Here is a 54,728-nt window from a genome sequence, read left to right as displayed (position 1 = left end):
CCGGGTGAAGATCCGGGTGCAGGAGTTCATCTCCGGGCGGCACGACGAGGAGGGCTAGTTCCGGCTCTCCCCGGCGTGCGCACCGGCGCCTAGTTGGTCAGGATGCCCAGCTCGGTGCAGTCGTCCGCGGTGTCTCCGGCGCACAGGTCCGCGTGCTTGACCACGCCCTCGGCCACCAGCGCGCGGACGTTGTCCCGGGTGATGAGGTCCGCGCCCAGCAGCACCGACTTCACGTCCCGCTTGGCCACCAGGTCGCGGGTGTTGCCGGTGGCCAGGTCGTCCGCGCCGCTGAGGTCGCCGCGGGCCACCGCGATGGCCAGCCGCGCCGCCGCCTCGGCCTCGTCCCGGATCGGCTTGTAGACCGTCATGCACTGCTCGCCGCGCAGGATCGAGCGCAGGCCCTCCAGCGTGGCGTCCTGGCCGGTCACCGGCACCCGGCCGGCCAGGCCCTTGGCCTTGAGCACCTCGATCGCCGCGCCGGCCAGCCCGTCGTTGGCCGCGACCACGCCGTCCACCGCGCCGCCGTTGGCGAGAAGCATCTGCTCGAACGCGGCCTTGCCGATCAGCGGGTCCCACTTGTCGATCGGCTTGCTGTCCACCAGCTTCAACGCGCCGGTCTCGTACTTCGGACCGAGCTTGCGGCGCTGGCCGTCGAAGAACAGGGTGGCGTTGTTGTCCGTCGGCGCGCCCTGCAGCTCGATGATCCGCGCGCCCTGCTTCTCGCCCAGGCACTTGAGCAGCCCCTCGGCCTGCAGCTCGCCGACGTTGAGGTTGTCGAAGGAGACGTAGTAGTCGGCCTCGCCGCCCAGGCTGATCCGGTCGTAGTTGATGACCGGGATGCCCGCCTGCCGTGCCTTGCGCTCGACCGCCGCGCCGCCCTCGGGGCTCAGCGGCGTCGTCATGAGCACCTTCACGCCGCGCCCGATCATCTCGTCGGCGATGCTGGCGAACCTCGCCTCGTCACCGTCCGCGTTCTCGATCACGCCCTCGATGCCCGCGAAGTTCAGCGCCTGGAGCAGCAGCGGCCGGTCCTGGTCCTCCCACCGGTCCGACGACGACCGGTCGGGCAGGATCACGCCCACCACCGGCCGCGGGGCCCGGCTGCCGGTCGGTGGCGCGAGCGGGTCGACCGCCGCGCCGCAGCCCGCGGCGAGCAGGACGAGGAGACCGCAGGACACGGCTCTGACTAGCCTTCGCATTCACCAACCCCTTGCGCGGGCACATCGACGTTGACCCGGGAAATACGGAATGTCCCGGAATTCCAACCCTCCGGGTGCGGGTTCGTCAAGACGTAGCAACCCCGCAGCTCCGAATGGTCTGCCCCATTCGGACAGTTGACCTTCCCGGAACATCGAAACCGCAGGTCGGACCGTTACAGTCCGCACTTATCACGCTCCGCACCCGATTGGTCACGCAGCCGGCAGGTACGAAAGGGGACTCCCGTTCGGACGATTTGTGTGCGATGGTGTCGCGTGCCGAACCCTGGCCGGGTGTGTGAGGAGAACAGCGTGAGAATCGTCCCCGCAGCGCTGGTGGCCGCGACCGCCGCGGCACTGCTCGCCTTGGGCGCCGGGCCGGCCGCCGCCGAACAGGTCACGCCGGACCGCACCGTCGCCGTCGACAGCTCGCTGACGCTCGCTCAGTTGCAGACGAGCGAGGACAACCGCGACATGTAGTGGCAGCCGAAGATCCCCGCCCTCCGGCGAGCCGGCGAGCGGGGATCTTCGTCGTGTGCGGGTCCGTCAGCCCAGCGCGGTGCCCAGGGCCTGCCAGTCCAGCACCGGCGCGGCCAGGTCGCGGATCGCGGCCAGCAGCCCCAGCCTGGCCCGCCGCACGTCGGCGTCCTCGGCCATCACGAGCACCTCGTCGAAGAACGTGTTCACCGGCCCGGTGAGCCCGTTGGCGGCGGCGACGAACGCGGCGAGCCCCGTGACGCCGGCGGGCACCTCGGCCAGCGCCTTGTGCAACGCCACCTCGGCCGGCTCCACGAGCGCCTCCGCGTCGTACTCGCCCACGGTGTCCGCGGGCACGATCCGCCGCACCCGCTGCAACGCCGCCACCAGCGCGGCGAAGTCCGGGTCGCCGGCCAGCCCGGTCAGCTCGGCCAACGTCGTGTCGGCCACCGCGGGCGCGTCGGCCAGCGGCAGCACGGCGTTGACGAACCGGTGGTCGTGCCCGGCGTCGAGCAGCTGCTGCTCGTACCGCCGCACGGCGAACTCGCGGGCGGTGTCCAGCGCCTCCGCCGACACCTCCAGCTCTTGGGCGGCCAGCGCCAGCGCCTTGGTCAGCGTGATGTCCTTCAGGTCCGGGAACGCCCGCAGCACGCTCACCGCGCCCAGGGCCGCCCGCCGCAGCCCGAACGGGTCGGAGCTGCCCGTCGGGTTGGCCCCGATGCCGAACAGCCCCGCCAGCAGGTCGAACCGGTCGGCCAGCGACAGCAGCGCGCCGGGCGTGGACGACGGCAGCGCGTCACCCGCCGAGCGCGGCAGCTCCATCTCCCACAGCGCCAGCGCGACCTCGGGGGTCTCCCCCGCCCGCTCGGCGTACTCGCGGGCCATCACGCCGGCCAGGCTCGACAGCTCGATCACCATCTGCGAGCCGAGGTCGAACTTGGCCAGCTCGCCCGCGCGCGCCAAGGTCCCGTCGGCCGCCCCGACCTCCTCGGCGAGCCGCCGCGCGAGCGCCGCGATCCGGCCCGCCCGGTCGGCCATCGAGCCGAGCTTGTCGGCGAACGTCAGCTTCTCCAGCCCGGCCTTCATGTCCTCCAACGGCGTGCGCAGGTCGGCGCGCCAGAAGAACGCCGCGTCCTCGTACCGGGCGCGCAGCACGGCCTCGTTGCCCGCCCGGACCAGGTCGACGTCCACCTCGCCGTTCGCCACGGCCACGAAGTGGGGCAGCAGCGAGCCGTCCTGGGCGCGCACCGGCAGGTACCGCTGGTGCTTGCGCATCACGGTGGTGAGGATCTGGGCGGGCAGCTCCAGGTAGCGCTCCTCGAACGAGCCGAGGATCGGCGTCGGCCGCTCGACCAGGTTCGTGACCTCGTCCAGCACGCCCTCGAAGTCCACGACCCCGCCCACGGAGGCGGCCAGCTCCTCGGCGCGGGCCACGATGGCGTCACGTCGCCGTTGCGCCGACGCGTCGATGCCGTGGCCGGCCAGGAACTCCAGGTAACCGTCCGCCGCGGGCACGTCGACCACGGGCGTGGCGGCGGTGCGGTGCACGCGGGTCTTCGGCTCGGCGGCCAGCGACGACACCGCGACCGGCACGGGCGTCGTGCCCAGCAGGGCGAGCAGCCAGCGGATCGGGCGGGTGAACGACAGCTTCGGGTCGTTCCACTTCATGTTCTTCTCGGCGCGCAGCTCGGAGACCACCTCGCCGAGCAGCCCGCTGAGCACCTCCACCGCGCCGCGACCGGGGTCCGTGCGCACGAGGGCGACGTGCTCGACGCCGTTCTCCGTGACGCGGCCGAGCGCGTCGACGTCCACGCCCTGGCCGCGGGCGAAGCCCTGCACGGCCTTGGTCGGGTTGCCGTCGGCGTCGAAGGCGGCGGACACGCGGGGCCCGCGCACGGTCTTCTCCGCGTCCGGCTCGCGCGGCGCGACGTCGGGCACCAGCACCACGACCCGGCGCGGGGTGCCGTGCACCTCGACCGCGCCGTGCGCCAGCCTGGTCGCGCCGAGCTTGTCCGCGACGGCCTTGGCGACCGCCTCGACGGTCCGCGTCACCTCGGCCGGCGGCAGCTCCTCGGTCCCGATCTCGAACAACAGCGTGTTCGGGGCCGTGACCTCGGCGAACGTGTCCGGCACGGTGGCCGCGGCGGGCGCCTCGGCCAGCCCGAGCGGGTGGCCGAGCTCCTCGCGGCGGGCCGCCCACAGCCCGGCGACCTCCCGCGCCAGGCCGCGCATCCGGCCGAACGCGCGGGCCCGCTCGGTGGTGCTGATCGCGCCACGCGCGTCGAGCACGTTGAACGCGTGCGAGCACTTGAGCACGTAGTTGTGCGCGGGCACGGGCAGCCGCGCGTCGAGCATCCGGCGCGCCTCGGAGGCGTACTCCTCGAACAGGCGCTTGTTCGCCTCCACGTCGGCGTCGTCGAGGTAGTAGCGGCTCATCTCGTACTCGGCCTGGCCGAACGCCTCGCCGTAGGAGATGCCGGGGGCGTAGGAGATGTCCTTGAAGTGGTCGACACCCTGCAGAGCCATCATGATGCGCTCGATGCCGTAGGTGATCTCCACCGACACCGGGTCGAGCGACATGCCGCCCGCCTGCTGGAAGTAGGTGAACTGGGTGATCTCCAACCCGTCCAGCCACACCTCCCAACCGAGGCCCCAGGCGCCGAGGGCGGGCGAGGCCCAGTTGTCCTCCACGAACCGCACGTCGTGCGCCCGGACGTCGATGCCGAGCGCTTCGAGGCTGCCCAGGTACAGCTCCTGCGGGTTACCCGGGTCGGGCTTGAGGATGACCTGGAACTGGGTGTGGGTCTGCAACCGGTTCGGGTTCTCGCCGTACCGCGCGTCGTCGGGCCGGACGCTCGGTTCGACGTAGGACACGCGCCAGGGCTCCGGACCCAGCACCCTCAGCACGGTGGCGGGGTTCAACGTACCGGCGCCGACTTCGGTGTTGTACGGCTGCACGACGACGCAGCCCCGTTCGGTCCAGTACCTGGTCAGCGCGAGCAGCGCATCCTGCATGGTCAGCACGGTGGCAGTCTACGAACGCGGGACCGCGGACCTCACAATCGGGTAACCGACCTGGTCAGCCCGGCCGCGGACCGGTATCACCACGTCCGGCGAACCGGCTGTGCGACGCTGGTGGCAACCTGGGCGGCCCGCCATGCGTCCATTGGGACGAACCCGGGTACATGGGAGGAGTGGGAGTGGACAACCGGCCGCCGAGGCCAGGCGAACCCGACGGGTTCCGCCGGCGACCCGTTCCCCCTCGGAGTCCCCACGCAGGTCAACCGCCGCGCGCCCAGGAGCCGCCACGGCGCTCCGAGCCAGGGGGGCGGTTCGACCCGCCGCGCGGGCCCGAGCGCCCGACCGGCGAGCGACGCGCGCCCGGCCAACCCGACCGACCCGCGGCCGACCGACGTGCGCCCGGTCAACCTGAACGCCCCACCGGCGAACGACGTGCGCCCGGTCAACCCGAGCGTCCCGCCGGCGAACGCCGCCGCGTGCCCGGTGAGCGGCCGAAGCGCCCGGTGACCGACCCCTCGTCGGGCGAGCGGCCCCGGCCCAACGCGCCGAGGGACGAGCGTGCGCGGGCAGGCGGCGAACCCGGCCGACCGAGGCCCGCCGCCGAGCGCCCCCGACCGGCGGCCGGCCGCCGTCCCGCCGAGCGCGACGCCGACGGCAGGCGCCCGGCCGACCCCCAGCGGATCGCACCCGCGCCACGCCCCGCCGGCCAACGCCCGCGCCCGGCCGCCGGCCGCACCGGTCCGCCGCGTCGCCGCCCGCCCGAGCGCGGCACGTCCGGCAGCGCGATCTTCGGCCGGTCGCTGCTCGCGCTGTTCTCCGTCGCCGTGCTGCTGGGCACGGGCTACGCGTGGGCGAACCTGAACACGCTGCTCAGCGAGATCGCCACCACGGACGTCATCAGCGAGGAAGGCGGTGGGGAGAAGCCCGCCGACGGCTCGGTCGACATCCTCATGGTCGGCATGGACAGCCGGACCGACTCCAAGGGCAACCCCCTGCCCCAGGAGATCCTCAACGAGCTGCACGCGGGCAACGAGAACGACGGCGGCCTGAACACCGACACGCTGATTCTCATGCACGTGCCGAACGACGGCGGCAAGGCGGTCGCGGTGTCGTTCCCGCGCGACTCCTACGTGCAGATCGACGGCGGCTACGGCCGGCACAAGATCAACTCCGCGTACGGCTACGGCAAGAACGACGCGATCGCGCAGCTGGAGCGCGAGGGCGTCACCGACCCGGCGCAGCTGGAGGTCCGGTCGCGGCAGGCGGGCGCGAAGAACCTCATCGGGACCATCGAGAACCTCACCGGCGTGACCATCGACCGCTACGCCGAGATCAACCTGGTCGGGTTCTACGAGATCACCAAGGCCGTCGGCGGCGTGGACGTGTGCCTGAACCAGGCCACCCGCGACAACATGTCCGGCGCGAACTTCGCCGCCGGGCCGCAGAAGATCCAGGGCCGCGAGGCGCTGGCGTTCGTCCGGCAGCGGTACGGGCTGCTGCGCGGCGACCTCGACCGGATCGTGCGCCAGCAGGTGTTCATGGCGGGCCTGGCCAAGCAGATCCTGTCCGCCGGCACGCTGTCCGACCCCGGCAAGCTCAGCTCCCTGATCGACGCGCTGACCAAGTCCATCGTGCTGGACAAGGACTGGAACGTGCTGAAGTTCGCCACCCAGATGAAGGACCTGACGGGCGGCAACCTCAAGTTCGAGACGATCCCGACCGGCAACCCGGAGCTGCAGACGCCCGAGGACGGCCTGGCGGTCGAGGTCAACGAGCGCGAGGTGAAGAAGTTCTTCAAGAACCTCAGCGCCGACCCGAACGCCACCGGCACCACCGCGCCCGCCGTCGACAAGGCGTCGGTGACCGTCGAGGTCCGCAACGCCTCCGGGTCGCCGGGGCTGGCCGGCCGGGTGCTCCAGGCGCTGGTGGCCGAGCGGTACACCGACGGCGGCGCCGACAACGCCTCGCCCATGGCCACGTCCGTGGTGCGCTACGGCGTGGGCGGCGAGGCGGGCGCGGAGGCCGTCGCCGAGTCCCTCGGTGGGCTCGAGATCGAGCAGGACGACGACATCCCGGCCGGTCACGTCCGCGTGTTCGTCGGCGCGGACTACTCCGGTCCGGGCACGCAGACGCTCGCCGGCGACCGGCTGGTCGGCCTGGACGGCGCGCGGCAGCAGCCGGACACGAGCACGACCACCGAACCGCCCATCACGGCGGACGGGGTGCGCTGCGTGAACTGATCGTCGACTCGGGGGGTGGCAGTCGTGGGGAGCTTCATCAGACGGGTGCGCTGGAAGCGGGTGCTGATCGCGCTCGGCCTGCTGACCGTGATCGCGGCCACGCCGTGGGTGTGGGTGCGGACCAGCAGCGCCGCCTACCGGCACGACGCCGCCGACGTGCCGGACGCGCCGGTGGCGCTGGTCCTGGGCGCGGGCCTGACCAGGTCGGGCACGCCGACGCCGTTCCTGGCGGGCCGGTTGGACGTGGCCGCCGACCTGTACCGGCGCGGCAAGGTCCAGGTGCTGCTGGTCAGCGGCGACAACAGCCGGACCTCCTACGACGAGCCGACCGCGATGCGCACCTACCTGATCGGGCACGGCGTGCCGGCGGACGTCGTGGTGGCCGACTACGCGGGCCTGGACACGTGGGACTCGTGCACGCGGGCGAAGCGGATCTTCGGCGTCGAGCGGCTGACCGTGGTGACCCAAGAGTTCCACCTGCCCCGCGCGGTGGCGCTGTGCCGCTCGGCGGGCATCGAGGCGTTCGGCGTGGGCCACGACACGTCCGACCGGGTGTCGACCACCGCCTACGGGCACTTCCGGGAAATCTTCGCGGCGGGCAAGGCGATGTGGGACGGCGTCGTGGCGAAGCCCGACCCGCGGTTCCTCGGACCGCGCGAAACGGCCGTCACCAGCGCGTTGAAGCGTTGAAACGCTACTTTCAGTACCACTTGGTTAGCCTGATCGGGCGATAAATCGGACAACCCGCGTAAGCAACCGTCCAGTCGCGCTTTCCATCTGCGTGGGGTCTGCCGGGGCCCCAGCGGACTGGAGGATCGACGGTGCAGATCGACACAGCGGCGTACCAGCGCGTGCTCGGTGATGAGCTCCGCAGCCTTCGCAAGCAGCGCGGATGGACTCGCAAGGAGCTCAACCGCCGGCTGCAGAGCGACATCTCGCTGCAAACGCTGGCCACGTACGAACTGGGCACCCGCCAGTGCTCGGTGACCCGGTTGGTGGAGATCTGCGTCGCGCTGGGCGTGCCCGCGCACCAGGTGCTCGCCCGCGTGCACGAACGCGTGTTCGGTGACGCGCCCGCCGGGCACCTCTCGGTCGACCTGGCCACGGTCGTCGCCGATCCGCGGCCGCAGCTGATGCCGCTGCGGCGCTGGGCGCAGGGCAGGCTCGCGCACCTGGTGCCCGGCCAGCCGCCCGAGGTCCACCTCGACCTGCCCGCGCTGGAGTACATGGCCCAGTTGTGCCAGCTCAGCACGGTGGACCTGATCCGGACCCTGCGGGAGCTGGACCACCAGCGGCACCGGTAGCATCGGGGGATCTCCCTCCCCTGACAGATCCGGGAAGTCGGTTTGCCGAACACTCCAGGTGCAGACCCAGCCCGCCTGCCGCTGCGCACCGCGGCGGCCGTGCGACTGGGCAACATGAGTTCCAAGCTGTCGCAGAAGATGGGCCTGGGCGCGGGCGGCATGATCGGCGGCCGGGTCGCGCTGAAGCTCGACCCGCAGGCGCTGGCGCACTTGACGTCCGGTCGCTCGGTCGCGCTGGTGACCGGCACCAACGGCAAGACGACCAGCACGATGATGCTCAGCCGGGCCGTGTCGTTCCTGGGCGAGGTCGCCACCAACCACGGTGGCGCGAACATGCCCGACGGGCACGTGACCGCGCTGTCCAAGCAGCCCGACGCGCCGTTCGCGGTGCTGGAGGTCGACGAGGGGTACTTCCCCGAGGTCGTGCGCGCCGCGTCGCCCGCGGTGGCCGTGCTGCTCAACCTCAGCCGCGACCAGCTCGACCGGGTCGGCGAGGTGCGGACCATCGAGAAGTCGCTGCGCACGGCGCTGACGTCGGTGACCGGGGTCGTGGTGGCCAACTGCGACGACATCATGGTGACGTCGGCGGCCCGCGACTCGGCGAACGTGGTCTGGGTCGCCACCGGGACGGGCTGGCACAACGACGCCGCCTCGTGCCCGCGCTGCGGCGACCCGATCCGCTGGGAGGGCGAGCACTGGCACTGCACCGGGTGCGACCTGTCCCGGCCGCGGCCGCAGTGGGTGACCGGCGACGGGTACCTGGTGACGCCGAACGGCGTGAAGGTGGAGCTGGCGCTGCGGCTGCCCGGCAAGTTCAACCAGGCCAACGCCGTGATGGCCACGGCCGCCGCGGCCGCGCTCGGCGTGCCGGTGGAGGAGGCCGTGCAGCGGTTGCGCGCGGTGTCCAACGTGGCCGGTCGGTACCGGACGATCCAGCGGTCCGGGCACCGGGCGCGGCTGCTGCTGTCGAAGAACCCGGCCGGGTGGAGCGAGACGCTGACCGTGGTGCGGGAGGCCGACCACCCCGCCGTGCTCGTGATCAACGCGCACGAGGCCGACGGCCGCGACCTGTCGTGGCTGTGGGACGTGCCGTTCGAGCGGTTGCGCGGTCGGCAGGTGATCGCGTCCGGCGAGCGGGCGACGGACCTGGCCGTGCGGCTGACGTACGCCGAGGTCGAGCACACGATCGTGCCGGACCCGCTGCTGGCGATCGACGCCATGCCGCCGGGGCCGGTCGAGGTGATCGCCAACTACACCGCATTCCGCGACCTGAACGCGAGGGCCGCCCAGTGAGCACCAGCAAGGTCCAGATCGCACTCGTGCTGCCCGACCTGCTCGGCACGTACGGCGACTTCGGCAACGCGGTCGTGCTGGAGAAGCGGATGACGTGGCGGGGCATCTCCGCCGAGATCGTGAACATCCGGTTCGGCGAGCCCGTGCCGGAGTCGTGCGACATCTACGTGGTCGGCGGCGGTGAGGACACGGCGCAGACGTTGGCCGTGCGGCACCTGCGCGAGCACCCGGGGATGCAGCGCGCGGCGGCGCGCGGCGCGGTGATCCTCGGCGTGTGCGCGGGGATCCAGATCTTCGGCGAGTCGTTCACCCGGGCCGACCAGGTGACGCACGCCGGTCTCGGGTTGATCGACTCGACGTCGCACGCGGGCGGCAGCCGGGCAATCGGCGAGGTGATCGCGACCCCGGCCGACGGCCTGTTCGAGGGCCTGCTGACCGGGTTCGAGAACCACCAGGGGCGCACCGTCCTGGGTCCGTCCGCCCGCCCGTTGGCGCACGTCAAGGTGGGCACGGGCAACGACGGCTCGGTGGAGGGCGCGGTGCAGGGCCGGATCCTGTGCACCTACCTGCACGGTCCCGTGCTGCCGCGCAACCCGCAGATCGCCGACCTGCTGATCGAGTGGGCCACGGGCGCCAAGCTGGGCCCGCTCGACCTGCCCGACGTGACCCGCCTGCGCGCCGAACGCGCCAAGGCCGCCGGCGTCACCGCCTGAGCGTTCACCTCACGCGTTCCGAACGTAGGACAGGCGCGTCCTACGTTCGGAACCCCGTGGTGGACGTTCGGGTCAGGCCGGGACGCGGGTGCGGCGGGCGCGGGTCAGGGTGTAGTCCTCGGCGCGGACGGTCTTGGTGCGCATCCAGTAGCGCCAGGTGAAGCCCGGCCAGACGGTGCGGTTGATGCCCTGCGCGTCGAGGTACCAGCTCTTGCAGCCGCCCTCGGTCCACACGCCCTTGGACAGCTTGCGCTGCAGCTGCCGGTTGAACCGCGCCTGGACCTCCGGCCGCACGTCCAGCTCGTCGGCTTGGTGGCGGTCCAGCAGTTCCAGGCACTGCCGGACGTACCGGATCTGCGACTCGATCATGAACACCACCGAGTTGTGCCCGAGACCGGTGTTCGGGCCGAGCAGGAAGAAGAAGTTCGGGAAGCCCGAGACCGTGATGCCGTAGTAGGTCTCGATGCCCTTCTCGCGCCACTGCTTGGCCAGGTCGACACCGCCCTTGCCGGTGACGTCCAGGTAGTCGAACGAGTCGACCACGTGGAACCCCGTGCCGTAGATGATCACGTCGACCTCGTGCTCGACGCCCGCGCGGTCCACCACGCTGTTCGCCCGCACCTCGGCGATGCCGTCGGTCACCAGGTCCACGTTCGGCTTGCCCAGCGCCGGGTAGTAGTCGTTGCTGATCAGCACCCGCTTGCAGCCCATGGTGTAGTCGGGCGTCAGCTTCGCCCGCAACGCCTCGTCCGGCACCTGGCGGCGCATGTGCCCCTTGGCGATGTTCTGCGCGAACTCCATGATCTTCGGGTTCACGGCGAAGCCGAGCGCGCTCGACTCCCGCGTCCAGTACACGAAGTCGCGGTACAGGCGCTGGGTGAACGGCAGCGCGCGGAACAGCTTCTGCTCCCACGTCCTGATGTCCCGGTCGATCTTGGGCATGATCCACGGCGGCGTGCGCTGGAACAGCGTCAGCCGGCCGACCTCGTCGGCGATCCGCGGCACGAACTGGATCGCGCTCGCGCCCGTGCCGACCACGGCGACCTTCTTGCCGCGCAGGTCGTAGTCGTGGTCCCACTCGGCCGAGTGAAAGGTCTTGCCCTGGAACGCCTCGATGCCCGGCAGGGTCGGGATGTTCGGGATGTGCAACGCGCCGACGCCCGCCACCACTGACCTCGCGGTGTACGTGTCGCCGTTCTCGACGCTGACGTGCCAGACCTTCGCGTCCTCGTCCCACCGCGCGCCGCCGACCTTGCTGTTGAACCGGATGTGCTCGCGCAGCCGGTACTTCTCCGCCACCCGCTTGAGGTAGTCCCAGATCTCCGGCTGCCGGGCGAACATCCGCGACCAGCGCGGGTTGAGCTCGAACGAGAACGAGTACATGTGGGACGGGACGTCGCACGCGCAGCCGGGGTAGGAGTTGTCCCGCCAAGTGCCGCCGAGGTCGCCCGCCTTCTCCAGCACGACGAAGTCGCGCTTCCCCGCCCGCTTCAGCTCGATCGCCATGCCCAGGCCGGAGAAGCCCGTGCCGATGATCAGGACTTCGACCTCTCGGTGCATGCCCGTCTCCTCCAAGTCAGCCTACATACTCCCCAGTAGGTTACTCGAAGTAAGTTACCTCCGGTAGTCTCGTCTTCGTGACCACCACCGAGCCGCGCCGCCGGCGGATGCCCAAGGCCGAGCGCAAGGCGCAGATGCTCGACATCGCCGAGGGCGTCTTCGCCGAGCGCGGGTACCTGGCCGCGTCGATGGACGAGATCGCCGAACGGGTGGGTGTGTCCAAGCCGATGCTCTACGAGTACTTCGGCTCCAAGGAAGGCCTGCTCATCGGTTGCATCCACCGGGCGCGCACGGAACTGCTCGAACGCACGCAGCAGGCGATCACCGGCGCGGACGGCCCCGAGGAGATCCTGCGGCGCGGCCTGATGGCGTTCTTCGAGTTCATCGCCGAGCACAAGCAGTCCTGGGCGCTGCTGCGGCAGGAGGCGGCGATCACCGTGCCGTCGGCCGTCGAGGAGGTCGAAGGCATCCGGCGGCAGCAGACCGACCTCATCGCGGCCGTGATCGGCAGCTTCGACTCCGACGTGGACGCGGTGGAGGCCGAGGCGTTCGCCGAGATCGTGGTCGGCTCGACCGAACGGCTCGCGCTGTGGTGCGAGCGCAGGCCCGAGGTGGGGCCCGCGCTCGCGACGGCCTACGTCATGGACGTCGTGTGGCGGGGCGTGGCGAGCCGGCTCACGACGTGACCGGCGCGGTCAGGCGCGACGACGGCGGCTGAACAGCAGCAGCACCGCGCCGCCGAGCAGCACGACCAGGCCGCCGACGGCCGTCCACAGCGGCGAGGCGCCCGTGTCCGCCAGCGCGTGGTTCGTGGACGCCTTCACCACGCGGGGAGCCGGCGACGCGGTGCCGCGCACGCCGGCGCCGACCGCACTGGTCGTGGCTCCCGCCTGTGACGTCGTGGTGACCACCGCGCTCGTGGTGCCGGCGACGTCCGTGGTGGTGACGGAGGTCGCGGAGGTGCCCGCCACGTCGGTCGTCGTGGTCACCCCGGTGGCCGTCCCGCCGGTGGACGGCGTCGTGGGCGCGGTGGTCGTCGTGTGGCACGGGGGATCGCCGCGGTGCTTGCAGACGTCACCCCACACCTTGTCGCCCCACCCGTCCGGCACCTCCCACGACGGGTCGGCCGAGGCCACACCCGGCGCGAACGCCAACCCCAGCAACAGGCACACCAAGACGACCACTCGACGGCTCATCAGGACCTCTCAAACGTGGGACATTGCTCCAAATGGCCTATCGGTGGCCGGTAGCCGCGCGTTACCGCTCATGCACGGTGTGTGCACCGTATTCGACTCCACGAACGGGTGAGGACACAGGGTTCCCGGGCCTTCCGGGGTGCCCTCACACGATCGAAGGAATGGCGCCGCATCAACGCCCGAACGCCGGTCAGATATGCGCAACAACCACGGAAGGCAAGGCATGACCACACTCCCCATCACCGCGAACTACCGACGCGACGGCGACGACTGGGCGGTCACCGTCCGCGCCGCCGGCAAGGAGCTCGGGGCCACCGCACCAGGCCTGATCGCGGCCAGACTGGCCGCCGACCAACTGGTGGAGGAGATCGCGATCGGGCGCTCCGCCCGTGCCGTCGTGCACTTGCTGGAGGGCGACGCGCTCGCCTTCTCGGTGGCCTACTTGCACACCCGCGCGGGTCTCGTGCCCCCACCGACGGGGTGAACCCGAAGCGGCGCGGCGGCCGGGCAGATGATCCGAGGCCGATTCCGGTCTCACCCGGCCTAGGATGTCCCGCCAAAGGCGACAGGAGCGCGAAATGGCCACACCGGTGTACAGCGGGGCGACTCGGACCCCGCAGCGAGGCAGACCGAGGGACGCCAGCCGGGACGACGCGTTGCGACAGGCCGCGCTGGAGGTGATGGCCGAAGTCGGGTACCGCGCGCTGACGATGGACGCCGTCGCGGCGCGCGCCCGTGCGGGCAAGGCGACCATCTACCGGCGGTGGGAGTCCAAGCTCGACCTGGTGATCGACACGTGCACGCAGTTGGCGCAGCGGAACCTGGCCGAGCCGGACACCGGCTCGCTCGCCGGCGACCTGCGCGAGTTCCTCAGCGCGTTCGCCGCGTTCCTGTCCGGCCCGATCGGCAAGGCGGCGCAGGCCCTCGTCGGCGAGCTGCCCCACGAGCCCGAACTGGCGTCGGCGTTCCGCGAGACGTTCCTGACCGCGCAGCGGGACGTGCTGCGGCGCATCCTGGACCGCGCCGAAGAGCGCGGTGAGCTGCGCCAGGACGCGCCGCGCGGCATGGCGGTCGAGATCGCGGGCGCGGCCCTGATCTACCGGTTGATGCTCACCGGAGACCCGCTGGACCGACCCTTCGTCGACCGCGTGGTGGAACAGGTGCTGGTGCCCCTCGTCGCCAAGGGGCAGTAGCGCACCTTCAGCGGAACAGCTTGCGCAGCAAGGCGAACCCGATGAGCACGGCCACCGCGATCAGCGAGTACCGGATCTTGGGTTCGTCGAGCTTCGCGCGCACGCTCTCCTTGCCGGACTCGACGAAGCGCTGGGGATTCGCCCTCGTCCCCAGCTCGTCGAGGGTCACGGCCAGCGCGTCGCGAGCCTGCTCGATCTCGCGCTGGATGGTGTCGGGATCGCGGGCCACATCTCCTCCTACCTGCTCCTTGGTCACAACCGTAGTTGAGACGCCGCCACCACGTTGACCTGACTGCCGGACAGGTGCTTCTATAACGCTGTTTCCATTCGAGTGGAGGAGCGTCATGGCCGCCATCCGGTTGTCACTCGCGTCCCGTCGGTTGGCGGGCGTGCTGTTGCTGAGCGTCGTCGGCGTCGAGTTCGGCGGTCGGTTCCTGACCACCGTGGTGCAGGGCGAGGTGCCGCTGACCGAGTTCCAGCAGTCGTTCTTCCGCGCCGGTCACGCGCACGCCGGCGTGCTGGTGATCCTCAGCCTGGTGTGCCTGCTGTTCGCCGACGCGGCGGACGTGCGCGGGCTTTGGGGCTGGGTGGCCAGGCTCGGCGTGCCGATCGCGGCGATCCTGATGCCCGCGGGTTTCTTCTTCTCCGCGATGGGCGAGGACGTGACGCGGGCGAACGGCCTGATCGCGCTGCTCTACGTCGGCGGGCTGAGCCTGGCGGCGGGCGTCGTGTCCCTCGGCATCGGGCTGCTCAAGCCTGCCGATAAGCTTGCGGCGACGGGCTCGTAGCCCAATTGGCAGAGGCACACGGTTTAGGTCCGTGCCAGTGAGAGTTCGAGTCTCTCCGAGCCCACGTCGCCGACCGGCGGCCCCCGGCGTTCCGCGTCGGGGGCCCCGCGGGGTCGCTCACGCCGTGTAGCGCAGGACTTCGAGCATCGACTGCGGGTCCACGGCGCCCGGGTCCGGTTCCTCGCAGGCGGCCAGGTCGGCGCGGATCGCGGCCAGGTCCAGGCCCGTGCCGATCAGCACGAGCTCGGTGCGCCGCGGTCCCGGCCACGCCGAGCGCTCGAACCGCAGGAACGCGCCGACGGTGTGCAGGCCGAACCGCTGCCGGTGGCCGGGCACGTCGAACCGCACGAAGCCCTTGACCCGGTACAGGCCCTTGGGGCGCGCGTCGAGGAAAGCCATGAGCCGCACGGGGTTCATCGCGCCGCCGGTGAACTCGACGCTGTCGTAGTGCACGTGGTCGTGCTCTTCTTCCAGCAGGTCCTCGAACGACAGCTGGCCGTGCTGCTCGCGTGGACGCGGGTCGAACAGCAGGGCGGGGTCGACGCGACCGAACGTCGACTGGACCACCGGCACACCCGGCTTGAGCCGGTCGATCTCGGCCGCGAGCGCCGAGGGGTCCGTGACGCGGTCGACCTTGTTGAGCACCACCAGGTCCGCCACGCGCACGTGCCTGGCCAGGTCGTCGGGGAACTCCGCCGCGTCGACCAGCAGCACCAGGCCGCCGTAGGTCAGGCGCGGGTTCTCGCTCGCGAGCACCATCCGCGCCATGGCCTGCGGTTCGGCCAGGCCGCTCGCCTCGATGACGATGACGTCCACCAGGGAGTCGAGCTTGGCGAGCATCCCGTCGAGCTCGCTGACGTCCACCGCGCAGCACAGGCACCCGTTGCTCAGCGAGACGGTGGAGTCGACCTGACCGGCCACGCTCATCGCGTCGACGCCGATGGCGCCGAAGTCGTTGACCACCACCCCGACCCGCGTGCCGCGACTGCCGCCGAGCAGGTGGTTGAGCAACGTCGTCTTGCCGGAGCCGAGGAACCCCGCCACCACCACCACCGGGATCCGCTTCACGCCGACCGATCCTAGACGTCGGTCGGTGCGCCCGAGCGTCCAACTCGTTCCGGACGTCGGACGCTCCCGGTCAGGTGGTGAGGGAGATGAAGTGGTCCATGGCGGCGTCGACGGCGGCGAGGTCGTCGGTGGCGACCAGGTCCAGGAGCAGGCCGCGGGCGACGGCGAGGCCCAGGCGGGCGCGGGCGGCGGCGACGTCGGGCGGGTGGCCGAGGGAGCGCTGGATGGCCGCGACGGGTTCCAGCCAGTCGGTGACGATGCCGTCCAGCAGCGCGGTGGTGCCGGGACGGCCCTGGACGGCCTGGGCGTACAGCTCGAAGAACAGGCGCTCGTGCGCGCGCAGGGACGGGTCGGTGAGCGCGCGCCAGAAGGCGCGGGCGGCTTCGGCCGGGTCGTCGGTCGGCAGGGCGGCCAGGACGGCGCGCTGCCTGGCCTCGACCGCGCGCACGACCTCGACCAGCAGGCCCTCCATCGAGCCGAAGTGGTACAGGAGCATCCGGTGGCTCGTGCCGACCGCCTCGGCCAGCCGGCGCAGGCTCACCTCGCCCAGGCCGTGCTCGGCCAGGTGGTCGACCACGGCGGTGAGCAGGCGTTCGCGGGGCGCCCCTTGTTCCGGCATGTACCAGATGGTACATGTACCGCATGGTACAGAGAGTGGACGTCCACGTGCGCAGCGAAGCCCCGCCGGAACGGGTTTACCGCCTGGCCGCGGACAGCGCGACGTGGCCCGAGTGGTCGCCCGTGGTGCGGTACGAGCGGGAACGCGCGGGTGACGCGAATGGCGTCGGCGAAGTGCGGGTATTCCACAACAAAGGCCGCAAGGCGCTCACGAGGGAGGAGGTCGTCGAACTGACGCCGAACCGGCGGGTGGGCTACGTCCTGCTGTCGGGTCTCGCCATTCGCGACTACCAGGCGTTCATCGACCTCGTGCCGGACGGTGACGGGACGGCGATCCGCTGGCACTCGTCGTTCGAGCCGAAGACGCCGGGGACGGGGTGGCTCTACCGCTTGGTGCTCCAGGCCGTGATCGCGCGGTACGCCCGAGGGCTCGCCGCGCACGCCGCCGCCGGGAACTGAGGTTTTCCACACCCCGGTGTGCGGTCCGCTTCATGGTGACGGCGTCGGCGCGTTCGTAACTTGGGATCATGAATGTCGTCACGTGGGTCACCGACCTGATGGAATCGCTCGGCGCGCCCGGCGCCGGGATCGCGATCGCGCTGGAGAACCTCTTCCCACCGCTGCCGAGCGAGCTGTTCCTGCCGCTGGCGGGCTTCACCGCGAGCCAGGGCAAGATGAACCTGTTCGCCGCGATCCTGTGGACCACCACCGGGTCGGTCGCCGGCGCGCTCGCGCTGTACTACCTCGGCGCGCTGCTGGGCCGTGACCGGATCAGGGCCGTCGCGCAACGGCTGCCGCTGGTCAAGGTGTCCGATGTGGACCGGACCGAGGAGTGGTTCGCCCGGCACGGCAAGGCGACGGTGTTCTTCGGCCGCATGGTGCCGATCTTCCGCAGCCTCATCTCCATCCCGGCGGGCGTGGAGCGCATGCCGCTGCCCGGCTTCCTGTTGCTGACCGCGGCGGGCAGCCTGATCTGGAACACCGCGCTCATCCTCGCCGGGTACGTGCTGGGCGCGAACTACCACCTCGTCGACCAGTACCTGGGCGTCGTGACGAAGGTCGTGGTCGGGCTGGTCGTGCTGGCCGTCGCCTGGTTCGTCGTGTCCCGCCTGACCCAGAAGAAGAAGGCTCAGGCCCGCAAGTAGCGCAGGATCGCGAGCACCCGGCGGCTGTAGCCGTCCACATCGGACAGACCGAGCTTGTCGAAGATCGAGTTGATGTGCTTCTCCACCGCGCTGCGCGACACGTGCAGCCGGGACGCGATCGCGTTGTTCGTGTGCCCCTCGGCCATGTGCGCCAGCACCTGGCGCTCCCGCTCGGTCAGCGCGTCCAGCGGGTGGGTCGTGCGGGCCAGCAGCCGGCGCACCACCTCCGGGTCGAACGCCACGTCACCCGCGCCGACCCGGCGCAGCGCGTCCAGGAACTCCTCCACCTGGACCACCCGGTCCTTGAGCAGGTAACCGACGCCGTCGGCGTGCTCGGTGAGCAGGTCGACGGCGTAGCGCTGCTCGACGTACTGCGACAGCACCAGCACGCCGACGCCCGGGAACCGCCGGCGGATCTCCAACGCGGCCTTCAGGCCCTCGTCGGAGTTCGTCGGCGGCATCCGCACGTCGGTCACCACCACGTCCGGCAGGTGCGCCGCCACCGCGCTGATCAGCGCTTCCGCGTCACCGACGGCCGCGAGCACGTCGTGGCCCTCCTCTACCAGCAGTCGCACCAGGCCCTCGCGCAGCAGCGTCGAGTCCTCCGCCAGGATCACCCGCACGGCACGTCCGCGGTGATCACCGTGGGACCGCCGACCGGGCTGGTCACGTCGAACGCGCCGTCCAGCGCGAGCACCCGCCGGGACAGGCCGGCCAGCCCGCCGCCGGCCGGGTCCGCTCCCCCGACGCCGTCGTCCACGACCCGCACCCGCACCGCGCCCGCCTCCTCGGTGATGTCCACGCCGATCATGGTCGCACCCGAGTGCTTGGCCGCGTTCGTCACCGCCTCGCAGACCACGAAGTACACCGCGGTCTCCACCGACGGCGCCGCGACCAGGGGCGCGCACCGGATCCGCACCGGGATCGCGGACCGGTCCGCCACCGCCTCCAGCGCCTCGACCAGGCCCAACGAGTCCAGCGCCGCCGGGTACACCCGCCAGGCCACCTCGCGCAGGTCCTCCAGGACGTGCCGGGACTCCTCGTGCGCCTGCGCGAGCAGGTCGTCGGCGTGGTCGGGGTTGCGGCGGGCGCGGCCGAGCAGCATGCCCAGCGCGACCAACCGCTGCTGCACGCCGTCGTGCAGGTCGCGCTCGATGCGCCTGCGCTCGGCGTCGACGGCCGCCACGATGCCCGCCCGGCTCGCGGCCAGCTCGTCGATGCGCAGGCGCAGCAGCTCGGCCTCGCTCGGGCCGAGCCAGCGCCGGGCGACCTTCCCCTCCAGCGCGACCACGCCGATGATGCCCTGCACCTCGATGTAGAGCAGGACCAGGCCGATCAGCCCCGTCCACAGGAAGGCCGTCCAGTCGTCGGAGCGGTCCAGGCCGCTCTCCGGACCGCCCGCGAACAGCCGGTACAGCACGATGACGCCCATCGCCAGGCCGTAGAACAGCCAGGCCAGCACGAACCCGCCGAACAGGCCGATGGGCGCGCGCACGGCCAGGTAGCGCACCGCCTGCTCCCGCGTCGGCTCCGCGCTGTCGATGCCGAGGAACGACCGCAGCCGCCGTCGTTCGAGCCCGGCGACCGAGACGGCCGCGTTCCGGGCGAACGCCACGACGACCAGGTCCACCAGCGCCGTGCCGAAGCCGAGCAACAGTCCGGCAACGGCGCGCAACCCCCTGTGCACCTGATCGAGGCTAGTCGACCCGATTGTGCTATTGGCGATCGCACATCCTCTGCAGAGGATCTGTAGCGTGGGCACAATCGCGGTCATCGGCGCAGGTCAAGCGGGTTTGGTGTTATCGGCGGCGCTCCTGCGCGCCGGATGGCGGGTCACCCTCTACTCCGACCGGACGGCCGAGGAGCACCTCGACGACCGCGGCCGGCCGACCGCCTGCCTGTTCGGCGACCAGGTCGAGTACGAGGCTGAGCTGGGCCTCGACTTCTGGCCCGAGGCCTCCCGGATGCGCCGCATCCACCTGGACCTGTTCACGGAGGACCGCTCGCTCGCGTTCTCGGTCGACGCGCCGCTGCGCAAGCCCGCGCTGGCCGTCGACCAGCGGTTGAAGTTCTCCGCCGGCCTGGCGGAGCTCGAGTCGCGCGGCGCGTCCGTGGTGATCGACACGGTCGACGTGGACGACCTGGACCGGCTGGCCGCGTCACACGACCTGGTGGTCGTCACGGCCGGGCACAAGTCGCTGACCGGCCTGTTCGAGCGCGACCCGGTCCGGTCGGTGCACTCGGAGCCGCAGCGCAGCCTGTTCATGGTCAACATCCACGGCTACGAGCTGGAGGCGCGGCCCGAGCACCGGGAGGGCGTGTTCTCGTTCCTGCCGGGCACGCTGGAGGTGTTCTGGATCCCGTTCCACGACAAGGACGTCGGCGAGTCGCGGAGCATCGTGGTGGAGGCGGCGCCGGGCGGCCGCGCGGACCGCTTCGGCCGCGTGACCTCGGCCGACGAGGGCCTGTCCGTGCTCAAGGACGTGGTGGACGACCTGTTCCCGCACGAGTCGGCGTTCCTGCGGCCCGCCCGCCCGACCAGCCCGGTGACCTGGATCAAGGGCCAGATCGTGCCGGTGGTGCGCAAGCCGGTCGCCGTGCTGCCGTCCGGGCGGCACGTGCTCGGCCTCGGCGACGCCGTCGTGCTCAACGACCCGCTGGCCGGGCAGGGCGCGAACAACGCCACCCGGATGGCCCGGTTCTTCGCCGAGGAGCTGTCCGCGCACGGCGGGCCGTTCACCCCGTCGTGGCTGACCGAGAGGTTCGACGAGTGGTGGGAGCGCGGCTGCTACACCAGCGACTTCTCCAATGGGCTGCTCGCGCCGCTCAACGACGAGCAGAAGACCGTGATGCTCGCCGCCTCACGCCGGGAGGACATCGGCGAGCAGCTGTGGGAGGGGTTCAACGACCCGTCGTCGCTGTTCCCGTGGTTCTTCGACGCGGCGGCCACCCGGGAGTTCCTGGCCCGGCGCAACGTGCGCCGGCTGGACGTGCTGCGGTACAAGCTGGGCGTCGGGGTGAACCTGCTGGGGCAGAAGGCGTCGAGGCTGCTCAAGCGGCCTGTCGGCGGGACAGCGACGCCTTGATCTCCTTCGCCGCCGCACGGCCCGCCCGGGTGGCGCCGACCGTGCTGGCCGACGGGCCGTAGCCGACGAGGTGCACGCGCGGGTCGGCGACGACCCTCGTGCCGTCGAGGCGGATGCCGCCGCCGGGTCCGCGCAGGCGCAGCGGGGCGAGGTGGTCGAGGGCGGCGCGGAACCCGGTCGCCCACAGGATGGCGTCCACCCGCTCGTGCGTGCCGTCGGGCCAGACCACGCCGTCCTCGGTGATCCGGTCGAACACCGGCCGCCGGGCCAGCACTCCGGTCTCCAGGGCCTCGCGGACGGCCGGGGTGAGGTTGAGGCCGGTCACGCCGACCACGCTGCGGGGCGGCAGGCCGCGGCGGACGCGGTCCTCCACCTTGGCGACCACGGCCCGGCCCAGCTCCGGCGTGAACGGCTCGTCGAAGAACTCCGGCTCGCGGCGCGTGGCCCAGGTCGTGCGGGCGGCGTGCCGGTCGATCTCCAGCAACTGCTGCACCGCCGACGTGCCGCCGCCGACCACGACCACGTGCTGCCCGGCGAACTCCTCCGGCCCCCGGTACTGCGAGGAGTGCAGCTGACGGCCCCGGAACAGCTCCTGGCCGGGGTAGCGGGGCCAGAACGGGCGAGTCCACGTGCCGGTGGCGTTGACCAGCGCCTCGGCCTCCCAGACACCGCTGTCGGTCTCGACGCGCAGCAGGCCGTCGTGGTCGCGGACGGCGTGCACGCGCACCGGCCGCCGCACCTCGATGCCGTTGCGGCGCTCGAAGTCGGCGAAGTAGGCGGGCAGCACCTCGTTGGCGGGCGCGGTCGGGTCCGGCTCGGCGAACGGCATGCCCGGCAGGTCGTGGATGCCGTGCACGGTCGCCATCCGCAACGTGGGCCAGCGGTGCCGCCACGCGCCACCAGGGCCCGCGTCCGCGTCCAGCACGACGTGGTCGAGGTTCGCGCGCTTGAGGAAGTAGGCCGCCGACAACCCGGCCTGACCTGCACCGATGACCACCACGTCCATACCGGGGTCAACGCCGGCGCCGGGTCCGGCGCTTCCCGGTGTCGCGACCGTCACACCAGGAAGGCATTCGAGGTCTTCGGCGTTGGTCGAAGGCATGACCCGACTCCGCGACGTGCCCCTGTCCGCCCTCGACCTCGCCGCGGTCACCACGGCGACGGACGCGCGCACGGCGCTCAGGCACACGCGTGAGCTGGCCCAGCACGTCGAACGCCTCGGCTTCACCCGGTTCTGGCTCGCCGAGCACCACAACATGCCCGGCATCGCCAGCTCCTCGCCCGCGATCCTCATCGGCCACGTGGCCGACGCCACCACCACCCTGCGGGTCGGCTCCGGCGGCGTGATGCTGCCCAACCACCCGCCGCTGGTCGTGGCCGAGCAGTTCGGCACGCTGTCCGCCCTGCACCCCGGCCGCATCGACCTCGGCATCGGCCGCGCGCCCGGCACCGACCAGCGCACGGCGCAGGCGTTGCGCCGCACCACCGGCCCGCTGTCGGTGGACGACTTCCCGCAGCAGCTCAGCGAGCTGACCGGCTACTTCAACGGCACCGAAGAGCTCAACGCGATGCCCGCCGAGGGCAACAAGCCGGACGTGTTCCTGCTCGGGTCGAGCGGGTACAGCGCGCAGGTCGCGGGCCTGCTCGGGCTGCCGTTCGCGTTCGCGCACCACTTCAGCGCGGAGAACACGCTGCCCGCGCTGGCCCTGTACCGCGAGCGGTTCCGGCCCTCCGAGCGGCTGTCGGAGCCCTACGCGCTGGTCTGCGCCTCGGTGATCGTGGCCGACACCGACGAGCACGCGCAGCGGATCGCGGGCCCCGGCGCGCTCGCGTTCGTCAAGCTGCGCAGCGGGCGGCCCGGTCCCCTGGCCACCGACCAGGAGGCCGCCGACTACCCGTACACCGACGTCGAGCGGCTGATCTTCGAGGACCGGATCGCGTCCCAGGTCATCGGTTCGCCGCGGACGGTCGAGGCGGGGCTCGAACGGCTGTTGGAGGACACCCGGGCGGATGAGCTGATGGTGACGACGATGGTCGCCGAGCAGTCGGACCGGCTGAGGTCTTACGGACTACTGGCGGAGCTGGCGGGACGTTCGACCGTCCAGGGTTCGTCCGAACGGGTGAAGACCGACGTAGAGGTGTAGCGGTACGGCCACGGGGGGCGATGATCGTAGTGGAGCGCGCACGCCCCCCGACGCGCTCCCCAACTTCCGGGCGCTCCCCGCGCCCGATCGCTCGGCCGCCGCCGACCCGCGTGGTCGCCGCCAGGTGTGGCGCCGCCCACGCGGGCAGCCGTGCGTCATCACGGCTTGGCCACAGGCCGGCACCAGGTGCGAATCAAGGCCCCGGTTCGGTCACCGGGCAACCCCCGACACCGTCATGGTGGTGGCAGTCGCAGTCAAGCCCACCGCCGGGGCGGGAAGGGGAGGTTCGTGAAGTTCGCCAGACTGGCCGTCGGCGTGTGCCTAGGCCTGGCAATGGCGGGATGTGCGGACCCCTCCGACATTTCCACGCCCCCCGGTCCGTCCGCGGTGGCCGAGCAGCGCGGTGACGAGCCGTCGTCGGCCTCGTTCACGGCGTTCGGCGCGCAGCGGGTCTGGGGCAACGGCATGGCGGTCACCGTGTCGCCGCCCAGGTCGCTGAGACCGAGCGAGACGTCGTTCCCGCAGTCCCCGCGCACCGCCGTGTTCACGCTGACCGTGGTCAACGGCACCAAGACCGCCTACCGCACCAGCCAGCTGTCCGTGCGCGCGTTGGTCGACGGTCACCCGGTCGCCGAGGTGCGCGACTCCGTGCAGGGGCTCAACGGCGTCGGCGCCGGGGTCAACGAGGTGGCGCCCGGTGCGGAGACCGTGCTGACGATGGCGTTCGCCGTGCCCGCCGACCCGGTGCGGTTGCAGCTCGTGGTCGAGCCGAACGGCGCCAACCAGGACCCGAGCGCGACGTTCGAGGGCGTCGCCTGACCTTGTAGCGTCTGGGGCCATGACCGAGCAGAAGCGCCTGTCACCGGGCGACCAGGCCCCGGCGTTCACGCTGCCCGACAGCGAGGGCAAGCCCGTCTCGCTTTCCGACTACGCCGGCCGCTCCGTGGTCGTCTACTTCTACCCGGCCGCGGGCACGCCGGGCTGCACCAAGCAGGCGTGCGACTTCCGCGACAGCATCGGCGACCTCGCGTCGTCGGGCTACGAGGTCGTCGGCATCTCGCCGGACAAGCCGGAGAAGCTGGCCAAGTTCGCCGCCGCGGAGGGCCTGAACTTCCCGCTGCTGTCCGACGTCGACCGCAAGGTGCTGGCCGAGTGGGGCGCGTTCGGGGAGAAGCAGAACTACGGCCGGACGGTCATGGGCGTGATCCGCTCGACGTTCCTGGTCGGCCCCGAGGGGAAGATCGAGAAGGCCATGTACAACGTGCGCGCGACCGGGCACGTGGCCAAGCTGCTGCGCGAACTGCCCGCCTGATCACCCGTACGACCGATTGCCGGGTGCCCTCCCCTGCTCGAACCTGTCGGTTCGGAGCACGGGGAGGGCACCATCGCCATTCTGGAGGCGGCGGCCGGCAAGATCGGTGAGGCCGTCGCGCAGCACGCGGCGAAGGCCTGGCTGTCACGTCGACGGGCGTCGCGCGACCGCACGGCGTCGTTGGCCTCGCTGGCCGCCGAGGAGCTCTCGTCGATCCGCGGGCGTGACCGCTTGGATCACCTGATCGCGGGAATCGGCCACCAGGTGGGTGACCAGCTCGAACCGCTGCTGGCGGCGAAGTTCGCGTCGTTGCCGCCCGGTGAGGTGACGGCGGCGTTGGACGCCGTGGTCGACGCGTTGGGCGAGCTGGACCTGTCCGACGAGGCGCTGCTGGCCGCCGACGCCGACCCCGAGCTGCTGGCCCGGCGGGTGCGGGCGACGCTCGTGCGCGACGCCGGGCTGTCCGAGCAGGCGACCCGGTTGTACGAGGTCGCGCTGGACCAGGCGTGCCGCTACCTGGTGCAGGTGATCCGGCACCTGCCGGCGTTCCAGCCGCGGGCGCTGGCCGAGGTGCTGGCCCGTGCCTCGCAGCAGGCCGCGTTGCTGGAGGACGTGCTGTCCCGGCTGCCGCGCACCAGCCTGCACGCGCCGACCGGCGTGGACACCGACGAGGAGTTCCGCGACGAGTACCTGCGCTACGTCGGCAACGTCTTGGACCGGCTGGAACTGCTCGGCCTGACCATGCGCCACCGGCCGAAGCTCGCGTTGAGCGTCGCCTACCTGAGCCTGAGCGTCACCGACCAGGACCAGCGCGGCTCGCGCTTCGAGTTCGACCGCTGGTTCGGCGCCGACGTCGACCGCGGGCACGGCTCGCTGCGGGTCGAGGCGGCCATCGGCAACGCCGACCGCACGTTGGTGCGCGGTGAGGCCGGGTCGGGCAAGACGACCCTGCTGGACTGGCTGGCCGTGACGGCGGCGCGGGAGGCGTTCACCGACCGGTTGGCGTCGTGGAACGGCCTGGTGCCGCTGGTGGTGCGGCTGCGCCGGTACGCGGACTCGCCGCTGCCGCGGCCCGAGCAGTTCCTGGACCACGCGGCGGGGTGGCTGGCCGGGCTCATGCCCACCGGGTGGGTGCACCGCGTGCTGCGGTCCGGGCACGGGTTGGTGCTGGTCGACGGGGTGGACGAGGTGCCGGCGGGTCGGCGTCGGCTGGTGCGGGAGTGGCTGCGGGAGCTGGTGACGGCGTTCCCCTCGGCACGGGTGGTGGTGACGTCCCGGCCGGCGGCGGCGGATCAGCGGTGGCTGCACGACGAGGGTTTCGGCTCGGTGTTGCTGGAGCAGCTGAGCCCGGCCGACGTGCGGGTGTTCCTCCAGCGCTGGCACGGGGCCGCGCGGGACGCCGAGTCGTTGCCCTGTGCGCCGGAGGACCTGCCGGTGGCGGAGCGGCGGTTGTTGCGGCAGTTGGACAACCGGCCGCACCTGCGCGCGCTGGCCGCGTCGCCGTTGTTGTGCGCGATGTTGTGCGCGTTGAACCTGGGGCGGACCTCGGAGCTGCCGCAGAGCCGGATGGAGCTGTACCAGGCGGCGTTGACCATGCTGCTGGACTTGAGGGACGCGGAACGTCAGATCGCCGGGATGTTGAGCGGGACCGAGAAGACCGTGCTGCTGCGGGACTTGGCGTGGCGGCTGATCCAGGCGGGCAGGTCCGAGCTGCCGCTGGATCGGGCGGTCTCCTTCGTGTCGATGAAGCTGCCTTCGATGCCCACGGTGGATTCCTCGGCGGACGTCGTGCTGGCGCACCTGCTGGAGCGGAGCGGGGTGCTGCGCGAGCCGGTGCCGGGCCGGGTCGACTTCGTGCACCGGACGTTCCAGGAGTACCTGGCGGCGAGCGAGGCCACCGAGCAGGAGCACATCGAGACGCTGGCCGGTAACGCCCACTTGGACACCTGGCGCGAGACCGTGGTGATGGCGTGCGGTCACGGGAAGCGCTCGCAGACCCGGGCCCTGCTGACCGCCATCCTGGACCGTGCGGATGCGGAACCCCGCCACGCCCGGCGGTTGCGGCTCTTGGCGGCGGCGTGCCTGGAGACGGTCACCGACGTGGACGCCGAGGTGCACCAACGGATCGACCGGGTCATCCGCGACTACTTGGTGCCGCCCCGGAGCGTCCGGGAGACCCGTTCCCTGGCGTCCATCGGCCACCGGGTGCTGCGCTACCTGCCAGACACCCTGGAGGGCCTCTCCGAAGCCGCTGCCGCCGCCACCACTCGCGCCGTGGCCCTGACGGGCAGCGCGGACGCCATCCCCCGACTCTCCCGCTACGCCCAGGACGGCAGGCGGGCCGTGCAGCTGGAGGTGGCCAAGGCGTGGGCGTACTTCGACCCGGAGCGGTACGCCCGGGAGGTGTTGGCCGACGCGCCGCTGCGGTCCGGCACCATCCACGTGACCGAGGCCCGGTTGGTGAAGCACCTGGCCCTGCTCCGGCACCTGTCCTGGACGACTTTGCGGCTGGCCGGACCGCACGCCGATTTCCGACTGGTCCGAGGCGTTCCGCACCTGAAGTACCTGTACCAGGACGTGGAAGGCGACATCGACCTCGCCCCGCTGACGGAGCACACCGAACTCCAGCAGCTGATCATCCTGGGCGGGCAGGACTACCGCAATCTCGGTGCGCTCGAAGCCCTCCCGGACCTGGAGGAGCTGGTTCTGGGCAGATTGGCCGAGCTCAATGGGGTGGCACGACTGCGGAAGCTCAACTACCTCGCCGTCAACTTTCTCCCCGAGGCGGGCACGAGCCTCGCGCCCCTGCGCCACCTGCCTCTGCGCAACCTCGGCCTGTACTGGGGCGCGACGCCGGAGATGCTCGACGACATCGCCGACCACCTACCGGGCCTCGAAAGGCTCCAACTGGGAGGCAAGATCGCGCAGCGCCTCGATCCCGTGACCGGTCTCAAGAAGCTGCGAGAGCTGAGGCTGATCGCCGGGTCCGAGCCGCTCGACCTGGGGCCCATTCGGGGCATGACCCTGGAACTCAGCCTCTCGAGCCGGGACGAGCACATCGGTTTGGACGTGCTCGGCCCCGGCGTGAGGGTTAGCTACTTCAACTGAGCCAGCTGCCGCAGGTGTGGGAGCAGGAGGCGCAGGGCGCGGCCCCGGTGGGAGATTTCGTCCTTCTGGTCCGGGGTCAGCTCGGCCGACGTCACCTCGTGGCCCTCCGGGCGGAAGATCGGGTCGTAGCCGAAGCCGTTCTCGCCGGCCGGTTCGCGGGTGATCGTGCCCCGCCACTCGCCGCGCACGACGGTCTCGACGCCGTCGCCCGCCACGAACGCCGCCGTGCACACGAAGGCCGCTCCCCTGCGCTCGTCCGGGACGTCGCGCAGTTGGCCGAGCACCAGGTCCAGGTTGGCCTGGTCGTCGCCGTGCCGGCCGGACCAGCGGGCGGACAGGACGCCCGGCATGCCGTTCAACGCGTCGATCGCGATGCCGGAGTCGTCCGCGACCGAGGGGAGGCCGGTGGCGTCGAACGCGTCACGGGCCTTGGCCAGGGCGTTGCCCTCGAAGGTCGGATCGGTCTCCGGCGCCTCCGGGAACTCCGGCACGTCGTCCAGACCGACGACCTCGATCCCCGCCAGCCCTTCGGCCAGCAGGATGCGGCGCAGTTCGCCGAGCTTCTTCTTGTTCCGCGAGGCCAGGAGCAGCTTCACTTCTTCTTCGCCTTCGGCTCGGGCAGGACGCCGGGGTAGGGCAGGGCCAGCGCCTCGGCCTGGATGCGGTTCAGCTCGGCGCAGCCGGCCAGGGCCAGGTCGAGCATCTTGTCCAACGTCGACCGCGCGAAGGTCGCGCCCTCGCCGGTGCCCTGCACCTCGATCAACGTGCCGGCGTCCGTGGCGACGACGTTCATGTCGACCTCGGCGCGCGAGTCCTCTTCGTACGGCAGGTCCAGGCGCACGCGGCCGTCCACGACGCCGACCGACACCGCCGACACCGCGCACGAGAGCGGCTGGGGGTCGGCCAGGCGGCCGGCGGCGCCCAGCCAGGTGACGGCGTCGGCCAGGGCCACGTACGCGCCGGTGATGGCGGCGGTGCGGGTGCCGCCGTCTGCCTGGATCACGTCGCAGTCGATCACGATCGTGTTCTCGCCGAGCGCGGCCAGGTCGATGCACGCCCGCAGAGATCGCCCGATCAGGCGGCTGATCTCGTGCGTGCGTCCCCCGATCCGCCCCTTCACCGACTCACGGTCGCTGCGCGTGTGCGTGGCGGAGGGCAGCATCGCGTATTCGGCGGTCACCCAGCCGAGACCCGAGCCGGACCGCCACCGCGGCACGCCCTCGGTCACGCTGGCCGCGCACAACACCCGCGTGTTGCCGAACTCGATCAGCACCGACCCGGCGGGCCACTGCTGGAAGCCGCGGGTGATCCGGATGTCGCGCAGTACGTCGTCGTTCCTGCCATCGGTCCTCAGCACGGCACTACCCTATGTCGCTGAACCCGGGAGCAACCCACCGGCGTAGGGAGAGACATGGCACTCGCAGACGACCTGGTGACGATCTTCGGTCTCCCCGCGCACCCGCTGCTGGTCCACGCGGTGGTGGTGCTGCTCCCGTTGGCCGCGCTGGGCGCCGCCGCGCTGGCCGTGGTGCCCCGGTGGCGGCAGCGGTTCGCGTGGCCCCTGCTGGGCGTGACGCTGGTGGCGGTCGGCTCGGTGCCGCTGGCGCAGTGGGCGGGCGAGCAGCTGATCGCGAAGATGCAGGCGGCGGGTTTCCAGGACCCGGCGGCCCAGCGGCACGCCGACCTCGGCAACGACCTGCTGCCGTTCGCGCTGGGCTTCGGCGTGGTCGTGGTGGCCCTGCTCGTCGCCGGCCGCCTGGCCGACCGCGAACGCGCGGCGGCCGTCGAGGACTCGGCCGTGCCGAAGACCTGGCGCCGGATCTCGACGGTCGTCGCCGTCCTGGTCATCGCCGCCGGCGCCGCCACGATCGTCCAGACCGTCCGCATCGGCCACAGCGGCACCAACGCCGTCTACGACTACGTGAGCACCATCTGACCCCGCGAGCGTCCTACGCCCGGCTCACAGGTCCGGAACGCAGGACGCTCGCGGGTCAGGCGGGCAGCGTCAGCGGGGTCGGCGGGGCGGCCTTCAACGTGCGGGTGACGGTGCACAGCTGGTCGATCGCGCGGAGGACGGCGGTCTCCAGGGCGGCGCGCTGGTCGGCGTCCAGCTGGGAGATGTCGTAGTCGAGCGCGACCGGCACGCTGGTCAGCGAGTGCCCGTCCGCCGAGCGCACGTCGTCCGCGCGCGCCACCAGGTCGCCGTCCACGCGGCGGGTCACGAGCGTCTCCGCCGTCACCACCGCGCAGCCCGCCGCCGCCGCGAGCAGCAGCTCCACCGGCGTGAACGCGCCCTCGGCGCCCTTGCGGCCGACGCGCACCGACGCGCCCCGGTCGTTCGTGGCCACGAAGTCGTGCTGACCGACCCGACGCACCTCGACGTTCGACACGCCATCGACGTTAGTCGATCCGATCCTCCGTGGCTGCCGCGATCTTGCGGACGTAGCCGATGTCACCGCAGTCGTCGTCCAACCGGCTCTGCCGGACCTCCGTGAACAGCCGGCCGAGCTCGTCGCGCCGCTCGTCGGACACCTCCTGCCGCGCGTCGTTGAGGATCGTCCGCTCCTCCTCGTCCACGTGGTGGTTGAGCGCCTGGACCAGCTCCTCCAGCTTGTCCTCCCACTCCTCGGAGCCGGTGTCCTCGACCTCCATCAGCGCCAGCAACGCCTGGTGGCCCTCGGCGTGCTCCTCCGCGCCGTGGTCGACCTCGGCGTTGTCGACTTCCTTGTACCGCTTGAGGGCCGGGTACACCTTGGACTCCTCGGCCTCCGCGTGCGCCACCAGCAGCGCCGCCAACTCGCCGAGCACCGCCGAGCGGTCGGTGTTCCGGTCGCGCAGCGCCCGGAACAGCTCCTCGAACTTGCGGTGGTCGGCCAGGATCAGCTCGACGACATCAGTTGCCATGGCCGCCGATTACCCGCACCTCCGACCGGTCAACCGCGTAGGTGTCGCCTTGGTTGACCACGTCGACCGGCCCGGCGAAGCGGCTGCGCGCCTCGGCCAGCACGGCGTCGCGATCGGTCCACGGCGCGATGTGCGTGAGCAGCAGCCGCCCGACACCGGCGTCCGCCGCCACCTCACCCGCCTGCACCCCGGACAGGTGCGTGCCGGGCGGCCGGTCGTCGGAGTGCGTCCACGTCGCCTCGGACAGCAGCACGTCCACGTCGCGCGCCAAGCCGCGTAACGCCTCGCACGGCCCCGTGTCACCGGTGTAGGCCAACGTCGCCGTCTTGGTGGCGATGCGGAACCCGTAGGTCTCGGTCGGGTGGTCCACCCGGACGGCCGTGATCTCGAACGGCCCGATGCGGGTCACCGCGCCGTCGGCGACGGTGTGGAACTCGAACACGTCGCCCAGGTCCGTGGTGAGCAGTTCGTCGGCCGTCTCCGCGTACGCGCGGGCGAACCGGTCGGCGGCCTCGGCGGGCCCGTGCACGGGCAGCCGTCGTTCTCGCGTGTCGTACGGCGGGTGGGTGTGGTAGCGGCGTATGACGGCGAGGGTGGTGAAGTCGGCGCAGTGGTCCGGGTGCAGGTGGGAGAACAGCAGGGCGTCCAACGAGAACGCGTCGTGACGCGTCTGCAGCGACGCCAGGACCCCGCTGCCCAGTTCGATCGCGAGTCGGCAGCCCTCCGCCTCGACGAGGTAGCCGGATGCGGGCCCGTGCGGTCCCGGCAGGCTGCCCGAGCAGCCGAGGATGGTCAACAGCACCCGTGGAGCGTGCCAGGTCAGCCGTGGGCGTGGAAGGTCGCCTTTTCCAACCCGGGCAGGAATCGGCGTGCCAGCCTGGCGAACGGCTCGACCGGACCGGTGCAGCTGAACCGCTGGTCGGGGTCGCCGTCGCGGAACAGGTCGCGCTCCGTGAGCACCCGCACGACGTCCTTCACGGTCTCCTCGGCGCTGGAGACGAGCGTCACGCCGTCGCCCATCACGATCTGCAGCACACCGGTCAGCAGCGGGTAGTGCGTGCAGCCGAGGACGAGCGTGTCGACCTCGGCCCGCTGCAGCGGTTCCAGGTAGGCCTGGGCCAGGCCCAGCACCTGGCGGCCGGAGGTGGTGCCGCGCTCCACGAAGTCCACGAACCGGGGGCACGCGACCGCGGTGACCTCGATGTCCCGTGCGGCGGCGAACGCGTCCTGGTACGCGCCGGACGCGACCGTGCCCGCCGTGCCGATGACGCCGACCCGGCCCGTGCGCGTGGTGGCGGCCGCCCGGCGCACGGCGGGCAGCACGACCTCGACCACCGGGATGTCGTAGCGCTCGCGCGCGTCGCGCAGGCAGGCCGCGGACGCCGTGTTGCAGGCGATGACCAGCAGCTTCGCGCCGTCGGCGACCAGCCGGTCCATCACTTCGAGGGCGTACTTGCGCGCCTCGGCGATGGGCAGCGGGCCGTACGGGCAGTTGACCGTGTCGCCGACGTAGCGGATCCGCTCGCCCGGCAACTGGTCCATGATCGCCCGTGCGACGGTCAGCCCGCCGACCCCGGAGTCGAAGATCGCGATGGGCGAATCGGCGGTGACGGTCACGCGTCGAGCGTAGTCCGGGCGCTCTTCCTGGCATCCCGGGCGACGCCCCACGCCGCCAGGACGCCGCCGAGCGCGCCGAACAGGTGGCCTTCCCAGGAGATGCCCGGCTGGCCCGGCAGCACACCCCACAGCGCCGCGCCGTAGACCGCGAAGACGACCACGGCCAGCAGGATCTGCAGCGGGCTGCGCGCGAAGATGCCGCGCACCAGCAGGAACACCAGGAAGCCGAAGACGAGGCCGGACGCGCCGATGTGGCTGCCGTAGGAGCCGAAGATCCACACACCGAGGCCGCTGGTCAGCCAGATGACCGCGGTGACCTGGAAGAACTGCTTGATCCCGGCGGAAGTGGCCAGGTAGGACAGCACGAGCAGCGGCACCGCGTTGCCGGTCAGGTGGGTCCAGTCGCCGTGCAGCAGCGGGAACCACAGGATGTTGTCCCACTCGCTGAAATCACGCGGGATCACGCCGTCGTCGTCGAGCCGGCCGCCGAGCACGGTGTCGATCGCCTCGACGACGTAGAGCAGGCCGACGAAGCCGAGCACGACCACGGCCGACAGCACGGGCCTCGGCGGCACGACGCGCTTGGCCAAGGGCTTGGCCTGCTTGGCCTGCTTGGGCGCGGCGACCACCGGGTCGGGCGTCGGCGGGGTGAAGGGGCCGGTGGGATCCACGTCACCAGGCTACGCGTGGATCCGGTGGTTCAGCCGGACTTCCGCCCAGCGTGACTTCTCCGTCTTTCGCCCATAAGCGACCGGTGCGTGACCGTAGGCTGTGCCGGTGTCGATCGATGTGGCGGTGCGGGCCGAAGCGGAACTGGGTGAGGCCCCCACGTGGGACCACGCCAGCGGAACGCTGCTCTGGGTGGACGTCCTCGGCAGCGAGGTGCACCGGTACAACCCCTCGCGCGACGACGACGCCGTCCTCGAAGTGCCGCAGCACGTGGGCGCGGCCAAGCCACGGACCCGCGGCGGCCTGGTGCTGAACCTGCGCGACGGCGTGGCGCTGATCGACCGGGACGGCGTCAAGACGTGGCTCGTCTACTGGGCCCGCGACGGCGTGCGGGGCAACGACGCGGCGATCGACCCGGCGGGCCGGCTGTGGGCGGGCACGATGCGGTACGACGAGGACCCCGGCGGCTGGCTGGCCCGCGTGGAGCCGAGCGGCGACGCGAAGGTCGTGCTGGACAAGGTGAGCGTCAGCAACGGCATCGGCTGGAGCCCCGACGCCGCGCTCATGTACTACATCGACTCGGCGGAGCGGCGGATCGACGTCCTCGACTACGACCGCGAGACCGGTGAGGCGACCAACCGCCGTCCGCTGGTCGACGTGCCGCGCGGGCTGCCCGACGGCCTCACCGTGGACGCGTCCGGCGCGATCTGGGTCGCGCTGTGGGGCGGTGCGGCGTTGCACCGGTACACGCCGGACGGCGTGCTGGACCGGGAGGTCGAGCTGCCGGTCGGCCAGCCGACGGCGTGCGCGTTCGGCGGCGCGGACTTCACCGACCTGTACGTGACGACCGCGCGCGTCGGGTTGAGCGGTGACGCGTTGAGCGAGCTGGCCGGTTCGGTCCTGGTGCTGCCGGGCGTCGGCGAGGGCCTGCCGTCGACCGCGTTCGCGGGCTAGCTCGGTGACCGGCGGCTAGAGGGTGTAGGTGGCGCCCGGCGCGGCCAGCTCGACCGGGCCCGGGAACGCCTCCGCCGCGTCGCTCAGCACGCCGTCGTGGTCCGACCACGGCAGGACGTGGGTCAGGACCAGGCGGTCGACGCCGGCGGCCTTGGCCACCTCGCCCGCCTCCTGCCCGCTCATGTGCAGGTAGTCGGCGCGGCCCGCCTGCTCGCGCCACGCCGAGTCGGCCAGCAGCAGGTCGGCGCCCTCGGCCAGCCGCACCAGCTCCGGGCACGGCACCGTGTCGCCGGAGAACACCAGCGACGCGCCGCCGTAGGTGATGCGGAACCCGTAGGCCTCGCAGATGTGGCGCATGGCGGCCACCTCGACCTCCACCGGGCCGATGGCGTACCGGCCGGGCGCGAGCGGGACGAAGTCGAAGGTCTCGGCCAGGTCCGTCGTCGCCAGCGAGGCCCGGTCGGCGGCGTGCGCGTTGGCCAGGCGGGACGGCGCGTGCGACGGCGCGAACACCGGCAACCGGCGTTCGGTGACGTCGTAGGGCGGCTCCGGGTGCTCGCTGCGGTGCACGGCGAGCGAGCCGAAGTCGGCGCAGTGGTCGAGGTGCAGGTGCGACAGCAGCACGGCGTCGAGCTCGAACGGGTCGCAGAGCCGCGTGAGCGGGCCGAACACCCCGCTGCCGAGCTCCATCACGATCCGCACGCCGCCCGCCTCCACCAGGTACCCGGAGGTCGGCAGATCGGGTCCCGGCGCGCTGCCCGCACACCCGAGCACCGTCAATTGCATGGGCTAAACGATAGCAGGACCGAGGACGGCAAAAATGCGGAAGCACCGTGGGTGCCGGCCATTGTATTCGACCGCCGCACAGGTTCACTCGAATGCATCAACCGAGGTCGGGAGCCTGTACGGGCCTGCGGCTTTCCGAAGCGCATTCGGTAACGCGGCAATTCCGCGAGGACGGCCGGTCCCTGTTTCGACATTACCTGGGGACGTCACTCGGAAGATTAGGACCCACCACGGCGCCACCGGTCGAAAGTTTCCGGGCGCAGCCGGCGCGACCGGACGGGCGCACCGGTCGTTGCCGCAGCTCATCACGCCATTTGAGACTCGCAACATTCACGAAACTCATTGTCCGCGACCAGTCCGCGACACATAGTGACGACAACTCACGCCGTGATCCTCAAGGAGGAGGGAATGGTCATGAGGACCCTTCTGGCCGTGGTGCTGCTGGTGATCGCGCCACTGCTGTCCGCGAACACCGCGGGCGCCGCGCCCGCCCCGGAAGCGGGGCCGGTCGCGCTCGCCTGCAACGGGTACGTCGCGCTGACCTACGACGACGGTCCGAACGCGCAGTTCACCCGTCCCTTGTTGAGCGCGCTGCGCTCGGCGGGCGCGCGGGCCACGTTCTTCGACCTCGGCTCACGCGTGCAGCAGCAGCCGCAACTGACGCGCGAGACCGCGCAGGCGGGCATGTGGGTCGGCAACCACTCGTGGTCGCACCCGTACCTGACGAACCTGAGCGCCGCCGCCGTGGCCAAGGAGCTCGGCGACACCCAGAACGCGATCCGCAACGCCACCGGCCAGACGCCGACGCTGTTCCGCCCGCCCTACGGCGCGACGAACTCAACCGTGCAGACCGAGGCGCGCAAGCTCGGCCTGACCCAGGTCATCTGGTCGGTCGACACGCAGGACTGGAACGGCGCGTCCACCGACGCCATCGTGCGCGCCGCGACCAGCGCGAACGCCGGCGGCATCGTGCTCATGCACGCGAGCTACCAGAACACGGTCAACGCGGTGCCGCGCATCGTCCAGGGCCTGGCGGCCAAGAACCTCTGCCCCGGCCGCATCGACGGCGCCGGACGGGTGGTGGCCCCGTGAAGGTCCTCGGCGCGATCGTGAGCTCCCTGGCCGTCGCCGCGGCCTTCGTGCTGGCCCTCGTCGCCGCACCGCAGGCGTCGGCCGCCACGCTGACCGAGGTCACCGGCTTCGGCGCCAACCCCAGCAACCTGCGCATGCACCTGTACGTGCCGGACCGCACCCAGGCCCGGCCGGGCGTGCTGCTGGCCGTGCACTACTGCACGGGCACCGGCCCGGCGTTCCACTCGGGCACGGACTTCGCCCGGCTGGCCGACCAGTACGGCTTCATCGTGATCTACCCGTCGGCGACGCGAAGCGGGCAGTGCTTCGACGTGTCGAGCCCGCAGGCGCTGCGGCGCGACGGCGGCAGCGACCCGGTCGGCCTGATGTCGATGGTCCGGTACGTGCTCCAGCGCTACAACGGGGACACGGGCCGCGTGTTCGTCACCGGCGTCTCGTCCGGCGCCATGACCACGAACGTCATGCTGGGCAACTACCCGGACGTGTTCGCCGCGGGCGCCGCGTTCGCGGGCGTGCCCGCCACCTGCTTCGCCACCACCGACGGTTCGGGCTGGAACAGCGCCTGCGCCAACGGCCAGGTGCTGCGCACGCCGCAGGAGTGGGGCAACCTCGCCCGCGGCATGTACCCCGGCTACAGCGGCGCCCGGCCGCGCGTGCAGCTCTGGCACGGCACCGCGGACGACACGCTGCGGTACCCGAACTTCGGCGAGACGATCGACCAGTGGACCAACGTCCACGGCCTGTCCACCACGCCGACCTCCAGCGACAGCCCGCAGTCCGGGTGGACGCGCACCCGTTACGGCGACAAGGTCGAGGCCATCTCCATGCAGGGCACCGGCCACAACCTGATGGGCGCGGGCATGGCGTTGCGCGCCATCCAGTTCTTCGGGCTGGACAAGCCCGGCGACACCACCACGACCACGACGTCCACGACGACGTCGACCACCACCACGACCACAACCACGACGACCACGACCACCCCGCCGCCCGGCGGCTGCAAGGTCACCTACGGCGTCAACAGCTGGAACACCGGCCTGACCGCGAGCATCACCATCGCCAACACGTCCACCAACGCGATCAACGGCTGGCAGCTCGCGTTCACCCTGCCCAGTGGGCAGACCATCACCAGCGGGTGGAACGCCACCTACTCCCCCACCAGCGGCGCCGTCACGGCGCGCAACGCGTCCTACAACGGCGCGCTCGCCGCGGGCGCGTCCGTCGGCATCGGGTTCCAGGCCACCCACAACGGCAACACGGACAAGCCGAGCTCGTTCACGCTCAACGGCGTCGCGTGCGCGATCGGCTGAGACGAGAAGGGCCCCGCACATGCCCGCGGGGCCCTTCTCCCTTCTCGGGCCTCAGGCCCAGAGGTGACCGTCGAGCCGTTCCGCGGCCTCGTCCAACGTCCCCGCGTACGCGCCGGTGGACAGGTACTTCCACCCCGCGTCCGCGACGACGAACGCCACGTCCGCAGACTCACCGCGCGCCGCCGCCTTCTCCGCCGCGGCCAGCGCCGCGTGCAGGATCGCGCCGGTGGAGATGCCCGCGAAGATGCCCTCCACCTCCAGCAGCTGCCGGGTGCGGCGCAGCGCGTCGTACGAGCCGACCGAGTAGCGACCGGTCAGCACCTCGGCGTCGTACAGCTCGGGCACGAAGCCCTCGTCGAGGTTGCGCAGCCCGTACACCAGCTCGCCGTACCGCGGCTCGGCCGCGATGACCTGCACGTCCGGCTTGTGCTCGCGCAGGTAGCGGCCGACGCCGACCAGCGTGCCGGTGGTGCCCAGGCCCGCGACGAAGTGCGTGATCGTCGGCAGGTCCTTCAGCAGCTCCGGCCCGGTGCCGTGGTAGTGCGCGCCGGGGTTCGCCGGGTTGCCGTACTGGTAGAGCATCACCCAGTCCGGGTTCTGCGCGGAGAGCTCCTTCGCCAGCGCCACGGCCTGGTTCGAGCCGCCCGCCGCAGGCGAGAACACGATCCGCGCGCCGTAGGCCTGCAGCAGCTGCTTGCGCTCGGTGGACGTGTTCTCCGGCATCACGCACACCAGGCCGTAGCCCTTGAGCTTGGCGGCCATGGCGAGGGCGATGCCGGTGTTGCCCGACGTCGGCTCGAGGATCGTGCAGCCCGGCGTGAGCACCCCGTTCCGCTCGGCCTCCTCGATCATCATCAGGACCGGGCGGTCCTTGATCGAGCCGGTCGGGTTGCGGTCCTCCAGCTTCGCCCACAGCCGCACGTCCTTCGACGGCGACAGCCGGGGCAGCCCCACCAGGGGCGTGCCGCCGACGGTGTCGAGCAGTGACTCGTACCGGGCCACGATCGCTTCCTCCGCAGTGGGTCCTTCCGGGGTGGGGTCAGCCGCCCGCGACGGCCGGGAGGATCGTCACGGTGTCGCCGTCCTTGACCGCGGCGCCGAGGCCGCCCGCGAACCGCACGTCCTCGTCGTTGACGTAGACGTTGACGAACCGGTGGAGCGCGCCTTCCTTGACCAGGCGCTGCTTCAGGCCACCGTGGTTGGTCTCCAGGTCGTCGATGACCTCCGCGAGCGTCGCGCCCGCGGCCTCGACGGACTTCTGCCCACCGGTGTGGGTGCGCAGGATCGTGGGGATGGAGACGGTGACGGCCATGCTGGAACCTCCGAGGAGCCGGGTTTGGTGAGGTGGTGCCACGTGTGGTGCGCGGGCGCACCTGGAGGGCTCAGGGACAGTCGGGCGTGTCGTCGGCGCCGGTGTGGGCGAACATGTACGACTCCACGACCTCGACCGGCTCTTCGGTCACCACGCCGTCCACGATCCGGTAGGAGCGCAGCTCGTGCTGCTCCGGGTCACGGGTGGAGATGAGCACGTAGTGCGCCTGGGGCTCGCTCGCGTAGGAGACGTCCGTGCGGGACGGGTACGCCTCGGTCGCGGTGTGCGAGTGGTAGACGACGATCGTTTCCTCGTCGTTGGCGCTCATCTCGCGGTGGACGCGCAGCTGCTCCATCGAGTCGAAGCGGTAGAACGTCGGCGAGCGCTCGGCGTTGTCCATCGCGATGAACCGCTCCGGGCGGTCGGAGCCCTCCGGGCCCGCGATGATCCCGCATGCCTCGTCCGGGTGGTCGCGACGGGCATGCGCCACCATCGCGTCCACGAGGTCACGGCGAATCACCAGCACCCCACCATCCTACGTGGTGGGGGAAGGTGTCCCGCCGTGTGAGAACCCGCACTACACCGGTTCGCGCACGTCTCCGGGTGCGGCGGGATCGGCCGTCCGGACGCCGAGCAGACCGCCCGCGCCGAGGGCCGCGAGCCCGAGGGCCGAGACGGCCCTGGCCACGACGCCGAAGCCGTGGCCGCGGAGGCGGAAGGACGTGAGGTAGCACACGTTCGCCGCCGCGTTGGCCGTCAGCTGCACGAACGCCGTGCGCCGCTGCTCCTCGCCCAACGTGCCGTACTCGGCCAGTTCGGTGGCCAGGGCGGCGGGCGCGATCGCCAGCCCGGCGCCGATCACGGCGCGGGCCGCCTTGCCGCTGCCCGGCATGAGGTCCAGCGCCGCCGACGCCGCGTACAGCCCGATGGGCAGCGCCACCAGCGCCGGGTGCACGGGCCGGCCGAGCGCCCGTGCCCGCAGCAGGTCGGTCACCTCGCGCCTGCGCAACGTCGCCGGCACCGCCTCCGCCAGCGCACCGGCCGCCTTGCCGACCGCCGGACTGGTCCGCACCCACCTGAACGCCCTCTGCACACCCGCCATACCGCCGGGTTACCCGCTTCGCGGGCGTTGAACTCAGGCATTCCGAACGTAGGACGAGCCTGACCTGAACGCAGGACACGTGCGGTGAGCGCTCAGGACCGGCCGGTGGCGTGGTGGAGGGCGGTGGTGGCGGTGGTGCAGAGGTCGTTCAGCGGGGTGCCGGTCGGGTTGCCGGTGGCCACCGCGAAGACGGTGGCGGGCACGGTCACGCCGGCGCGGGCGAAGGCGTCGTGCGCGGACATCGCGACCCTCCGGCACTCCGCGGGGTCCAGGTCGGCGTCCACCACGACCAGGCCGACGGCGGTCGAGCCGATCAGGGCCAGCGCGGGCACGTCGAGGGGCACGGCGGACGCGCACACCTCGTAGCCGTCGGCCGGAGGCAGGCCCAAGGCCTCCGCGGCCGGCACGATCGGGACCACCTCGAACGGGCGCGTGCCCACCGGGAACCCGTGGCCGCGCTCGGCCAGCCAGCGCACGACGCCGTCCACGGCCGAAGGCCCGCCCAGCACCACGGCGTGCACCCGCCGCACCAACGTCGACGGGTCGAGCAGGTCCAGCTCACGCGTGCCGACCGGCGCGCCCCGGGCGTCCACCCCGGCCACCGCGCCCGCGGGCGCCAGCAGCACCACCGCCCCCGGCGCACGCCCGACCAGCATCAGGCCATGACCGCTTCGATCAGCGTCTCCTGCACCCACGTCAACCAGTGGTACACGCCCAGGTGCGGCGACCGCGGGTCGTCCGGCGGCAGCTCGTCCGGCATGTCCTCCTGCACGTCCAGCGCCGTCCCCAACGCCAGCCGCACGTCGTTCAACGCCGACAGCCACGCCTCGGCCTGGTCCAGCGCCAGCCGCACCTCACCGCCGTCGGGCGGGCACGTCTGGAGCACCACCGCCGCGACACCGGTCTTCAGGTCGAGCAGCTCGGGCTCGTGCAGCGACCGCAGCGCGTTGGCCGAGTCGACCTCGGCCGGATCGGGCGCGTCGGGGTCGAGCCGGTGGAAGTCGGGCAGCAGCCGACCCAGGATCGGGTCGTCCGGCGGCGTGGACGGGCCGGTGCGGATGCCGGTCAGCTCCGCCAGCTCGTCCTGCGGCGCCTCCTCCGCGCGTGCCATCAGCATGTCCTGGATCTGGCTCACCAGGCCGCGCACCACGGCTGCTTCCTGCCGGTCGAACCGGCCGAGCACCTGGTCGCCGGTGCGTGTCCACTTCTTCACGACGAACGCTGCATGGTCGCCCAGAGCCCGGCCGCGTGCAGCTTGGCCACGTCGGCCTCCACCTTGTCCTTGCTCCCCGACGACACGATCGCCCTGCCCTTGTGGTGCACGTCCAGCATCAGCTTGGTCGCGTGGTCGCGGCTGTAGCCGAACAGCTTCTGGAACACGTACGTCACGTAGGACATCAGGTTCACCGGGTCGTTCCAGACCAGGGTCTGCCACGGGCGGTCCTCGGTGCGGACCTCCTCGCCGGCCGGGTCAACCTGCGTCCGCTCATGCTCGACGGGCGTGGTCATACCGCCAATGGTGTCATGTTCCGGTCCGCGGTGGAGCCCGCAGGGGCACCCTGGCCCACGGCTTAGGCTTCCCCGCATGTCGACGTCGCTGTTCACCGACCACTACGAGTTGACGATGCTGGCCGCGGCGCTGCGCGACGGCACCGCCGACCGGCCGTGCGTCTTCGAGGTCTTCGCCCGGCGGTTGCCGGAGGGCAGGCGGTACGGGGTGGTCGCGGGCACCGGGAGGCTCCTGGACGCGATCACCGACTTCACGTTCACCGAACGTGACCTTGAGCTGCTGGAACGCACGAACGTGGTCGACGAGGCCACCCTGTCGTGGCTGGCGGACTACAAGTTCACCGGGGACGTGGACGGCTACCCGGAGGGCGAGCTGTACTTCCCGGGCTCGCCGATCCTGTCCGTGCGGGCGCCGTTCGGCGTCGGGGTGGTGCTGGAGACCCTGGCGCTGTCGATCCTCAACCACGACAGCGCCATCGCCTCGGCGGCGGCGCGGATGGTGGGCGCGGCCAACGGTCGGCGCATGATCGAGATGGGGTCGCGCCGCACGCACGAGGAGGCGGCCGTGGCGGCGGCCCGCGCCGCGTACCTGGCGGGGTTCACCGCGACGTCGAACCTGGAGGCGGCGCGGCGGCACGGCATCCCGACCGCGGGCACGTGCGCGCACGCGTTCACCCTGCTGCACGACAGCGAGGAGGAGGCGTTCCGGTCGCAGGTCGAGGCGCTGGGCGTGGACACCACGCTCCTGGTGGACACCTACGACATCACCAACGGCATCAAGACCGCCGTCGAGGTGGCGGGGCCGGGGCTGGGCGCGGTGCGGATCGACTCGGGCGACCTGGGCGTGCTGGCGCGGCAGGCGCGTGACCAGCTGGACTCGTTGGGCGCGCGGAACACCCGGATCGTGGTGTCGGGCGACCTGGACGAGTACTCCATCGCGATGCTGCGCGCGGAGCCGGTGGACGCGTACGGCGTGGGCACGTCCCTGGTCACGGGGTCGGGCGCGCCGACCGCGGGCATGGTCTACAAGCTGGTCGAGGTGGACGGGCGGCCGGTGGCCAAGCGCAGCTCGCACAAGGAGTCGCGCGGCGGGCGCAAGAGCTCGCTGCGGCGGCACAAGGAGACCGGGACGGCGTTGGAGGAGGTCGTGTTCCCGCACGACTCCGCGCCGTCGATGGACGCGCACGACCGGCTGCTGGCCGTGCCGCTGGTCCGCGCCGGCCGGCGGGTGGACGGCCTGGACACGTTGGCGGAGAGCCGGGAACGGCTGCGCGCTGCCCTCGTGACCGTGCCGTGGGAAGGTCTGAAGCTGTCCCGCGGCGAGCCCGCGATCCCGACGACGTTCCTGTAGGGGGCGGAAGATGAGCAAGGCGCTGATCGTGGTGGACGTGCAGGTCGACTTCTGCGAGGGCGGCTCGCTGGCGGTGGCCGGTGGGGCGGCGGTGGCGGCGGCGGTCTCGGCGCACGTCGCCTCGTCGTCGTACGACCACGTGGTGGCGACGCGTGACTACCACATCGATCCGGGTGCGCACTTCAGCGAGACGCCGGACTTCGTCGACTCGTGGCCCGTGCACTGCGTGGCGGGCACGGCCGGTGCGGCGTTCCACCCGGAGCTCGACGTCACGGCGGTGGAGGAGGTGTTCTCGAAGGGCGCGTACGCGGCGGCGTACTCGGGGTTCGAGGGCTCCTCGCGGTCGGGCGAGCAGCTGGTGGACTGGCTGCGGGCGCGTGGCGTGGAGCAGGTGGACGTGGTGGGCGTCGCCACCGACCACTGCGTGCGCGCGACGGCGATGGACGCGGCGAACGCCGGGTTCGCCACGACCGTGCTGCTGGACCTGACGGCGGGCGTGTCGCAGCCGACGGTGGACAGCGCGTTGACGCGGCTGGGCGAGGCCGGCGTGACGCTGTCGGGCACCCCTCGCGTCGGCTGACCGGTCCGCGCGTCGAACGCTCGGGCCCCGCGTGTCGAACGCTCAGGCCCCGCGAGTCGAACGCTCCGGTCGGGTGAGTTCCGTGTTCACGTCCGCCGGTCGTGGTCCTGAACGGTGGACTCGGAGGTCCTTGGAGGTTCGACGCGCGGGGCCCGGGCGTTCGGCACGCGCGGGTTCAGGGGGTCGGCGAGCAGGCGGTCGCGCCGAGGACGACGTCACCGGTCACGGTGGACGCCTCGGTGAAGCGCAGGTGCAGCATGGTCATCGTGATGCTGCCGTCGTTCGCGTCCGGGACGGTCGTCTCGCCGAACGTCGCGGTGGCCAGCACCGTGCCGTCGCCCGCCTTGACCTGGTGCACGTAGTTCGTCGGGATCTGCTCGGGCAGCCCCGCGAAGCCCTGCAGGCCGTCCGCCGCCCACCCCGCGTTGGTGCCGGACACGGTGCCCACGCAGGTGACCTTCCACCTGGCCACCCGCAGCCGCGGCCCGCCCGCGGACATCAGCGCCGACAGCTCGAACTCCGAACCGACCGCCTCGGACGTGGACGTGGTCGTGCCGTTGTCCGGGTCGGCGACCGCGGTGGTGCACGACGACGTGCCCGCGCCGAACCGGACGCCCGTGCGGCTGACCGCCTCGGACGAGTTCGACGTCGTGCCGTCGACCGCGCACGGCGCCAGCGGCGCGATGGTGACCCGCGTGCCCGCCTTGGTGAACTCGGCGGAGCCGACGGAGGCCACCCCCGCCGGGTTGGCCGCCGACGCCGGTGGCGCGGCGATGACCAGGCCGAGTGCCAGCGCCGCGGTCACGGCGCCGACCCGGCGCGCTCCGTTCTGCTTCATCGTGTCGCCCTTCTGCTGTTCACGGACGTGAGGACTATCGAACTCCGGCGGACACGACCCGACGATCTCGCGCGTACATCACCCGCAAGGGGAAAACCGGTACCTGTTCGAGTGACAAAGCGCGGTCAGCACGGGATGCGCACCGGCAGCGGCGCGCTGGAGAGGTCAGTCGGCAGACCGACGAGACGCTCCAACGCGCCACGCACCCGCATCGCCGCGCGGCCGTCGCCGAACGGGTTGCGCCCCCGCGGCAGCCGCAGCCGCGCGCCGAGCACCCAGCCCGCCTCGGCGATGATCCGGATCGGATCGGTGCCGACCAGCCACGCCCCGCCCGCCTCCACCGCGGTGACCCGCTCGGTCGTGTCGCGCAGCACCAGCACCGGCACGCCGAACGTGGGCGCCTCCTCCTGGATGCCGCCGGAGTCCGTGAGCACGAGCGCGGACCGGCGCAGCGCGCGCACGAGGTCCGAGTAGCCCAACGGGTCGGTCACCACGATCCGCTCGTGCCCGCCGAGCACGGCCCGTGCCACCGCCCGCACCCGCGGGTCCGGGTCCGCGGGCAGCAGCACGCGCACGTCGGGGTGCCGGTCGGCGATCGCCCGCACGGCGTGCAGCACGCGCGTCAACGGCCTGCCCCACGACTCGCGCCGGTGCACGGTGACCAGCACGAGGCGTTCGGAGCGCTCGTCGAGCACGCGTTCGAGCCGCGCGAGGTCGGGGTCGCGGGCGGGCGGGTCGGCGGCGGCGATCCGCTGCACGGCGTCGACCACGGTGTCGCCGGTGACCACGATCCGGCGGTCGGCCAGGCCCTCGCGGACGAGCGCGGCGGCGTCGTCGTCGGTCGGCACGAGCTGCAGGGTGGCGATCCGGGCGATCAGCTGCCGGGCGCCCTCCTCGGGGGACCGCCCGGCGAGGTCGCCCGAGCGCGGCCCGGCTTCCAGGTGCGCGACCGGGATGCCGCGCCAGAACGCGGCGAGCGCGCCGGCCAGCGCCGTGGTCGTGCCGCCCTGCGCGAGCACGACCGCCGGGTCGCGCCCGCGCAGCAGCCGGTCGAACTCCGCGACCAGGCCGCCCGGCACTCCGTCCTGGCCGCCGGTGGCCGGCGGCACGTCCAGCTCGACGTCCGCGACCAGGCCGAACGCGCCCAGCGCCTGCTCGACCACGCCGTTGCGCTGTCCACAGTGGACGATCACGGGCCGGAGCACCGGGTGGTCGGCGAGCGCCAGCGCCACCGGCGCGATCCTCACCGCTTCGGGTCGGGTGCCCGCGAGCAGCACGACTTCCTTCACCTTGCTCCCTTTCACTGCGATTGCGAGTGGTGGTTCCGGGTGGGTGCGGCGCCCCGGCCGCGCGACTGGGGGTCGGCGCGTGGCCGGGGCGCACGCGCGCTACTCGTCGGCTGTCGCTCGTCGCCCGCGGGCCGCGGCGGGGCCGGCCACGCGGAGCACCGCGGCGGCCACCACCCACCACGCGACTCCGGCGCCGGTCGCGGCCGACGAGCCGATTCCCGGGCCGACCGCGACACCGCGGCCGGGGGCCTCGCGCACGGCTCAGCCCGCCGCGGGTTCGTGCCGGCGGCGCAGTGCCACCACGCCGAGGGGCACGCCGGACAGGGCGAGCAGGCCGAGCCCGATCCACAGGCCCGCGCCGGACGCCGCCGGGATCGGCAGGCCGGCCGGACCGCAGGTGGCCGACGAGAGCACCAGGTCGCCGACCGGGCCCGACGCGCCGCTCAGGGTCACGTGGACGGCGTTGACGGTGAGGCTGCCGTCGGCGTTGCGCACCTGCTCGTTGAGCACCACCTCGGCGAGGTCGACGTCGACGGTGGTGTTGGGCGCGGGTCGGGCGCCGACCCAGTCGAGCCGGCCGAGGTCCAGGCCGACGAACTGGGTCTGGCCCGTGAGGCCCTTCTGGGTGGCCGCGCACTCGGCTTCGACCAGCTCGGCCGACACGGTCGCGGTCGAGAGCAGGTCGAGCCGGACGTCGGCGGCGCTCGCCCGGGAGCCGACGCCGCCGGTCTTGTCGTCGCGCGACGCGGACGCGTTGATCACGCCGGTCTTCAGGGCGTCCGGCAGGTCCACGCCCGCGAACGTGGCGGTGGTGGGGCCGTCCGCGTCGGCGGCGGCGAACGGGCCGGCCGACACCGCGTCACGGCCCGTCAGCGACAGGTCCAGCCGCGCGCCCCTGGCCGAGGCATCGCCGGGCGCCGCCGACGCCGGTGCGGCTCCGACGACCAGCGCCGCGACCGCGACCAGTCCGGCCGTCGAGGCGCGGCACGTCATGGGCACCCGCATGGAACTCCTCCCTCGGAACGTCTGGCCGACCAAATGCCCCTATCGGCGTTACGCCCGCCGCATTAAGGGTTGCTGACCGTAAAGAGGGACAACGGCCACTCGAATCGCCCAACCACGGCCACCGAACGTGGACCTGCCGCCCGAAAGGACTCACCCGTTCCGGGGATGAGGTTCGCCGTACAGCGACCCGATGACCACCAAGCAGCCCTATCGGGCGATCCCCGATCGACGGACAGGACTCGGTCAGCGGCGCTTGTCGTGCCTCGCACCGAACACCTGGTGAGGACGTTCGGCGGGCGGCGTGGCGCTGGACCACCGACGCCGCGCGCGTGAGATGGCCAACTTTGTAGAGCTTCGACAAAGACCCGGCCAGTGATCGCCGGTTAACCTCCGGTGAGTCGATCCTCTGGGAGGTCCCAAGTGTCCGTCCTCGCCGTTCCCGGCCGTCGCGCGGTGCTCGCCGACCTGGTCCCGGGCGCTCTCGCGCGTGACATCGCCCTGGTCGTCGCGGGCGCCGGGCTGACCGGCCTGGCGGCCCAGGTCGCGCTGCCGGTGCCGGGCAGCCCCGTGCCGCTGACCGGCCAGACGTTCGCCGCCCTGCTGGTGGGCGCGGCGCTCGGGTGGCAGCGCGGTGGCGCGTCGATGGTGCTCTACCTGGTCGCCGGCGTGGCCGGTGTGCCGTGGTTCCAGGGCGGTTCGTCGGGCACGCCCGCGTCGCTCGGGTACGTCGTCGGGTTCGTGTTCGCCGGCGCGCTGGTCGGCCACCTGGCCGCCCGCGGCGGTGACCGGACGCCGTTGCGGACCGTCGGCACGATGGCGGTGGGCAACCTGGCGATCTACGCGTGCGGCGTGCCGTGGCTGATGGCCGCGGCGGGGGTGGGCTTCGGCAAGGCGCTGCAGCTGGGCGTGACGCCGTTCCTGCTGGGCGACGCGCTGAAGATCGCGTTGGCCGCCGGCCTCCTGCCCGCGACCTGGGCCCTGATCAACCGCAAGTGACCCGGGTGTCCGACGTTCGCGTCACGCGTGTCCTGCGTTCCGAACGCGGGTGTCCGACGTTCGCGGCACGCATGTCCTACGTGCGGAACAGCCGCGTTCGACGCTCGGGACGCGTTGGGGTGTCCGGCCTCCGATGACGGGGTGGGCGGGTACGGTCTTCGCCGTGCCCGCCACCACCGCCATCCCCGACACCAGGACGTTGCTCGCCGTGGCCGTGGAGGCGGTGGGCGGGGCCGAACGCCAGGGCCAGGTCGACATGGCCGAGGCCGTCGAGCGGTCGATCCGGACCGGCGAGCACCTGGCCGTCCAGGCGGGCACCGGCACGGGCAAGTCGCTGGCCTACCTGGTGCCCGCGCTCCGGCACGCGGTGGCCGAGGAGACGACGGTCGTCATCTCCACCGCCACCATCGCGCTGCAACGCCAGCTGGTCGACCGCGACCTGCCCCGGCTCGCGAAGGCGTTGCGCAAGGACCTGGGGCGCGAGCCGCGGTTCGCCATCCTCAAGGGCCGGCGCAACTACCTGTGCATGCACCGCCTGCACACGGGAGCGCCGGACGAGCCGGAGGACGCGGGCCTGTTCGACCCGTTCGCGGTGTCCAAGATGGGCCGCGAGATCAAGCGCCTGCACGAGTGGTCGTCCGACACCGAGACCGGTGACCGGGACGAGCTCGTGCCGGGCGTCACGGACCAGGCGTGGCGCCAGGTCTCCGTGACCGCGCGCGAGTGCCTCGGCGTGAACAAGTGCCCGATCGGCGTGGACTGCTTCGCCGAGAAGGCGCGGGCCGAGGCGGGCAAGGCGGACGTCGTGGTGACCAACCACGCGATGCTCGCCGTGGACGCGCTGGAGGGCTACCAGGTCCTGCCCGACCACGACGTGGTGGTGATCGACGAGGCGCACGACCTGGTCGACCGGGTGACGTCGGTGGCGACGGAGGAGCTGAGCGCGTCCCTGGTCGCCACGGCCGCGCGGCGCTGCGGGCGGTTGATCGACCAGACCGTGGCCGACCGGATGGCCGAGGCGAGCGACGGCCTGGCGATGATCCTGGAGGAGATGCCTGCCGGTCGGCTGGACGGCCTGCCGCAGGCGTTGGCCGGTGCGTTGCGGGCGACCAAGGACGCGGCGCACGCGTGCATCACGTCGTTGGGGCCGGAGCGCAAGGAGGACGTGGACGGCGCCACGTCGCGCAAGTTGGCGATGTCGCTGCTGGACGACGTGCACGACTGCGCCACGCGGATCCTGGAGGCCTTCGACTCCGACCACGACGTGGTCTGGGTGTCGGGTGATTTCGCCGATCGCAACAAGCCGCCGTCGTTGCGGGTCGCGCCGCTGGGCGTCGGCGGGTTGCTGCGGGAGCGGCTGTTCGGGAAGCGGACCACGGTCCTGACCTCGGCGACGTTGACGTTGGGCGGCACGTTCGACACGTTGGCGCGGCAGTGGGGGCTGCCGGCGGCGTCGAGCGCCCGGAAGGCGGAGGGGACGGCGACGGACAAGGAGCCGCCGTCGGACCTGGGCGCGCCGCGGTGGAGCGGGCTGGACGTCGGCTCGCCGTTCGAGCACGGCACCAGCGGGATCCTCTACGTGGCACGGCACCTGCCGCCGCCGGGGCGCGACGGGCTGCCACCGTCCTATGTGGACGAGATCGAGGGTCTGGTGAACGCGGCGGGCGGCCGCACGTTGGGGCTGTTCTCGTCGATGCGTGCGGCGAAGGCGGCGGCGGAGGCGTTGCGGGACAAGGTGGAGCACCCCGTGCTGTGCCAGGGCGACGACGCCACGGGGCAGTTGGTGAAGCGGTTCGCCGAGGACGCGCGGACGTGCCTGTTCGGCACGTTGTCGTTGTGGCAGGGCGTGGACGTGCCGGGGCCCGCGCTGTCGCTGGTGGTGATGGACCGCATCCCGTTCCCGCGACCGGACGACCCGTTGGCGTCGGCGCGGCAGAAGGCGGTGGAGTCGCGCGGCGGCAACGGTTTCCTCACCGTGGCGGCGACCCATGCGGCGCTGCTGCTGGCGCAGGGCGCCGGGCGGCTGCTGCGTTCGATGAACGACAAGGGTGTGGTCGCGGTGCTCGACCCGCGCTTGGCGACCGCCCGTTACGGCGGGTTCCTGCGCGCCTCGCTGCCGCCGTTCTGGACGACGTACGACCCGGAGGTCGTGCGGGCGGCGCTCAAGCGGCTCGACGCGGCGAACGACTGACCACGGTTGCGCAGGTCGCGTGTTCTGCGCGTAGAACTCCGGGGACGCGAATGCGGGGCACGCGTGGTCAGCCGTCGACGAGCAGGCCGCGCAGCGGGCCTTGGAGGCGGCCGGCGCGGCGGGAGACGCCCGGCAGCGCGGTGAGGCGGTGCTTGCCCGGGGCGGTCAGGGTGGGGCGCCAGTGGCGGTCGACCACCTCGTGGGCGGGAGCGGTGACCTCGCCGAGCGGGCGTTGCAGGTGTTCGGACCAGAGGCGCAGGCGCGTGTCCCGGGCGACGGTCGCGTCGTCGGTCACGACGTTGACCTCGGTGTCGTTGAACAGGGAGTGCTCGTTCAGGTTGGCCGAGCCGATGCTCAGCCAGCGGTCGTCCACGATGGCCAGCTTGGCGTGCACGTAGACCGACGAGGACGTCGCGCCGTCGTGCGAGGACAACGTGGCGGCGACCAGCCGGTGGTTGCCGTCGTCGGCGTCCAGCAGGCGTCCCAGCTGGCCGCGGGTGGTGTCCGCGCCGTTGCTCGGCTTGCGCGGCAGCACCAGGACGACCCGGAAGTCCGGGTGCGGCGGGGTGCGGAGCTTGTCGAGCAGGACCTCGGTGACCTCGGGCGACCAGAGGAACTGGTTCTCGAGGTAGATCAGCCTCGTCGCCGAGCGCAGGGCGCGGAGGTAGGAGTCGAGCAGGCTGAACTCGCCGCGCGGCGCGAAGTCGTAGGTCCGCTCCGGGATCGTGCGCACGAGCTGGGCCGAGGACGGCCCGGCGGGCGCGGGTGGCGTCGGCGGGGGCAGGTGCTCGCCGGCGATCTCCTGCCAACGGCTGCGGAAGTGGTCGGCCACGTCCGCGACGACCGGCCCGTGCAGGCGCGTCCCGATGTCGTGCCAGCCCAGCGGCTCGCGGGGCGGGTGCTCGGCGGTGTCGTGGCGGTCGCCCTCCACCGCGGTCAGGTCCATCCCACCGACGAACGCCACCTCGTCGTCCACCACGACGATCTTCTCGTGGTGGCAGTGCAGCGTCCGCTCCCGGGCGTCGATCTCGCACCGCACCGCGCTGTCGCGCGTGAACTCGCGCTGCGCCGCCAGCACGCGCTTGCGGGTCGGCTCGAACATCGGCACCGGCGGCCCCGCCCACAGCAGCACGCGCACCGGCACCCGGGACGCGGCCGACGCCAGCAGCTCGCGCAACGTCGGCGAGCCCGGTTCACGGGTCAGCCGGAAGTCCGGGCTCGCGCACCACCCGGCCAGGTGGACGGACTTGCGCGCCGACGAGATCGCCGACGCGATGGCGGGCAGCACCTCGTGCCCGTCCACCAGCACCTCGACCCGGTTGCCGGTCCGCACCGGCCGCCGGGGCGTCCACCAGCCGGCCTCCGAGCCGAAGGCCGAACCCCACCCGAGCTTGCGCAGCCTGCGCTCGTGGTGCGCGCACAGCAGGCTCTCCAGCCCGTCACCGAGCTTGGCGTCCAGCACGTCCAACAGGCCCACGCCGGGGATGGTTACCGCAAAGCGGTCATCCGAAACGTCGGTGCACGGCCACCGTGGCGGTGCCGGGCGCGACCTCGGTGTACCCGGCGTCCCGGACCAGCACGACGTCGGGCCGCGCCACCAGCGCGTCCCAGTCCGCCGCCGACGGCGTCCGCACGGCGCACCGGTAGTCCAGCTCCGCCCACTCCTTCAGCTCGGCGTCGGACAGGTGCGGCGCGAGCAGCATCGACGCGTGGCCCACCTGGGCCGCCGCCTTGCCCGCCGTCATCTCCACCCGCGGGTTCAGCCACAGCTCCCACGCGCCGGCGGGGATCGGGCCGGGCTCGTCGGAGGGCAGCTCGCTGCCCGAGATCTGCAACCGGCTCAGCTCCTTGGGCAGGTCGACCACCCGCCCCGGCAGGAACGCCCGCACCGAGGCGCTGCCGACCGTGATCGTCACGCCCGGCAACGACTGCACGGCCTCCCAGTGCGCGCCCCGTGCCCGCCGCGTCACCTTCCGGATCCGGCCGCGCACCCACGCCACCAGCTCGTCGTGCCACTCGCCGCCCGGCAGCGCGCGATCGTCCAGGCACACCGCGATGGCGGCGGCCGCGGCGGCCTCCAGCACGTCGGTCCGGGACGGCGGCGCGGACCGTTCGATCCGCAGCACGACCGGCATCGCCCGCACCTGCTCCGGGTCCTCCGGGTCGGTGAAGTGCCGGTCCACCAGCATCCGCAGGATCGGGTTCACAGCCGGTTCAGCTCCAAGCCGTCCGCCGCGTCCGCGGCCTCCACCTCCGCGCGCGTCACGCCGAGCACGAACAGCACCGCGTCCAGGAACGGGTGCGACAGCGCCGTGTCCGCCACCTCGCGCAACGCGGGCTTGGCGTTGAACGCGATGCCCAACCCGGCCGCGCCGAGCATGTCGATGTCGTTCGCGCCGTCGCCCACGGCCACGGTCTGCGCCAGCGTGATGCCCTGCTCGTCGGCGAACCGCCGCAGCGCCACCGCCTTGCCCGCCCGGTCCACGACCTCGCCGAGGACCCGGCCGGTCAGCTTGCCGTCCACGATCTCCAGCTCGTTGGCCGCGCAGAAGTCCAGGCCGAGGTCGTCGACCAGCCGCTGGATCACGCGCGTGAAGCCGCCGGAGACCACGCCGCAGCGGAACCCGAGCCGCTTCAACGTCCGCACCGTCGTCCGGGCGCCCGCCGTCAGCTCCAGCGACTCGGCGACCTCGTCCAGCACGGACTCGTCCAGGCCCTCCAGCAGCGCCACCCGCCGCCGCAGCGACTCGGTGAAGTCGAGCTCGCCGCGCATCGCCGCGTCGGTGATCTCCTTGACCTGCGGCTCCACCCCGACGTGCGCGGCCAGCATCTCGATCACCTCGCCCTGGATGAGCGTGGAGTCGACGTCGAACACCACCAGCCGCTTGGCCCGCCTGGTCAGCCCGGCCCGTTCCACCGCGATGTCCAGCCCACCGCGCACCGCCACCTCGGCCAACGCCGACCGCAGCTGCGCGTCGCTCTCCGGCGTGTCGTCGGCTACGGAAACCCGCAGCTCAAGGCCGGTGACGGGGTAGTCGGCGACACCGCGGATCGCGTCGATGTTCACGCCGAGCGACGCGAGCCGACGCGCCACCTCGGTGAACGCGCGGGCCGTGACCGGGCGGCCGAGCAGGATCAGCACGTGGCTGGACTCCAGCCGCGCGGTCCGCTTCGAGTCCGCGCCGATCTCCACCTCGACGTGCATGGACACCGTCGCCATGGCCTGCTCGACGGTCTCCTGCAACCCCTCCGGGTCGTGGTCGGCGGCCACGAGCACGCCGAGCACCAGCCGGCCGCGGATGACGACCTGCTCGACGTCGAGGATCTCCACGCCGTGCCTGGTCAGCACCGCGAAGAGCACGGAGGAGACCCCCGGCTTGTCCGGTCCGGTGACGGTGATCAGGACGGGCGTGGCGCTGGGCTTGGTCACTGATGGCTCCTATGCCAGACAGCGACGAGCCCCGAGACCGCGGTCCGAGGGAGTCGGACGCTGGTCTTCGGGGCTCGCCGTTGAACCTGCGCTCAGGTTACAAGCGTTACTTGTGGTCGCCCTCGGTGTCCTCCGAGGCTGTGCCCGATTGCACAGCGGCGGCGGCCACCTCCGACGGCGCGGGCTTCGCGTCCTCGTGCGCGATGGCCTTGCCGGTGAACGTCACGTGCGCCTCGCTGTGCAGCCGCTCGATCATGTGCGGGTAGTGCAGCTCGAACGCCGGGCGCGCCGAGCGGATGCGCGGCAGCTCGGTGAAGTTGTGCCGCGGCGGCGGGCACGAGGTCGCCCACTCCAGCGAGTTGCCGAAGCCCCACGGGTCGTCCACCTTCACGGTCTCGCCGTACCGGTAGGACTTGAAGATGTTCCAGATGAACGGCAGCGTGGACGCGCCGAGGATGTACGCGCCGATCGTCGAGATCGTGTTCAGCGTGGTGAAGCCGTCGCTGGGCAGGTAGTCCGCGTACCGGCGGGGCATGCCCTCGTTGCCCAGCCAGTGCTGCACCAGGAACGTGGCGTGGAAGCCGAGGAACGTGGTCCAGAAGTGGAGCTTGCCCAGCGGCTCGTCCATCATCCGGCCGGTGATCTTCGGGAACCAGAAGTAGATGCCCGCGAACGTGGCGAACACGATCGTGCCGTACAGCACGTAGTGGAAGTGCGCGACGACGAAGTACGTGTCGGACACGTGGAAGTCGATCGCCGGCGCGGCCAGCAGGATGCCGGAGAGACCGCCGAAGAGGAAGGTGACGATGAAGCCGATGCTGAACAGCATCGGTGTCTCGAACGTCAGCTGCCCCTTCCACATCGTGCCGATCCAGTTGAAGAACTTGATGCCGGTGGGCACCGCGATCAGGAACGTCATGAACGCGAAGAACGGCAGCAGCACCGCGCCGGTGGCGTACATGTGGTGCGCCCACACCGCCACGGACAGCGCCGCGATGCCCAGCGTCGCGTAGACCAGGCCGTTGTAGCCGAAGATCGGCTTGCGGCTGAACACCGGGAAGATCTCCGACACGATGCCGAAGAACGGCAGCGCGACGATGTAGACCTCGGGGTGGCCGAAGAACCAGAACAGGTGCTGCCACAGGATCACGCCGCCGTTGGCGGGGTCGAACACGTGGGCGCCCAGGTGGCGGTCGGCCAGCAGGCCCAGCAGCGCGGCGGTCAGGATCGGGAACGCCAGCAGCACCAGCACGGACGTCACCAGGATGTTCCAGGTGAAGATCGGCATGCGGAACATGGTCATGCCGGGCGCCCGCAGGCAGACCACGGTGGTGATCATGTTGACCGCGCCGAGGATGGTGCCGAGACCACCGACGACCAGGCCGGAGATCCACAGGTCGGCGCCGACGCCGGGCGAGTGGATGGCGTTCGACAGCGGGGTGTAGGCGAACCAGCCGAAGTCGGCCGCGCCGCCCGGCGTGAGGAAGCCCGCCATCACGATCAGGCCGCCGAACAGGTACAGCCAGTACGAGAAGGCGTTGAGCCGCGGGAACGCGACGTCCGGCGAACCGATCTGCAGCGGCAGGATGAAGTTGGCGAAGCCGAACACGATGGGCGTCGCGTAGAGCAGCAGCATCACCGTGCCGTGCATGGTGAACAGCTGGTTGAACTGCTCCTGCGACAGGAACTGCATGCCCGGTCGGGCCAGCTCGGTCCTCATCAGCATGGCCATCGCGCCGCCCACCATGAAGAAGGCGAACGACGTGACCAGGTACATGATGCCGATTTGCTTGTGGTCCGTGGTGCGGAACATCCGCAGCAGGAACGAACCCTTGACCGCGTCGCGAGTCCCGAAGGGCCGCGTCGCGATCGGCTGCGGGGCTACGGCCGTCACGGTGCCTCCTGCACTGTCTGGTTCTGGCTTCGCCGGTGGGTGGCGCCGCCGGCTCATCGGATCGTAGACGGCGGTGTTCCGGGTGGTGCGGCTGGGCTGCCCCCTGGATCAAGTGAGGTAGCGCAGGTCACAGTGTTGGAGGGCCGCTGCTCCGCAGACGGCGGCGAGGTCGCCGGGAAGTCGATCGTTCGCGCCGTGATTCCCGACGATCGAAAAGCGTGATCGTCGGGAATGAGGACGCGAACGATCGACGCGACCTCGCGGTCCAGTGCGATCGAGTGGTCAGGGAGGTGGGGGGTGAGGTGTGGGGGTGAGGTAAGGGGGCGAGGTGTGGGGGTGGGGTGAGGAAGCACGAGGGCCGCTCCCGGGGTGGGAGCGGCCCTGTGGTGTGAGGTGGGTGTTCAGGGGTTAGCGGCGCAGGAGGCCGCGCAGCTTCGGCG

The 54,728-nt window shown here is 71.9% G+C and carries 59 protein-coding genes and 1 tRNA gene (2 of these 60 cut by a window edge); 27 read left to right on the top strand and 33 right to left on the bottom strand.

Going from position 1 to position 54,728, the window contains the following annotated elements:
* Positions 1-58, top strand: the 3' portion of a protein-coding gene (locus ABTZ99_RS16195) for a hypothetical protein (RefSeq protein ID WP_498780029.1). It extends 665 nt beyond the left edge of the window; the window shows 58 of its 723 coding nt (coding positions 666-723); its start codon lies beyond the left edge, outside the window; the stop codon is at positions 56-58.
* A gap of 31 nt (positions 59-89) precedes the next feature.
* Here the strand turns inward: ABTZ99_RS16195 and ABTZ99_RS16190 are convergent, their stop codons facing one another.
* The gene (locus ABTZ99_RS16190; protein ID WP_499611973.1) at positions 90-1,199 is read right to left on the bottom strand and encodes a sugar ABC transporter substrate-binding protein; all 1,110 of its coding nucleotides are present in this window, start codon (positions 1,197-1,199) and stop codon (positions 90-92) included.
* 309 nt (positions 1,200-1,508) lie between these two features.
* Between ABTZ99_RS16190 and ABTZ99_RS16185 the strand changes: the two genes are divergently transcribed.
* Positions 1,509-1,676 (top strand): hypothetical protein, encoded by a 168-nt coding sequence (locus tag ABTZ99_RS16185; protein ID WP_498780027.1) that lies wholly within the window; start codon positions 1,509-1,511, stop codon positions 1,674-1,676.
* A gap of 66 nt (positions 1,677-1,742) precedes the next feature.
* Here the strand turns inward: ABTZ99_RS16185 and ABTZ99_RS16180 are convergent, their stop codons facing one another.
* Positions 1,743-4,688, bottom strand: coding sequence for a glycine--tRNA ligase (locus tag ABTZ99_RS16180; RefSeq protein ID WP_498780042.1), 2,946 nt, complete (start codon positions 4,686-4,688; stop codon positions 1,743-1,745).
* 509 nt (positions 4,689-5,197) lie between these two features.
* Here ABTZ99_RS16180 and ABTZ99_RS16175 point away from each other — a divergent pair.
* The 5 genes from ABTZ99_RS16175 (at position 5,198) to ABTZ99_RS16155 (ending at position 10,244) form a co-directional block, all read left to right on the top strand.
* Positions 5,198-6,934, top strand: a complete 1,737-nt coding sequence (locus ABTZ99_RS16175; RefSeq protein WP_498780025.1) for an LCP family protein — start codon at positions 5,198-5,200, stop codon at positions 6,932-6,934.
* A gap of 24 nt (positions 6,935-6,958) precedes the next feature.
* On the top strand, positions 6,959-7,624 hold the full coding sequence (locus ABTZ99_RS16170) for a SanA/YdcF family protein (RefSeq protein WP_499611970.1): 666 nt from the start codon (positions 6,959-6,961) through the stop codon (positions 7,622-7,624).
* A gap of 131 nt (positions 7,625-7,755) precedes the next feature.
* The gene (locus tag ABTZ99_RS16165) at positions 7,756-8,238 is read left to right on the top strand and encodes a helix-turn-helix domain-containing protein (RefSeq protein ID WP_230566023.1); all 483 of its coding nucleotides are present in this window, start codon (positions 7,756-7,758) and stop codon (positions 8,236-8,238) included.
* Positions 8,239-8,352: 114 nt separating this feature from the next.
* A complete protein-coding gene (locus tag ABTZ99_RS16160; RefSeq protein ID WP_498780023.1) occupies positions 8,353-9,531 on the top strand; it encodes a Mur ligase family protein in 1,179 nt (392 codons plus the stop codon).
* Positions 9,528-10,244, top strand: coding sequence for a type 1 glutamine amidotransferase (locus ABTZ99_RS16155; RefSeq protein WP_498780022.1), 717 nt, complete (start codon positions 9,528-9,530; stop codon positions 10,242-10,244). The genes ABTZ99_RS16160 and ABTZ99_RS16155 overlap by 4 nt, the downstream gene beginning before the upstream one ends.
* A 72-nt stretch (positions 10,245-10,316) precedes the next feature.
* On the opposite strand, the gene ABTZ99_RS16150 is transcribed toward ABTZ99_RS16155, so the two are convergent.
* Positions 10,317-11,804 carry a flavin-containing monooxygenase gene (locus tag ABTZ99_RS16150; protein WP_498780020.1) on the bottom strand — a complete coding sequence of 496 codons (1,488 nt, stop codon included), beginning with the start codon at positions 11,802-11,804 and terminating at the stop codon, positions 10,317-10,319.
* A 77-nt stretch (positions 11,805-11,881) separates the two neighbouring features.
* On the opposite strand from ABTZ99_RS16150, the gene ABTZ99_RS16145 reads away from it, so the two are divergent.
* Positions 11,882-12,490, top strand: a complete 609-nt coding sequence (locus ABTZ99_RS16145) for a TetR/AcrR family transcriptional regulator (protein ID WP_499611967.1) — start codon at positions 11,882-11,884, stop codon at positions 12,488-12,490.
* A 9-nt stretch (positions 12,491-12,499) separates the two neighbouring features.
* Here the strand turns inward: ABTZ99_RS16145 and ABTZ99_RS16140 are convergent, their stop codons facing one another.
* Entirely contained in the window at positions 12,500-13,000 is a 501-nt protein-coding gene (locus ABTZ99_RS16140; RefSeq protein WP_499611965.1) for an LPXTG cell wall anchor domain-containing protein, read from the bottom strand.
* Positions 13,001-13,223: 223 nt separating this feature from the next.
* On the opposite strand from ABTZ99_RS16140, the gene ABTZ99_RS16135 reads away from it, so the two are divergent.
* On the top strand, positions 13,224-13,484 hold the full coding sequence (locus ABTZ99_RS16135; protein ID WP_498780016.1) for a hypothetical protein: 261 nt from the start codon (positions 13,224-13,226) through the stop codon (positions 13,482-13,484).
* Positions 13,485-13,578: 94 nt separating this feature from the next.
* Complete coding sequence (locus ABTZ99_RS16130; RefSeq protein ID WP_498780014.1) at positions 13,579-14,193, top strand: TetR/AcrR family transcriptional regulator; 615 nt, start codon at positions 13,579-13,581, stop codon at positions 14,191-14,193.
* 7 nt (positions 14,194-14,200) lie between these two features.
* On the opposite strand, the gene ABTZ99_RS16125 is transcribed toward ABTZ99_RS16130, so the two are convergent.
* On the bottom strand, positions 14,201-14,422 hold the full coding sequence (locus ABTZ99_RS16125; RefSeq protein ID WP_230566031.1) for a DUF3618 domain-containing protein: 222 nt from the start codon (positions 14,420-14,422) through the stop codon (positions 14,201-14,203).
* Positions 14,423-14,537: 115 nt separating this feature from the next.
* Between ABTZ99_RS16125 and ABTZ99_RS16120 the strand changes: the two genes are divergently transcribed.
* On the top strand, positions 14,538-14,981 hold the full coding sequence (locus ABTZ99_RS16120; protein ID WP_499611963.1) for a hypothetical protein: 444 nt from the start codon (positions 14,538-14,540) through the stop codon (positions 14,979-14,981).
* Positions 14,972-15,045, top strand: a tRNA-Leu gene (locus ABTZ99_RS16115). The genes ABTZ99_RS16120 and ABTZ99_RS16115 overlap by 10 nt, the downstream gene beginning before the upstream one ends.
* Positions 15,046-15,098: 53 nt before the next feature.
* On the opposite strand, the gene ABTZ99_RS16110 is transcribed toward ABTZ99_RS16115, so the two are convergent.
* Positions 15,099-16,049 carry a CobW family GTP-binding protein gene (locus ABTZ99_RS16110; protein WP_498780011.1) on the bottom strand — a complete coding sequence of 317 codons (951 nt, stop codon included), beginning with the start codon at positions 16,047-16,049 and terminating at the stop codon, positions 15,099-15,101.
* A gap of 70 nt (positions 16,050-16,119) precedes the next feature.
* A complete protein-coding gene (locus ABTZ99_RS16105) occupies positions 16,120-16,668 on the bottom strand; it encodes a TetR/AcrR family transcriptional regulator (protein WP_498780010.1) in 549 nt (182 codons plus the stop codon).
* A gap of 23 nt (positions 16,669-16,691) precedes the next feature.
* Between ABTZ99_RS16105 and ABTZ99_RS16100 the strand changes: the two genes are divergently transcribed.
* Positions 16,692-17,126: an SRPBCC family protein gene (locus ABTZ99_RS16100; protein ID WP_498780009.1), complete on the top strand. Its 435-nt coding sequence runs from the start codon at positions 16,692-16,694 to the stop codon at positions 17,124-17,126.
* Positions 17,127-17,194: 68 nt separating this feature from the next.
* Positions 17,195-17,812 carry a DedA family protein gene (locus tag ABTZ99_RS16095; RefSeq protein WP_499611960.1) on the top strand — a complete coding sequence of 206 codons (618 nt, stop codon included), beginning with the start codon at positions 17,195-17,197 and terminating at the stop codon, positions 17,810-17,812.
* Here the strand turns inward: ABTZ99_RS16095 and ABTZ99_RS16090 are convergent.
* Positions 17,797-18,435 (bottom strand): response regulator transcription factor, encoded by a 639-nt coding sequence (locus ABTZ99_RS16090; protein ID WP_498780007.1) that lies wholly within the window; start codon positions 18,433-18,435, stop codon positions 17,797-17,799. The two genes, ABTZ99_RS16095 and ABTZ99_RS16090, sit on opposite strands and share 16 nt — an antisense overlap.
* A complete protein-coding gene (locus ABTZ99_RS16085; RefSeq protein WP_499611958.1) occupies positions 18,426-19,499 on the bottom strand; it encodes a sensor histidine kinase in 1,074 nt (357 codons plus the stop codon). Before ABTZ99_RS16085 ends, ABTZ99_RS16090 begins: the two co-directional genes overlap by 10 nt.
* Before the next feature lie 67 nt (positions 19,500-19,566).
* Here ABTZ99_RS16085 and ABTZ99_RS16080 point away from each other — a divergent pair, with 67 nt between their 5' ends.
* Entirely contained in the window at positions 19,567-20,898 is a 1,332-nt protein-coding gene (locus tag ABTZ99_RS16080; protein ID WP_499611956.1) for a styrene monooxygenase/indole monooxygenase family protein, read from the top strand.
* Here ABTZ99_RS16080 and ABTZ99_RS16075 read toward each other — a convergent pair.
* Positions 20,864-21,904, bottom strand: a complete 1,041-nt coding sequence (locus ABTZ99_RS16075; RefSeq protein ID WP_498780003.1) for an FAD-dependent oxidoreductase — start codon at positions 21,902-21,904, stop codon at positions 20,864-20,866. The two genes, ABTZ99_RS16080 and ABTZ99_RS16075, sit on opposite strands and share 35 nt — an antisense overlap.
* A gap of 94 nt (positions 21,905-21,998) precedes the next feature.
* On the opposite strand from ABTZ99_RS16075, the gene ABTZ99_RS16070 reads away from it, so the two are divergent.
* The 4 genes from ABTZ99_RS16070 to ABTZ99_RS16055 all read left to right on the top strand — a co-directional run bounded on the left by ABTZ99_RS16070 (position 21,999) and on the right by ABTZ99_RS16055 (position 27,462).
* Positions 21,999-23,042 (top strand): LLM class flavin-dependent oxidoreductase, encoded by a 1,044-nt coding sequence (locus ABTZ99_RS16070; protein ID WP_498780002.1) that lies wholly within the window; start codon positions 21,999-22,001, stop codon positions 23,040-23,042.
* A 288-nt stretch (positions 23,043-23,330) separates the two neighbouring features.
* Positions 23,331-23,861 (top strand): hypothetical protein, encoded by a 531-nt coding sequence (locus ABTZ99_RS16065; RefSeq protein ID WP_498780000.1) that lies wholly within the window; start codon positions 23,331-23,333, stop codon positions 23,859-23,861.
* Between the two features lie 19 nt (positions 23,862-23,880).
* Positions 23,881-24,354 (top strand): thioredoxin-dependent thiol peroxidase, encoded by a 474-nt coding sequence (gene bcp, locus ABTZ99_RS16060; protein WP_498779999.1) that lies wholly within the window; start codon positions 23,881-23,883, stop codon positions 24,352-24,354.
* A gap of 15 nt (positions 24,355-24,369) precedes the next feature.
* Positions 24,370-27,462 (top strand): NACHT domain-containing protein, encoded by a 3,093-nt coding sequence (locus ABTZ99_RS16055; RefSeq protein WP_499611982.1) that lies wholly within the window; start codon positions 24,370-24,372, stop codon positions 27,460-27,462.
* Here the strand turns inward: ABTZ99_RS16055 and rdgB are convergent.
* Positions 27,450-28,058: an RdgB/HAM1 family non-canonical purine NTP pyrophosphatase gene (rdgB, locus tag ABTZ99_RS16050; RefSeq protein WP_498779997.1), complete on the bottom strand. Its 609-nt coding sequence runs from the start codon at positions 28,056-28,058 to the stop codon at positions 27,450-27,452. The genes ABTZ99_RS16055 and rdgB overlap by 13 nt on opposite strands.
* A complete protein-coding gene (gene rph / locus ABTZ99_RS16045; RefSeq protein ID WP_233812349.1) occupies positions 28,055-28,819 on the bottom strand; it encodes a ribonuclease PH in 765 nt (254 codons plus the stop codon). The genes rdgB and rph overlap by 4 nt, the downstream gene beginning before the upstream one ends.
* A gap of 54 nt (positions 28,820-28,873) precedes the next feature.
* Between rph and ABTZ99_RS16040 the strand changes: the two genes are divergently transcribed.
* On the top strand, positions 28,874-29,398 hold the full coding sequence (locus tag ABTZ99_RS16040) for a DUF2231 domain-containing protein (protein ID WP_499611953.1): 525 nt from the start codon (positions 28,874-28,876) through the stop codon (positions 29,396-29,398).
* Between the two features lie 55 nt (positions 29,399-29,453).
* Here ABTZ99_RS16040 and ABTZ99_RS16035 read toward each other — a convergent pair whose 3' ends face one another.
* From ABTZ99_RS16035 to ABTZ99_RS16015, 5 genes are read right to left on the bottom strand one after another with little or no spacing between them, the layout of a single operon-like run.
* On the bottom strand, positions 29,454-29,852 hold the full coding sequence (locus ABTZ99_RS16035; protein ID WP_498779994.1) for an OsmC family protein: 399 nt from the start codon (positions 29,850-29,852) through the stop codon (positions 29,454-29,456).
* A 10-nt stretch (positions 29,853-29,862) separates the two neighbouring features.
* Positions 29,863-30,366 carry a hemerythrin domain-containing protein gene (locus ABTZ99_RS16030; protein WP_498779992.1) on the bottom strand — a complete coding sequence of 168 codons (504 nt, stop codon included), beginning with the start codon at positions 30,364-30,366 and terminating at the stop codon, positions 29,863-29,865.
* Entirely contained in the window at positions 30,356-31,168 is an 813-nt protein-coding gene (locus ABTZ99_RS16025) for an MBL fold metallo-hydrolase (RefSeq protein ID WP_498779990.1), read from the bottom strand. Before ABTZ99_RS16025 ends, ABTZ99_RS16030 begins: the two co-directional genes overlap by 11 nt.
* A gap of 17 nt (positions 31,169-31,185) precedes the next feature.
* Positions 31,186-31,983 carry a glutamate racemase gene (gene murI / locus ABTZ99_RS16020; RefSeq protein ID WP_499611952.1) on the bottom strand — a complete coding sequence of 266 codons (798 nt, stop codon included), beginning with the start codon at positions 31,981-31,983 and terminating at the stop codon, positions 31,186-31,188.
* The gene (locus tag ABTZ99_RS16015) at positions 31,980-32,654 is read right to left on the bottom strand and encodes a rhomboid family intramembrane serine protease (RefSeq protein WP_499611951.1); all 675 of its coding nucleotides are present in this window, start codon (positions 32,652-32,654) and stop codon (positions 31,980-31,982) included. The genes murI and ABTZ99_RS16015 overlap by 4 nt, the downstream gene beginning before the upstream one ends.
* A gap of 106 nt (positions 32,655-32,760) precedes the next feature.
* Between ABTZ99_RS16015 and ABTZ99_RS16010 the strand changes: the two genes are divergently transcribed.
* Positions 32,761-33,606, top strand: coding sequence for an SMP-30/gluconolactonase/LRE family protein (locus tag ABTZ99_RS16010; RefSeq protein ID WP_498779985.1), 846 nt, complete (start codon positions 32,761-32,763; stop codon positions 33,604-33,606).
* 15 nt (positions 33,607-33,621) lie between these two features.
* Here ABTZ99_RS16010 and ABTZ99_RS16005 read toward each other — a convergent pair whose 3' ends face one another.
* Entirely contained in the window at positions 33,622-34,392 is a 771-nt protein-coding gene (locus ABTZ99_RS16005) for an MBL fold metallo-hydrolase (RefSeq protein WP_499611949.1), read from the bottom strand.
* A gap of 414 nt (positions 34,393-34,806) precedes the next feature.
* Here ABTZ99_RS16005 and ABTZ99_RS16000 point away from each other — a divergent pair, with 414 nt between their 5' ends.
* Together ABTZ99_RS16000 and ABTZ99_RS15995 are read left to right on the top strand one after the other, a co-directional pair.
* A complete protein-coding gene (locus ABTZ99_RS16000) occupies positions 34,807-35,484 on the top strand; it encodes a polysaccharide deacetylase family protein (protein ID WP_499611947.1) in 678 nt (225 codons plus the stop codon).
* Positions 35,481-36,791, top strand: coding sequence for an extracellular catalytic domain type 1 short-chain-length polyhydroxyalkanoate depolymerase (locus tag ABTZ99_RS15995; RefSeq protein ID WP_498779980.1), 1,311 nt, complete (start codon positions 35,481-35,483; stop codon positions 36,789-36,791). The genes ABTZ99_RS16000 and ABTZ99_RS15995 overlap by 4 nt, the downstream gene beginning before the upstream one ends.
* A gap of 51 nt (positions 36,792-36,842) precedes the next feature.
* On the opposite strand, the gene ABTZ99_RS15990 is transcribed toward ABTZ99_RS15995, so the two are convergent.
* The 7 genes from ABTZ99_RS15990 to clpS all read right to left on the bottom strand — a co-directional run bounded on the left by ABTZ99_RS15990 (position 36,843) and on the right by clpS (position 40,714).
* Entirely contained in the window at positions 36,843-37,793 is a 951-nt protein-coding gene (locus tag ABTZ99_RS15990; protein ID WP_498779978.1) for a PLP-dependent cysteine synthase family protein, read from the bottom strand.
* A gap of 37 nt (positions 37,794-37,830) precedes the next feature.
* Positions 37,831-38,103, bottom strand: a complete 273-nt coding sequence (locus tag ABTZ99_RS15985; RefSeq protein WP_230566056.1) for a MoaD/ThiS family protein — start codon at positions 38,101-38,103, stop codon at positions 37,831-37,833.
* Between the two features lie 70 nt (positions 38,104-38,173).
* Positions 38,174-38,629, bottom strand: a complete 456-nt coding sequence (locus ABTZ99_RS15980) for a M67 family metallopeptidase (protein ID WP_367131722.1) — start codon at positions 38,627-38,629, stop codon at positions 38,174-38,176.
* Between the two features lie 51 nt (positions 38,630-38,680).
* A complete protein-coding gene (locus tag ABTZ99_RS15975; RefSeq protein WP_498779975.1) occupies positions 38,681-39,205 on the bottom strand; it encodes a DUF2231 domain-containing protein in 525 nt (174 codons plus the stop codon).
* 92 nt (positions 39,206-39,297) lie between these two features.
* Positions 39,298-39,861: a peptidase S58, DmpA gene (locus ABTZ99_RS15970; protein WP_499611944.1), complete on the bottom strand. Its 564-nt coding sequence runs from the start codon at positions 39,859-39,861 to the stop codon at positions 39,298-39,300.
* Positions 39,861-40,418 carry a DUF2017 domain-containing protein gene (locus tag ABTZ99_RS15965; protein ID WP_498779973.1) on the bottom strand — a complete coding sequence of 186 codons (558 nt, stop codon included), beginning with the start codon at positions 40,416-40,418 and terminating at the stop codon, positions 39,861-39,863. Before ABTZ99_RS15965 ends, ABTZ99_RS15970 begins: the two co-directional genes overlap by 1 nt.
* Entirely contained in the window at positions 40,415-40,714 is a 300-nt protein-coding gene (gene clpS, locus ABTZ99_RS15960; protein ID WP_033438448.1) for an ATP-dependent Clp protease adapter ClpS, read from the bottom strand. The genes ABTZ99_RS15965 and clpS overlap by 4 nt, the downstream gene beginning before the upstream one ends.
* Before the next feature lie 76 nt (positions 40,715-40,790).
* Between clpS and ABTZ99_RS15955 the strand changes: the two genes are divergently transcribed.
* Positions 40,791-42,065 (top strand): nicotinate phosphoribosyltransferase, encoded by a 1,275-nt coding sequence (locus ABTZ99_RS15955; protein ID WP_498779971.1) that lies wholly within the window; start codon positions 40,791-40,793, stop codon positions 42,063-42,065.
* A 10-nt stretch (positions 42,066-42,075) separates the two neighbouring features.
* Positions 42,076-42,645: an isochorismatase family protein gene (locus tag ABTZ99_RS15950; protein ID WP_499611942.1), complete on the top strand. Its 570-nt coding sequence runs from the start codon at positions 42,076-42,078 to the stop codon at positions 42,643-42,645.
* Between the two features lie 175 nt (positions 42,646-42,820).
* On the opposite strand, the gene ABTZ99_RS15945 is transcribed toward ABTZ99_RS15950, so the two are convergent.
* The 3 genes from ABTZ99_RS15945 to ABTZ99_RS15935 all read right to left on the bottom strand — a co-directional run bounded on the left by ABTZ99_RS15945 (position 42,821) and on the right by ABTZ99_RS15935 (position 45,777).
* Entirely contained in the window at positions 42,821-43,483 is a 663-nt protein-coding gene (locus tag ABTZ99_RS15945) for a hypothetical protein (protein ID WP_498779968.1), read from the bottom strand.
* 125 nt (positions 43,484-43,608) lie between these two features.
* A complete protein-coding gene (wecB, locus tag ABTZ99_RS15940; protein ID WP_499611940.1) occupies positions 43,609-44,772 on the bottom strand; it encodes a non-hydrolyzing UDP-N-acetylglucosamine 2-epimerase in 1,164 nt (387 codons plus the stop codon).
* A gap of 261 nt (positions 44,773-45,033) precedes the next feature.
* A complete protein-coding gene (locus tag ABTZ99_RS15935; RefSeq protein ID WP_499611938.1) occupies positions 45,034-45,777 on the bottom strand; it encodes a choice-of-anchor protein CoaP in 744 nt (247 codons plus the stop codon).
* Positions 45,778-46,197: 420 nt separating this feature from the next.
* Here ABTZ99_RS15935 and ABTZ99_RS15930 point away from each other — a divergent pair, with 420 nt between their 5' ends.
* On the top strand, positions 46,198-46,773 hold the full coding sequence (locus ABTZ99_RS15930; protein WP_499611936.1) for a biotin transporter BioY: 576 nt from the start codon (positions 46,198-46,200) through the stop codon (positions 46,771-46,773).
* Positions 46,774-46,936: 163 nt separating this feature from the next.
* Positions 46,937-48,964, top strand: a complete 2,028-nt coding sequence (locus ABTZ99_RS15925; protein ID WP_499611935.1) for an ATP-dependent DNA helicase — start codon at positions 46,937-46,939, stop codon at positions 48,962-48,964.
* A gap of 67 nt (positions 48,965-49,031) precedes the next feature.
* Here ABTZ99_RS15925 and ABTZ99_RS15920 read toward each other — a convergent pair whose 3' ends face one another.
* The 5 genes from ABTZ99_RS15920 to ABTZ99_RS15900 form a co-directional block, all read right to left on the bottom strand.
* Positions 49,032-50,441, bottom strand: a complete 1,410-nt coding sequence (locus tag ABTZ99_RS15920; RefSeq protein WP_499611933.1) for a phospholipase D-like domain-containing protein — start codon at positions 50,439-50,441, stop codon at positions 49,032-49,034.
* A 25-nt stretch (positions 50,442-50,466) separates the two neighbouring features.
* Positions 50,467-51,153: a peptidyl-tRNA hydrolase gene (locus ABTZ99_RS15915; protein WP_498780038.1), complete on the bottom strand. Its 687-nt coding sequence runs from the start codon at positions 51,151-51,153 to the stop codon at positions 50,467-50,469.
* Between the two features lie 14 nt (positions 51,154-51,167).
* On the bottom strand, positions 51,168-52,394 hold the full coding sequence (serB, locus tag ABTZ99_RS15910; RefSeq protein ID WP_498779958.1) for a phosphoserine phosphatase SerB: 1,227 nt from the start codon (positions 52,392-52,394) through the stop codon (positions 51,168-51,170).
* Positions 52,395-52,500: 106 nt separating this feature from the next.
* Complete coding sequence (gene ctaD / locus ABTZ99_RS15905; RefSeq protein WP_230566069.1) at positions 52,501-54,288, bottom strand: aa3-type cytochrome oxidase subunit I; 1,788 nt, start codon at positions 54,286-54,288, stop codon at positions 52,501-52,503.
* A gap of 408 nt (positions 54,289-54,696) precedes the next feature.
* Positions 54,697-54,728, bottom strand: the 3' portion of a protein-coding gene (locus tag ABTZ99_RS15900; RefSeq protein WP_499611931.1) for a hypothetical protein. Its footprint extends 670 nt past the window's final position; only the last 32 of its 702 coding nucleotides appear in the window; its start codon lies off the right edge, out of view; the stop codon is at positions 54,697-54,699.

The organism is Actinosynnema sp. NPDC002837, assembly GCF_040295345.1.
Classification (GTDB): domain Bacteria; phylum Actinomycetota; class Actinomycetes; order Mycobacteriales; family Pseudonocardiaceae; genus Actinosynnema.
Note: the sequence above shows the minus strand (reverse complement) of the source record. Positions and strands in the feature narration are given on the sequence as shown.

Bases quoted from the DNA above. Each gene is read 5' to 3' on its own strand.
- ABTZ99_RS16190 (WP_499611973.1), bottom strand. From the start codon at position 1,199: ATGCGAAGGCTAGTCAGAGCCGTGTCCTGCGGTCTCCTCGTCCTGCTC.
- ABTZ99_RS16180 (WP_498780042.1), bottom strand. From the start codon at position 4,688: ATGCAGGATGCGCTGCTCGCGCTGACCAGGTACTGGACCGAACGGGGC.
- ABTZ99_RS16160 (WP_498780023.1), top strand. From the start codon at position 8,353: ATGAGTTCCAAGCTGTCGCAGAAGATGGGCCTGGGCGCGGGCGGCATG.
- ABTZ99_RS16150 (WP_498780020.1), bottom strand. From the start codon at position 11,804: ATGCACCGAGAGGTCGAAGTCCTGATCATCGGCACGGGCTTCTCCGGC.
- ABTZ99_RS16140 (WP_499611965.1), bottom strand. From the start codon at position 13,000: ATGAGCCGTCGAGTGGTCGTCTTGGTGTGCCTGTTGCTGGGGTTGGCG.
- ABTZ99_RS16135 (WP_498780016.1), top strand. From the start codon at position 13,224: ATGACCACACTCCCCATCACCGCGAACTACCGACGCGACGGCGACGAC.
- ABTZ99_RS16130 (WP_498780014.1), top strand. From the start codon at position 13,579: ATGGCCACACCGGTGTACAGCGGGGCGACTCGGACCCCGCAGCGAGGC.
- ABTZ99_RS16120 (WP_499611963.1), top strand. From the start codon at position 14,538: ATGGCCGCCATCCGGTTGTCACTCGCGTCCCGTCGGTTGGCGGGCGTG.
- ABTZ99_RS16105 (WP_498780010.1), bottom strand. From the start codon at position 16,668: ATGCCGGAACAAGGGGCGCCCCGCGAACGCCTGCTCACCGCCGTGGTC.
- ABTZ99_RS16100 (WP_498780009.1), top strand. From the start codon at position 16,692: ATGGTACAGAGAGTGGACGTCCACGTGCGCAGCGAAGCCCCGCCGGAA.
- ABTZ99_RS16095 (WP_499611960.1), top strand. From the start codon at position 17,195: ATGAATGTCGTCACGTGGGTCACCGACCTGATGGAATCGCTCGGCGCG.
- ABTZ99_RS16075 (WP_498780003.1), bottom strand. From the start codon at position 21,904: ATGGACGTGGTGGTCATCGGTGCAGGTCAGGCCGGGTTGTCGGCGGCC.
- ABTZ99_RS16070 (WP_498780002.1), top strand. From the start codon at position 21,999: ATGACCCGACTCCGCGACGTGCCCCTGTCCGCCCTCGACCTCGCCGCG.
- bcp (WP_498779999.1), top strand. From the start codon at position 23,881: ATGACCGAGCAGAAGCGCCTGTCACCGGGCGACCAGGCCCCGGCGTTC.
- ABTZ99_RS16040 (WP_499611953.1), top strand. From the start codon at position 28,874: ATGGCACTCGCAGACGACCTGGTGACGATCTTCGGTCTCCCCGCGCAC.
- ABTZ99_RS16030 (WP_498779992.1), bottom strand. From the start codon at position 30,366: ATGGCAACTGATGTCGTCGAGCTGATCCTGGCCGACCACCGCAAGTTC.
- ABTZ99_RS16005 (WP_499611949.1), bottom strand. From the start codon at position 34,392: ATGCAATTGACGGTGCTCGGGTGTGCGGGCAGCGCGCCGGGACCCGAT.
- ABTZ99_RS16000 (WP_499611947.1), top strand. From the start codon at position 34,807: ATGAGGACCCTTCTGGCCGTGGTGCTGCTGGTGATCGCGCCACTGCTG.
- ABTZ99_RS15985 (WP_230566056.1), bottom strand. From the start codon at position 38,103: ATGGCCGTCACCGTCTCCATCCCCACGATCCTGCGCACCCACACCGGT.
- ABTZ99_RS15975 (WP_498779975.1), bottom strand. From the start codon at position 39,205: ATGGCGGGTGTGCAGAGGGCGTTCAGGTGGGTGCGGACCAGTCCGGCG.
- ABTZ99_RS15970 (WP_499611944.1), bottom strand. From the start codon at position 39,861: ATGCTGGTCGGGCGTGCGCCGGGGGCGGTGGTGCTGCTGGCGCCCGCG.
- clpS (WP_033438448.1), bottom strand. From the start codon at position 40,714: ATGACCACGCCCGTCGAGCATGAGCGGACGCAGGTTGACCCGGCCGGC.
- ABTZ99_RS15955 (WP_498779971.1), top strand. From the start codon at position 40,791: ATGTCGACGTCGCTGTTCACCGACCACTACGAGTTGACGATGCTGGCC.
- ABTZ99_RS15950 (WP_499611942.1), top strand. From the start codon at position 42,076: ATGAGCAAGGCGCTGATCGTGGTGGACGTGCAGGTCGACTTCTGCGAG.
- ABTZ99_RS15945 (WP_498779968.1), bottom strand. From the start codon at position 43,483: ATGAAGCAGAACGGAGCGCGCCGGGTCGGCGCCGTGACCGCGGCGCTG.
- ABTZ99_RS15935 (WP_499611938.1), bottom strand. From the start codon at position 45,777: ATGCGGGTGCCCATGACGTGCCGCGCCTCGACGGCCGGACTGGTCGCG.
- ABTZ99_RS15915 (WP_498780038.1), bottom strand. From the start codon at position 51,153: ATGCTGGTGGACCGGCACTTCACCGACCCGGAGGACCCGGAGCAGGTG.